Below are 56426 nucleotides of genomic sequence, written 5' to 3' on the forward strand. Positions count from 1 at the left end.
AAACATAATGGTGACTGACGCTCCGTCATCGCGGGCAAGCCCGGCTCCCACATTTTCAATCGGATTTATTCCGCCAGTAGAGCATCGACCTCGGCTGTGCCCGGAGACGTCGCCGGCCCCCAACGCGTTACCGCCAGCGCCGCCGCCGCGTTCGCACGACGTGCCGCTTGGGCCGGTGCCAGCCCTTGGGCCAACCCCGCAATAAACACCCCCGCATGGGCATCGCCCGCGCCGTTGCTGTCCACCGCCGTCACCTTGAAACCAGGCACGTGTTCAACCTCGCCGCCACGCCCGACCCAGCAGCCATTCGGCCCGTCGCGCACCACTCGCAAGGTCTCGGCAGGCAAGTGCCGATTCAGCGCGGGCAATGCGTTGGCAATGTCCGCCGCACCGGTGAACGCCAGCGCTTCGGGGCCATTGCTGGTCCAGATGTCGATGCGCGGCAGCAACGCCGCCATCAGCGCCGAGTCCGGCGCCTTCACCAGCGGCCCCGGGTCGAACACCACACGAATGTCCCGTGGCAGCGCCAACAGCCAGTCGAGCAGAGCCTGGGCCTTGCCTTCCAACAACAAGCTGTAGCCGCTGACGTACACGTAATCGTCGGCCTGCGGCACCCCATTCGCCAGATCCTCGGCGCTCAAGTCACCCTCGGCACCGATGTGGGAAATGAAGGTGCGCTCGGTGCTGGCTTCGGTCAGCGAAACGCACAGCCCGGTGTCCTTGTCCGTACTGGCCGCCTGGGCGATTTCCACGCCCTCGGCCAGCATCGCTGCGCGGGCCAGATCGCCGAAGCGACCATTGCCGTGGCGTCCGAGATAGACCACCGGCAGGCCGTTGCGGCGGGCGGCGGCCATCACATTGAAGCCCCCGCCGGCTTCGAAACTGGCGGATTTCGCCAGCACGTCGCCACCGGTCGCGGGCAAGGTATCAAGGGCCATGACCAGGTCGACGATGACCTGGCCGGTGTGCAGCAATCTAGACATTGGGACTCTCTACTAACGCCGGACGACGGTCAGCCGCGCCGCCCAATACCGCATAAATCCCGCCGGCCACCAGGAAGGTGACGATCCAGCCCAGGCCGTTGTGGCCCAGCCAGGAGTCGGACAATGGCCCGGCGAACCAGATGTTTTCAGCGGTGGTGCCGATGGTGGTGAAGCTGAAACCCAGCACGATGGCCACGGCCCAGGCGCCGAACGCACGCCACTCCACACCGCCGCGATACCAATAGGCGCTGCTCGGGCTGACGTCCAGCAGGTCCTTGGCGCTGTAGTAGTGACGGTGAATCAAGTCGACGACAAAGATCCCGACCCACGCAGTGATCGGCACCGCCAGCAACGAGATGAAGGTGATGAAGGGGCCGTAGAAACTGTCGGCGATCAGCATGAAGTAAATGGAACCGGCGAAAATCGCGACGATGTCGACAATCACCGCGTGCACACGCTTGACCTTCAAGCCCAGGGTCAGGGTGGTAAGGCCCGCCGAATACACCGAGAGGTTGTTGGACAGCAGCAACCCACCGAACGCGGTGATCAGGTACGGCACGGCCATCCAGGTGGGCAGCATGTCGCGGATCGCGATGATTGGGTCGGTGGCCGACGCCAGGTCATTGTTACCCACCGACAGCAGGCCGCCGAGGGTAATCAGCAACACCAGCGGAATGCCCGCGCCGAATGCGGCGGATGCCACCAGGCGCACGGCTTTCACGCTGCGGTGCTGGTAGCGCGACATGTCGGCGCCAGCGTTGGCCCACCCGATACCGGTGCCGGCGGCCATGGTGCCGATGCCGATGATCATCGCGCTCAAGGGTGCCGGAGTGGCGTTGAACACCGCGCTCCAGTCGATGGTGGCACAGAGGAAACCGCCCACCAGGATATTCAAGGCGCCGAACACGTAAGTGGCCCACTTCTGGATCACCAGCAGAGTGGCGTGGCCCAGGCCGGAAACGGACAAGGTCAGCAGCACGAAAATAGCGATGAAGGTCAGCGTCAGGATCGGGGCGCTTTTTGCCTCGACCGGGGAGTGAAACAGGATCGAACACAACGACAGCAGCACGAACGCTGCCGTGGTGGTGTTGACGGTTTCCCAGCCCAAACGCGACATCAGCGAGACCAGGGTGGGGCCGATATTGCCGCGCACGCCGAAGATGGCACGGGACAGCGTCAGGCTCGGCGCGCGGCCACGACGACCGGCGATGGAAATGATGCCCACCACCGCGAAGGAGCCGGCGGCACCGAGGATCGCGACGATGATCGCCTGCCAGATCGCCAGGCCGCGAAACGCCACCAGCGTCGCACCCAGGGGCAAGCCGAGGATGCTGATGTTGGCGGCGAACCACACCCAGAACAGTTGCAACGGATGACCGTTGCATTCCCCTTCAGGGACCGGTTCGATACCGCGTGTTTCCAATTGCCCGGCGCCTTGGCCGGAAGAAGAGGTGCTCATGAGTGGGTGCTCCTGGTGCCTGTATTGTTGTGGTTGTGGCAGAGTTCTATTGGGTCTTCCCGTCCCTGTGGGAGCTGGCTTGCCTGCGATGGCGGTGTGTCAGTCACCGATGCAATCACTCGAAGCTTGCTATCGCAGGCAAGCCAGCTCCCACAGTTCTGAGCTATGGCGGTCAACGCAATTCGAGCAACCCTTGGACCAACGGCTGCAAGTCCAGGCCATTGACCTGTTTCACCTGTTCGATCATCGCCTCGGGCCAGCACTGCATGCCGAGACATGCACCCAACATGGCGCCAAGAATCGCGGCGATGGTGTCGGTGTCGCCACCGAGACTGGCGGCCAGGCACAGGGCTTCGAACGCGCTCAGCGCGCCCACCGCCACTTGCTGGGCAAGGGCGAACGACACCACCACCGACTCCTGGGATGCGACGGAGGTGCCAATCAATTCGTAGAGCAGATCGGCGAACAGCGCCTTGTCGCCGCTGCCGACGCTCAAAGTCCGCGCCCAACTGATGCGGGTGGAAATGCGCCCACCGGCAATCCAGTGCCCCTGGTTTTCGGCCTGCTGGGCAACCTGGACACCGACGTTCAAGGCTTCGCCCAGGTCCACCCCGTTGATGCCGGCGGAGACCACTGCCGCCACTGCCGCAGCGCTGGAAATGCCCAGGGTTGTGTTGTGAGTGACCTGGCACGCCTGGATCACTGCCTGAATGAACGCTTTCGGGTCACTCACATCCGCCGCGATGCCCACCGGCGTGATGCGCATGGCGGCACCGTTGGTAGTGCCGTAGCGCCCGGACTCTTCCGGCGTGTGGCCGGCCAGGATCATGTCGATCGCGCGTTTGGTGGACGGACCCAGCAGGTCCTGGGAGCCCTTGGCGCGCATCACCGCTTCCCAGTCGATCAGGCGCTGGGCGAGTACCGTGGGCTCGATCAACCCCCGGCCTTCCACCAGCAGCTCACCCACCAGGATTGCCTGTTCGGTGTCATCGGTGATGGAACCGGCGGGCATGTTCGGTGCAATCGGCTGGTCGGCGCCGGCATCTTCCAGCGCAGTGATGACGCCGAACCGCGCCCTGACCTGCTCGCGGCTCAGGGATTGGGTAGGCATGCCCAGGGCATCGCCCAGTGCCAGGCCGTAGAAAGCGCCAAGCGCGCGAATGTCCGGGGTCATTTCGAAGCTCCAAATTGCAGGTGCAGGCGAAAGTGCAGCGGGTCGAGCAAACTTTCGACGTGTTCCATGAACCGTTCGCGACGGTCGTAGGTGGTGCGCGAGGCCTTGAGAAACACAGTGCCCGCCGGACGGCCGAGCAGTTCGGCATCTTCGTTGCTCAGGGGCTCGGCACCGATCCATTGGTCACCTTCGGCGCCGACGTAGCCGTAGGCCGCCAGAGTGATGGTCAGGGAGTTATCGATCAGGCCGACGCGCGGCAGGCTTTCCAGGCCACCAACGGCAGGCATCAGTGAGCGTTCGAGGGACACGGCGATCCCGTCGGGTGTGCGCCGCAGGCGGTCGAGGGCAATGAACTGGTCACTGCCGAAACGGCTGAGCAGATCCGCTCGGGTCACCGCTTCAAGACGCAGGATATCGGTGGTCACCCGCGCGCCGGTATCGGCCAGGGCCTGGGCCCAACCGCTGCGTTGGTCGAGCACCATGCCGTCGAACGTGACGATGGAGCCGACGCCGCTCTGGGTGGCGATGTAGTTGCGGCGCTTGAGCTCAGCCAGGGCTTCACGCAGGGTGCCGCGACTGACCGAGAACTCTTCGGCCAGTTGGTGCTCGCCCGGCAGCAGGAAACCGTCGGCCATCACCCCACCCTCGATACGGCGGATAAGCTCGTCGACGACGCGTTTTTTCTTATCAAATCGGACATGTCTAATCATGTACAAATTGATAACCGATAGCGCCCGTTTGCAGCAAGCGAATTATTTCAGGGAGATGAAAAAACCGGTCTCAGGGCTCCAGCCCAATGGGGAAAAACACCCCGCCGCTCCAGACGCCCAGCCAGTTCTGACCGTTGATCGGACGGCTTACCGCCAGTTCCACCAATTGGTAGAAAACGTTGCGATGTACCAGGGCTTCGAGGTTGGAGCGCACCCGCAGATAAGGGGAAGGCTCTTGGGTGACGGGGTCGATCACCACCCGCAGCGGGTGTTCGACGCCCGCTTCGATCGGTTCATCGACGTTGCTGGTAAAGCGCAGCACCTGCTGTTCGCCCTGCCCTTCGACCTCCAGCGTGATCGCGACGAAAGGCGCGTCATCGACGACGATGCCGACCTTTTCCACCGGCGTTATCAGGAAGTAATCGTCACCATCGCGGCGGATGATGTTGGAGAACAGCTTGACCATCGGCTTGCGCCCGATCGGCGTGCCCTGATAGAACCAGGTGCCGTCGCGGGCGATGCGCATGTCGATGTTGCCGCAGAAATCCGGGTTCCAAAGGTGTACCGGCGCCGGTCCCTTGCCCTTGGGCAACTGGGCCAACAAGTCATTGGCCTTGGCGGAATCGGTCATGGGGGTCTCCTGCGGCTTACTGATCACTCATGCCCAACAGGCCGCGGGCATACTGCGCCAGGGGGCGTGCAATCAGATCTTGTGGCTTGTTGTCGTGGAACGTCAGTAAACCGCCACGACTGCGAATTCGTGCAGTATCGATCAAATACTGGGTGCTGGTCTCGATCAACATGATCTGGATCACGCCGCTGTCCAGCCCCACGCGGTCCAGAGCCTCTTGATCAGCCCATTCATCGGCATTGCCGATACGGTCGTCAGCCGCCGCAAAACGGCAATACAACAGGTAGTGAGCACCCGCTGCGCGGGCTTCAGACATGGCCTGCTCAAGCCCTTCGGGCTGGCGGGCGCGACGCACCATGGGGAAATATTCGACGAAACCGTTGAATGCCTCTTCAGCCACCACATTGGGGCGCGGGTAAGCGCTGCCCGGCGGCACGAACGCGCCCTGGGCAATAAACACAAAGGAATCCGGCTGTATACGAACCGACGCGGTACGGCGTGTATCGCTGTGATCCAGCAACCCGGCGTCACTCATCTGATAGCGAGTGCCTTCGGCCATATCGCTGACGGTCATGCAACCACTCAGCGTCAATGACGCCAGCAACAAAACCAGACTACGCATCCCAATCCTCCAGAAGCCGGTGACGGAAAACCGGCGAATGGGCGTGAGATGCAGATTTTGCGCCACTTAGCAGCGACACCTGACAATGTGGGAGCTGGCTTGCCTGCGATTGCGGTGTATCAGTGCCGAATTTAGGGACTGACACACTGTCATCGCAGGCCTGCTCCCACAATAAAAGTGTGCGTTGACTTGAAGGGACGCTAACCGCCGATGATCTTCATGATCGTCGCACCGCCCGAGAATGCCACTTCCTGCTTGTCGCCCAGCGCTTTCATCAGCAAGCCCTGCAACGCGGGCAGCGCCTGGTGGCGAGGTTTGTCGAGCAGGTCGCCGACATAGTGGCGGTTGCTCGACGACAGGCAGCCGTGCAACCAGCCGGTGGACGACAGGCGCAGCCGCGAACAGGTACGGCAGAACGGCACGCTTTCGTTGGCGATCACGCCGAAATAACCTTTGCCGGGGATTTCATAACGAACCGCGGTCGCGTCGATCGGCGCGCTGGCTTGCAGGTATTCGTGTTGCTCGCCAATCAGGCTGAGCAGTTGCTGCAGGCTGACGAATTGCTGGAGAAACGCGTTGGAATCCTTGGCCAGGTGGCCCATGCGCATCAATTCGATGAAGCGCAACTCGTAGCCGCGCTCAAGGCAGTAGTCGAGCAACGGCATGACCTGATCCAGGTTCTGGCCGCGCAACGGCACCATATTGACCTTGATCTTGATGCCGGCGGCGCGCGCCTGGTCCATACCATCGAGGACAGTAGCCAGATCACCGCCACGGGCGATACCGCGGAAGGCATCGGCATCCAGGGTGTCGAGGGACACGTTGATACGCCGAATCCCTGCCGCCACCAGCAACGGCAGCTTGCGCGCCAGCAACTGGCCATTGGTGGTCAGACTGATATCACTGAGCCCCATCTGCCCCACGGCGCCCATAAAGGCTTCCAGCTTGGGACTGACCAGCGGCTCGCCACCGGTAATGCGCAGGCGATCAATGCCGGCGGCTTCAATCAAGTACTCCACGCCACGGGCCATGGTCTCGGCCGAGAGTTCGTCCTGGGCAGCCACCAGCCGCTTGCCATTGGGCACGCAGTAGGTACACGCATAATTGCAGGCTGAGGTCAGGCTGATCCGCAAATTGCGAAAACGCCTGCCTTGACGATCAACGATCATGGATCACTCCGGCAGAGGATAATTCGGGCGCACTAAAAGCTGACTCATAAATCAGCTTTTAGCAAGATCCTTGCCTGAGTATATTCCTGGGGCACTGCACCTGGCAGTAAATCATTAGGCCATCATCGTGGCTCAGGCCGCCGGTGTTCCAGCCGGTGGCAGCTCGGTGGTGTGCTTGCGCTTGTTGCCCATGCGCACGCCGATGTCCATCAGGAACTGGAAGAAGCCTTCCTGATCCTCCAGCACATTGCTCCAGAACGGCGAGTGATACAGCGCCACCGCACCATGGACCAGCGCCCAGGCGGCGCAATAGTGGAAATACGGTGGCACATCTTCCAGCTTGCCTTCGCTGATGCGGCCTTTGATCAGTAGGGTCAGGCGCTCGAAGTTCGAGGCACGGATCTTGTGCAGTTCCTCGACCATCTCCGGTACCTGATGGCCCTTGACCACCTTCTCTTCCAGGCGATCGAACAGGCGGTAGCGCTGCGGGTCGCGCATGCGAAACTCGAAGTAGGCCCGGGACAGAGCTTCCTTGTCCTTGTCCACATCAGCCGAATGCAGCAACTCGTTCAGGTCGCGCTCATAGTCGAGCATCAGCCGCAGGTAGATCTCGGCCTTGGACTTGAAGTGCTTGTAGATCGTGCCTTTGCCGATACCCACGGCATCCGCGATCATCTCGACGGTAACGCTGTCCTCACCCTGTTCGAGGAACAACTTGAGCGCGGTGTCGAGAATTTCCTGCTCACGGCGGCGAAACTCACGGACCTTACGGGGTTCTTTGTGCATGAGGAAGACGTCTGCAGAGGTGAATATGGGGAGGGTTGCGCAGGGCCACGGTTACGTGGCGATACGATTGACCCGGTGCGAGGGATTATCCCGACTGAACAGTCGTTGGGCAACGCCTATGTGAACAAGCTGCGCACTTTATTGCCCTCACACCAACGAATAAGCCTCTATCGGTCAGAAATAAAACGCGATATTGGGTCGTGCGCATGGGGCTAATGAGAACTCAAGCGAAGCGCGCGTATTCCAAATCTGTTTAAAAAACGACCAGTCGCGACTGGACTGAATCGGATACTGATCAATACTTCAACTGTCGGCGCGACATCTCCCCCAAGTGAAGCGTCGACCTGGGTACCGACGGACTGTGTGCCCTTGTTTTACTCCTAATGGTCTTAGCCCGGATTCACCCCCCAGAACCCGGGTTTTTTTTGCCTGCGATTTGGCAACGCTAGCCGCTTACATGGGCCAGGGGGAACAATCGTTTGAAGTTCTCGGTAGTCTGTTCGGCAAAGCGCTCATACGATTCACCGCGCAGCATCGCCAGATAATCCGCCACGTCGCGCACATACTCCGGCAGGTTCGGCTTGCCGCGATGGGGAATGGGCGCGAGGTACGGCGAATCGGTTTCCACCAGCAAACGGTCGGCCGGCACCTGGCGCGCCACATCACGCAGGGCGTCGGCATTGCGGAAAGTGACGATACCCGACAGCGAAATATAGAACCCCAGGTCCAGGGCCGCCTTGGCCATATCCCAGTCTTCGGTGAAGCAATGCAGCACGCCCGCCTGGGGCAACGCCGCTTCACGCAGCAGCGTCAGGGTATCGGCACGGGCGCCTCGGGTATGGACGATCACCGGCTTGCCGGTCTGCTGGGCGGCCTGCAGGTGCAGACGGAACGAGGCTTGCTGCAACTCGGCGGCTTCGGGCTCGTAATGGTAGTCCAGGCCGGTTTCGCCAATCGCCACCACGCGTGGGTGATTGAGCTCGCTCAACAACCAGTCGAGGGCCGGTGCCTCACCAGGCTTGAGGTCAAGCGGATGAATACCGACCGAGCAATCGACATCGGCATAACGTTCGGCAAGTGCCTTCACGTCGGCAGCGTTTTCGGCGCTCACGCCGATACACAGAAAGTGCCCGACCCCGCGCTGGCGGGCAGCCTCAAGGGCTGCGTCGAGAGAGCCGCCGTGCTGAGCGAGATCGAGGCGGTCGAGGTGGCAATGGGAATCTACGAGCATAAGAAGTTACAACTTGAGTCACGGAAAGTGCCTGGCCAACGATACACCCGTCAGCCACGGAAATTAACGACGGCCGAGCAAGCCCACCCACTGCACCAGCAGCGCTTCGAGCAACAGCACGCGATTGAGGTTGGCCTTGCCGAGGACCTTCTGACGCTGGGCGAGGATCCAGTCCTGAATGTTCAGCACCTTGTCCTGGGCACTTTTCTGCGCAAGGTATTGCACTACCTTGCGCATGTCCGGCAGCCCCAGGCCGCTTTCATCCTGGGTCAGCTGGTAGCGCAGGATCAGGCTCGACCAGTCGCAGAACCAATCGAACAGCAACAGAAGCGGCACGTCCTTCCAGGCACTCTCGGCCAATTGTGTGGCGGACTGCTCCTGCTTGAGCAGTTTTTTCACGCCCTCCACCACCAGCGCACGCTGCTCACGCACGCCCTGGGCATGCAGCTTGACCGCCGCCAGCGGCGAGCCGGCCGCCAGGGTCAGCAGCTCGATGCGCTCCTGCTCACTGCATTCCGGCAACGCCTGGCCCAGCCACTGCAAGCTCATGGCCTCGCTTGGAAGCGGGCATGCCTGCTGTACACAGCGGCTGCGGATGGTCGGCAGCAAGCGGCTGGACTGATGGCTGACCAGCAACAACACCGTATCGCCGGACGGCTCTTCCAGGCTCTTGAGCAAGGCGTTGGCGGCATTGATGTTCATCGCCTCAACCGGCTCGATCAGCACCACCTTGCGCCCGCCCATCTGCGCGGTCTGCACCACGAAACTGACCAGGTCACGCACCTGATCGACCTTGATCGCCTTGTCGGCTTCTTCGGGTTCCAGCAGGTAGTTGTCCGGATGACTGCCGGCCTTGAGCAGCAAACAGGACTTGCACTCGCCGCAGGCCTCCAGATTGACGGGATGCTGGCACAACAGGCTGGCCATCAAACGCTCGGCGAGGTCGCGCTTACCGATCCCGATGGGACCGTGCAACAAGTAGGCATGGGCATGCTGGGCACGCCCGGCCAGTTGTTGCCACAGGCTGTCTTGCCACGGATAGGCTTCAGCCACGGGCGCGCTCCAGCAGGTTTGGCAACAGGCTATCGATGGCTTGCTGCACCTGAGCCAGGGGTTGGGCAGCGTCCAGCAGGTAATAACGCGCAGGATCCGCCTTGGCACGCTCGAGGAATGCACGGCGCACGGCGTCGAAGAAGGCCTGCCCCTCCAGCTCGAAACGGTCCAGGCGACCGCGCGCACTCGCGCGGGCCATGCCCACTTCCACCGGCAAATCGAACACCAGCGTCAAGTCGGGCCGCAACTCGCCCTGAACGAACGTTTCCAGCGTGGCGATACGTGCCAGGGGCAAGCCTCGGCCACCGCCCTGATAGGCATAGGTAGAGTCGGTAAACCGGTCGCAGATCACCACGGCGCCACGGGCCAGAGCCGGGCGAATCACTTCGGCCAGGTGCTGCGCGCGGGCGGCAAAGACCAGCAGCAATTCGGTGTCCGGGTTCATCTGTTCTTCGCCCGGGGCCAGCAACAACTCGCGGATGCGCTCGGCCAGCGGCGTACCGCCGGGCTCACGGGTCAGCACCACTTCGATGCCTTCGGCGCGCAGGCGCTCGGCCAGGTAATCGCGGTTGGTGCTCTTGCCGGCGCCTTCGGGGCCTTCCAGGGTAATAAACAAGCCAGTCACAGGCAGTCCTTAGTCAGAGTCATTGCGGGCTTTGCGGCGCTGCGGTGGCCGGTGCAGGTTCGGCGGGCGCCTCAACGGGCGCCTCGACCGCTGGCGTCGGCTCATCTGTCGGCTTGGCCGCCGGTGCCGGGCTGGAACGATAATCCGCGCGACGCTTGAGCTGGAACTCGCGCACGGCGGCATTATGCGCATCCAGGTCATCAGAGAAAATATGGCTGCCGTCACCCCGGGCGACAAAAAACAGGCTGCTGCCCGGCACCGGGTTCAGTGCCGCATGAATCGCCTCGCGCCCCACCATGGCAATCGGCGTCGGCGGCAAGCCGGCAATCACATAGGTGTTATACGGGGTGGCTTCCTTGAGGTGCGCGCGGGTCAACTTGCCGTTGTAGCGCTCACCCAGGCCATAGATCACAGTGGGGTCGGTCTGCAACAACATGCCGAGCTTCATGCGCCGCACGAACACCCCGGCGATCTGCCCGCGTTCTTCGGGCACGCCGGTCTCCTTCTCCACCAGGGACGCCATGATCAGCGCCTGATAAGGGTCGGTGTACGGCGCATCGGCGGCGCGTTTGCTCCACTCCTGGGCGAGGACATCGTCGAGGCGGTTATAGGCTTTTTTCAGGAATTCGACGTCAGTCATGCCACGCACGAAGCGGTAGGTATCCGGGAAGAATCGCCCCTCGGGAAACACGCCAGGATGGCCGAGCTTGTCCATCACATCGCTGTCACTGAGGCCGGACAGGGTCTGTACGATTTTTTCATGCTTGGCCAGGGCCGAGCGCACCTGACGGAAGTTCCAGCCCTCCACCAGGGTCAGGCTGTATTGCACCACTTCGCCCCGCTGCCACAGGCCGATCAAGCCTTGCGCGGTAAGGCCCGGCGTCATGCGGTATTCGCCACTGTGCAGGGGCTGACCATCGAGGTTGAAACGCCAGTACAGACGCAGCCAGAACGCGTCGTCCAGCACGCCGTCAGCTTCCAGGCGATTGAACGTGCCCGTCGGCGTTGCCCCGGCCGGCACATCGAGCAATTGCTCCTGGGACAGATTCAAAGGCTGCTTGAGGGCAGAGTCGAGCTTCCAGGCGCCATAGCCCAGCAGCAAGCCTGCCGAGACCAGGCCGATCTGCAGCAGTACTACAAGTTTTCGTATCAACTCAAATATCCAATAGCGCGCGAACAATGCCTTGCAGTTTACGGGTGAGCGGGCCAACCGACCAGCTCATCGCAGCACACCCGCGCACCGGCCAAATGCCATAAACGCTGTTGCACACAAAGACTTCATCGGCCTGCTGCAACTGCTCGAGGCTGATGTCGGCCACGGCCACCGGGACGCCCAGCGCTTTCGCCTGGTCCAGGATCTCGGCACGCATAACACCCGCGACCCCGCAACGCGTCAGATCAGCGGTAAGTAACAAGCCGTTGCGCACTAGGAACAGATTGCTGAATACGCCTTCGATGACACGACCGGACAGATCCAGCATCAGACCTTCGGCATGCTCGGCGTCCTGCCATTCGGCGCGGGCAATCACTTGTTCCAGGCGGTTGAGGTGCTTGAGTCCAGCCAACAAGGGCTGCTCGGCCAAACGAGTGGCACAGGGAAACAGGCGGATGCCATCGGTTCCATGGGCCGGGGGATAGGTTGCAGGCGGACTGCCCTGCAAGATACGGCGCACGGGCGCGCCTGGATGGGTGCCATAACCGCGCAGGCTGTCGCCACGGGTGAGGATCAGCTTGAGTACGCCGTCGCCCAGGGCGGCGGCGTATGCCAGGACTTCACCGCGCAGCAGCTCTTGGTCCACCACCAGCGCCAGCCGCCTGCAACCCTCGTCGAGGCGTCGCAGGTGACGGTCGAGCAACACCGGTTGCCCGGTCTTGACGGCGATGGTTTCGAACAGCCCGTCGCCATACGCCAGGCCGCGATCTTTCAGGGACACTGCGTCCGCCGGATGACCGTCGACCCAGCTGTGCATCATTCGGCGAACCGGCGGAACACCAGCGAACCGTTGGTGCCACCAAACCCGAACGAGTTGGAGATCGCCACATCGATCGGCATCGGCTGCGCTTCGTGTGGCACGAAGTTCAGGTCGCAGCCTTCGTCCGGCTCATCGAGGTTGATGGTCGGCGGCGCGACCTGGTCCTTGATGGCCATGACGCTGAAGATCGCCTCGACTGCGCCCGCCGCACCCAACAGGTGGCCCGTCATGGACTTGGTGGAGCTGACCGCCAGCTTGTAGGCATGCTCACCGAACACCGACTTGATAGCCTCGGCTTCCGCCCGGTCGCCAGCCGGGGTCGAGGTACCGTGGGCGTTGATGTACTGCACCTGGTCCGTATTGACCTTGGCATCACGCAGGGCGTTGCTGATGCAACGCGCGGCGCCGGCACCGTCGGACGGAGGCGACGTCATGTGATAAGCGTCACCGCTCATGCCGAAACCGATCAGTTCGGCATAGATGGTGGCACCGCGCGCCTTGGCGTGCTCCAACTCTTCCAGCACCAGGGCGCCGGCACCGTCGGCCAGCACGAAGCCATCACGGCCCTTGTCCCATGGACGGCTTGCACGGGTCGGCTCGTCATTGCGGGTGGACAGCGCGCGCGAGGCACCAAAGCCGCCCATGCCCAGGCCACAGGCGGCCATTTCGGCGCCACCGGCGATCATCACGTCGGCTTCGTCGTAGGCAATGTTGCGTGCCGCCATACCGATGCAGTGCGTGCCGGTGGTGCAGGCGGTGGCGATGGCGTAGTTAGGCCCCTGGGCACCCAAGTGGATGGACAGGAAGCCGGAAATCATATTGATGATCGAGCCGGGCACGAAGAACGGCGAAATCTTGCGCGGGCCAGTCTCGTGCAGAATACGGCTGGTTTCTTCGATATTGGTCAGACCGCCAATACCCGAACCCATGGCCACACCCACGCGCTCACGGTTGGCGTCGGTGACTTCCAGGCCAGCATTGCGCACCGCCTGAAAACCGGCTGCCAGGCCGTATTGAATGAACAGGTCGAGCCTGCGCGACTCCTTGAGGTCGAGGTAATCCCCAACGTTGAAGCCCTTTACCGAGCCGCCAAAACGGGTGGAATAGGCAGAAAGGTCCGTGTGTTCGATCAGACCAATACCACTGCGGCCAGCCAGAATGCCCTGCCAACTGCTCGGCACATCCGTACCCAGTGGCGACAACATACCCATACCGGTGACTACGACGCGTCTACGCGACACAGCACTCTCCTTTTTCTATTGACGACTTTGCATCAGGCCTAAAGAAAAAACCGCACGCTGTAACAGCAGTGCGGTTTTTCCCTGACAGCGTGCAACGATTACAAACGATTAACCCTGGTGGGCGTTAACGTAATCGATAGCAGCTTGAACAGTAGTGATTTTTTCAGCTTCTTCGTCCGGGATTTCGGTCTCGAATTCCTCTTCCAGAGCCATCACCAGCTCAACGGTGTCAAGGGAGTCGGCACCCAGGTCTTCAACGAAGGAAGCGGTGTTGACCACTTCTTCTTCTTTAACGCCCAGTTGCTCGGCAACGATTTTCTTGACGCGCTCTTCGATGGTGCTCATACCTTGTTTTCACTCCTAATGGACAAATTCAGGCAGCTGGCCAGTGAGTAAGTGTATAGAAAGGCTTTTCAGCTTTTCAACTGAAAGCTTCACCCTGTACCCGCTCGGCCATCTGCCTATAAATTTAAGTTGCAGCTTTATAACGGATTTTAGACAGCTCGTATGACATTTTTTTGAAGCGATCCGTCACAATTTAACTCATGTACATCCCGCCGTTCACCGGGATTGTAGCCCCGGTCACGTAGGCCGCACCGTCGGATGCCAGGAAAGAAACCACATTCGCGATCTCTTGGGCCTGGCCCAGACGGCCCAGCGGAATCTGTGTCAGCAAGCTTTCACGCTGTGCTTCCGGCAGTTCGCGGGTCATATCGGTATCGATGAACCCTGGGGCCACCGAGTTGACCGTAATCGAACGCGAACCGACTTCACGTGCCAGTGCACGGCTGAAACCTTCCAGACCGGCCTTGGCGGAGGCGTAGTTTACTTGGCCTGCGTTGCCCATGGCACCCACTACGGAGCCAATATTGATAATTCGGCCCCAACGCGCCTTGGTCATGCCGCGCAAAACACCCTTGGACAGGCGAAACAGACTGTTCAAGTTGGTATCGACCACGTCGAACCACTCGTCGTCTTTCATACGCATCATCAGGTTGTCGCGGGTGATGCCGGCATTGTTCACCAGAATCGCCGGCGCACCGAACTGCGCGGTGATCTCGGCCAACACAGCGGCCACGGATTCATCGCTGGTCACGTTCAACTCAAGGCCGGTGCCTTGCACGCCGTTTTCCTTCAGGGTCGCGGCGATACGCTCGGCGCCCGAGGCGGAAGTGGCGGTGCCGATCACAACGGCGCCTTGACGGCCCAGTTCCAGGGCAATCGCCTGGCCAATGCCACGGCTCGCGCCGGTAACCAGTGCAACTTTACCTTGCAGACTCATGCAGGCTTCTCCTGAGTTCGGAATAAAGGGTCAGGCCTGCGCCGCACGAGCGGCGGCGAAGGCATCCGGGGTATTGAGGTTGGCGGTCGACACGCCTTCGGCACAGCGCTTGTTCAGGCCCGCCAGGACTTTGCCCGGACCGCACTCAACCAGCTGAGTGGCACCATTGGCGGCCAGGGTCTGAACCGACTCCACCCAACGTACCGGCTTGTAGAGCTGCTCCAGCAGGTCACGCTTGAGGGTGTCCAGGTCGGCAGCCACGGCGGCGCTGACGTTCTGCACCAGCGGGATCTGTGGTGCCTGCCAGTTGATAGCGGCGATAGATTCGGCGAAACGCTCGGCCGCCGGACGCATCAGCTCGCAGTGCGACGGCACGCTTACTGGCAGCGGCATGGCACGCTTGGCGCCACGGGCTTTGCAGCCTTCGATGGCACGCTCGACCGCCGCCTTGGCACCCGCGATCACCACTTGGCCAGGGGAATTGAAGTTGACCGCGCTGACCACTTCGCCCTGGGCCGCTTCGGCGCAGGCAGCGATCACATCGGCATCTTCCAGGCCGAGAATGGCGGCCATACCGCCTTGCCCGGCCGGAACAGCCTCTTGCATCAATTGACCACGACGCTCCACCAGCTTGACGGCTTCGCCAAGGGTCAGGCTGCCTGCAGCCACCAGCGCACTGTATTCACCCAGACTGTGACCGGCCACAAATGCCGGACGCGCCCCGCCTTCAGCCAGCCACAGACGCCAGAGCGCGATGGAGGCGGTCAGAATGGCCGGTTGGGTTTTATCGGTTTGATTGAGCAGTTCTTCCGGCCCCTGCTGGGTCAGCGCCCACAGGTCATAGCCCAAGGCATCGGAAGCTTCCTTGAAGGTGTCGAGTACCAGCGAATGTTGCGCGCCCAGCTCGGCCAGCATGCCGAGGGACTGCGAACCCTGCCCTGGAAAGACGAATGCGAGGGATGTAGACATGTAACAAGCCCCTAATGATCTGGTCATCGGATAAGGACGCTCCTACGTTGGGAGCGCACAAAACTGACAAGTTGGATGGTCAATTGAACTGGCCGGTCACATTTAAGCATTCCCGGGCCGATTCGCCTAAGGCAACAGGTCCTCGAGGCGTCCATGCAGGCGCTGCGGCAAGTTTTCCTGAATCTCGATCACGGCGCGCGCAATGGCGCTTTGAAAACCCTCGACACCCGCCGAGCCATGGCTTTTCACCACGATGCCCTGCAAGCCCAGAAAGCTCGCACCATTGTGCCGCGCAGGCGCCAGGTCTGCCTGCAAGCGTCGCATCAAGGGCAACGCCAGGGCACCCACGATGCGCGAAGCGAGACTCTGCTGGAACAACGCCCGGATACGCGACGCAATCATGGTCGCCAGGCCCTCACTGGACTTGAGCAGGATATTGCCGACAAACCCGTCGCACACCACCACATCCGCCTCGCCACGGTAAAGACCGTCACCCTCGACAAAACCGATGTAATTCAAGCCTCGCGCACCTTGCAACAAGCTGGCGGCAAGCTTGACCTGCTGATTACCCTTGATGTCTTCGGTACCGATATTCAGCAACGCAATACGCGGCCGGGCCACACCGAGCGCTTCAGCGGCCACGGAGCCCATCACTGCAAACTGCAACAGGTGCTCGGCACTGCAATCGACATTGGCGCCCAGGTCCAGCAATTGGCAATAACCCTTCTGCGTCGGGATCGCCGCCACCATCGCCGGCCGGTCGATGCCAGGCAAGGTCTTGAGTACATGCCGCGACAACGCCATCAACGCCCCCGTATTGCCTGCACTGACACAGGCCTGCACCTTGCCATCGCGCAACAACTCCAACGCCACACGCATTGAAGAGTCAGGCTTGCCACGCAGGGCAGCCGCCGGCTTTTCATCCATGCCGATGGTTTCGCTGGCCGGTGCAATCGTCAGGCGCGCGCGATCCACCGCCGGATGGCTGGCAATCAGTTCTTCAAGGAGGGAGGGTTGACCGACAAGGGTCAGGTGCAGCGAGGGTGTCGCAGACAGGCTGGCAATGCAGGCCTGAACAATGTTGCGGGGACCGAAGTCCCCGCCCATTGCGTCAATCGCGATGACGAGAGCAGACAAGTGATTACTCGTCAGCGCCCTTGTCGATCACTTTACGACCACGGTATACGCCTTCTGGCGATACGTGGTGACGCAGGTGAACTTCACCGGTGGTCTTTTCTACGGACAGGGTGCTTGCCTCGAGAGCGTCGTGCGAACGGCGCATGTCACGGGCGGAGCGGGATTTTTTGTTCTGCTGAACAGCCATAATTGATTAACTCCTAAACGTTTGGGTCACGCTTTAACTGCGCCAATACACTGAACGGGTTGGACCGCGTTACCTCGTCCTCGCTCGGTTCGGGCTCGTCATCGAGGCCCGCCGGCTGCTGGCATTCTTCCGGATGATGAGCAGGCACAATGGGCAAGGCGAGCAGAAGCTCCTCCTCGATCAGTGCATGCAGATCCAAAGGATCTTCGCCCAGTTCCAGCACGTCATAACCTTTCGGCAACGACTGGGTATTCGCACCCTCCTTCACCACGGCGTAACTGCACTCGCTGTGGATCGGCAGGGTGACCAGCTCAAGACAACGCTGGCAAACCATTTTGACTTCGGTGTCGATAAAGCTGTGGATTACCACAGATTTACGTTCATCTCGCTCAAAAACGAATTTGGCCTGCACCGTACCGACATCATCGGAAAGCGGGTCGCAGAGTCTCTCCAAATCGGCCAACGGCAACGCACCTTGAAGGGTGGTGCCACGATCTGCCAATTTGCGCGGGTCAACGTGAGGTGGAATCGGGTCATTCAACATAGGCGCAGCATTATAGGGATGCACCGGGCCATGTCAAAGGAAATTCAGCCCTGTGCGTCAGCCGGTCACGCGGCTAGAATCCCCGGCTGCCCAGAGGAGACGCCCATGTTGCCTTTATTACTCGCATCCAGCTCGGTTTATCGCCGGGAATTGCTGAGCCGACTGCACCTGCCATTCACCTGCAGCTCGCCGGACATCGACGAAAGCCATCGCGCGAATGAGTCAGCCGTGGAGCTGGTCATGCGCCTGGCCGAACAGAAAGCTCGCGCCCTCGCCGCCAGCCACCCCGGACACCTGATCATCGGCTCCGACCAAGTGGCCGCACTGGAAGGCCGCATCATCGGCAAACCCCACACCTTCGAGAACGCCCGCGCACAACTGCTGGCCGCCAGCGGCAAACGCGTCAGTTTCCTGACCGGCCTGGCACTGCTCAACACCGAGACCGGACACTGCCAGGTCGACTACGTACCGTTTACCGTGCAAATGCGCGAGCTGGACGCTGAACGGATCGAACGCTACCTGCGCGTCGAGCAACCGTATGATTGTGCCGGCAGCTTCAAGGCCGAAGGGCTGGGTGTGAGCCTGTTTCAGACTACCGAAGGGCCGGATGCGACCAGCCTGGTGGGCCTGCCGTTGATTCGATTGGTGGATATGCTGCTGGCCGAAGGTGTGCAAATCCCTTAAATGCCCCCATCAAATGTGGGAGCGGGCTTGCTCGCGAATACGGCAGGTCAGCCACAGATACACTGACTGAAACACCGCTTTCGCGAGCAAGCCCCAGGGCTTCAGCGCAGGGTTGGCCCCTGAAAGCCCATATAAAGTGCCAGCTTCTCCGCCACGCTGGCCCCCAGCTTCTTGGAGAAACGATCGAACGGCGACTCCTCGACGGTGAAATCCACCAACTCCTTCTCGCCGATCACATCCCGCGCCACCGAACTGGCACTGCCCAGACCGTCGATCAAGCCCAGCGGCAGCGCCTGCTCGCCCGACCAGACCAGCCCGGAAAACAGCTCGGGATGCTCTTTATCCTTCAACCGATCCCCACGCCCCTGCTTCACACTGGCAATGAACTGACGATGAGTGGTATCGAGCACACCCTGCCAGAACTGGGTTTCATCCGCCTTTTGTGGCTGGAAAGGATCCAGGAATGACTTGTGCTCGCCCGAGGTGTAGGTGCGGCGCTCCACACCCAGCTTCTCCATGGCGCCGACAAAACCGTAACCGGCTGCCGTCACCCCGATAGAGCCCACCAGGCTGGCCTTGTCGGCATAGATCTGATCAGCCGCACTGGCGATGTAATAGGCACCCGAAGCCCCCAGGTCGGAAATCACCGCGTACAACTTGATGTCCGGGTGCAAGCCACGCAAGCGGCGGATTTCGTCATACACATAACCCGATTGCACCGGGCTACCGCCCGGGCTGTTGATGCGCAGGATCACGGCCTTGACCTTCGAATCCTCGAACGCGGCGCGCAGGCTGCTGACGATATTGTCGGCACTGGCGGACTCCTTGTCGGCAATCACTCCGCGCACTTCGATCAGCGCCGTGTAGTGAGCGCCGCGGGTCGCACCCTTCTCCACATTCACCAGCGGACTGAACAACGCAAGCATGCCCAACAGGTACACGAAGGTCAGCAGCTTGAAGAAAATCCCCCAGCGCCGCGAACGACGATGCTCCTGGACATTGGCCAGCAGAGTCTTTTCCAGCAGTTTCCAGCTTTTATCGTCGGCGCCCTCGGGTTTTTCGGGCGCTTTCCATTCGTCACTCATGCGATCAACCCCAGCAAAGACTTATCGAGCCTGGCCAAGCCAGGCCTGCAATTCGGAAAAACGATCTATCGTCAGCCTGGGCTCATATTGCTGCAAGGCTTCGGCAGACTGTGCGCCATAGCTGACCGCCACGCTGTCCATGCCTGCATTGCGCGCCATCATCAGGTCGAAAGAGGCATCTCCCACCATCAAGGCCTGACGCGGCGACACCCCGCAGTGAGCCAGGATCTGCTCCAGCATCAACGGGTGGGGCTTGCTGGCGGTTTCGTCCGCCGCGCGGGTGATGTCGAAATAATCTTCCCAGCCATGGGCCTTGAGCACCCGATCCAGACCGCGACGGGCCTTGCCGGTGGCGACGGCCAAGTGATAACCCTGGTCACGGAACGCTGCCAGGGACTGCACCACACCCTCGAACAGCGGCGAGGGTGTGGCTTCAAGGGCAATATAGTGATCGGCGTAGTGCTCGCGGAATGCGATCAGCTCAGCGTCGCCAATGTCCGGATACAAGGTGCGGATCGCCTCGGGCAACCCTAGGCCGATGATGCCCTTGACCGCCAGATCACTGCGCAACTCGAAGCCCGAACGGGTCGACGCGACATGCATCGACTCAACGATCCGGCCAATGGAATTGGCCAGCGTCCCATCCCAGTCAAAGATCAGCAGTTTGTAATCAAGGTGCGACACTCAAACGCTCCACGGTCTTGGCCCACATCTCATCGACCGGCGCCTGCAGCTTCAGTTCACCGCCGTCAGGCAGCGGCACAGTCAGCATGTAGGCGTGCAGGAACAGGCGCTTGCCGCCCAGGTCGCGAATCTCCTTGGAGAAATCCTCGTCGCCATACTTGGTGTCACCAGCAATGCTGTGACCGGCGTGCAGGGTGTGCACGCGAATCTGGTGGGTACGCCCGGTGACGGGTTTGGCCTCGACCATGGTGGCAAAATCGCCGAAACGGCGCAGCACCTTGAACAGGGTCAGGGCCTCTTTGCCCTCTTCGTCCACTTCCACCATACGTTCGCCGGAGCGCAGGTTGCTCTTCTGCAACGGCGCGCGGACGCTCTTGACCGAACTGGCCCAATTGCCCCGCACCAACGCCATGTAGCGTTTGTCCACGCCATCGCCGCGCAAGGCGGTGTGAAGATGGCGCAACATGCTGCGCTTCTTGGCGATCATCAGCAGGCCGGACGTGTCGCGGTCCAGGCGATGGACCAGCTCCAGCTCCTTGGCCTCCGGGCGCAACTGACGAAAGGCTTCGATCACACCGAAATTCAGGCCACTGCCACCGTGAACCGCAATGCCACAGGGCTTGTTGATCACAATGAGCGCCTTGTCTTCGAAGACAATCGAGGCTTCCAGGCGCTGCAACAGCCCCTGGGCGAGCGGCACGGGCTCGTCGCGCTCAGGCACGCGAACCGGTGGAACACGGACGATATCGCCCGCCTGCAGCTTGTATTCGGGCTTGATCCGGCCCTTGTTCACACGCACTTCGCCTTTACGCAAAATGCGGTAAATCAAGGTCTTGGGCACGCCTTTGAGCCTGGCCAGGAGAAAATTGTCGATGCGTTGGCCGGCATATTCCGGCGAGACCTCAAGCAGCTGGACGCTGGGGGTCTGGGGGTCGGGAGTCGTCATGGCGGCGATGATAACAATTTTTTATGGAATTGAAGCACTTAATCATTGCTGCTATAGTCGCGAACGCCGCCAAAAGCGGCCTGGACAGAGGACATACGGCAAACCGCCGACCCTGACCATCGCAATTCATCAGGACGCGAGGCCGTCCTACGGGGCTTTCGCCGCCCTGGAAGGCCCGGGATTGTAACAAGCGCAGGTGACATGAGGCCTGAAGCGAGTGCAGAAAGCAGAGTGAATACTCGCGTTTTGCGCCGATATTTACGGCCAGTTCACAAAGTGCAGTCAGTCTTGGGCCAGACCATGGCGAATGCTTCGGAAACAACGCCTGTTAAGAGCTGAGTGAGAGCGCAATCGCCCACACCTAGTCTTGTTTAGCCATGAGCGTGGACTCCCCATTGGAGAACACGGTAAATGCCAACCCGCTGCGGATTCTGCGCGCGGCAGCACCCGAATTATCAGGGATACGTGTAGGGTGGAGATGCACAACCGTCGGACCGTGTAGCACTAGGCTTATATTTAGACGCTTCATCTCGTCCACAGTCGCCGGTTGATTCCTCCTCCTGACCTTAGCTTTTGTTGAAGTGGTGCCTTTGTCACCACCGCTAACAAGCAGGACGCGTCCGTCGCGATACCGGCCCAATTGACTGGTATTTGCTGGACACTGGAGTGGCCAACCACTCTTGACGCACCTGACACCGACCGTGAGAAGTCGTGTGTGCCGAACGCCGTTTCCGGCAGCCCGGAAACCGACGGTACAACATGAAAAGAATGCTGATTAACGCAACTCAACCCGAAGAGTTGCGTGTTGCACTGGTAGATGGCCAGCGCCTCTACGACCTGGACATTGAATCCGGTGCACGCGAGCAGAAGAAAGCCAACATTTATAAAGGCCGTATCACTCGCATCGAACCCAGCCTTGAGGCCGCCTTTGTCGATTTCGGCTCCGAGCGCCACGGCTTCCTGCCTCTCAAGGAAATCTCCCGCGAATACTTCAAGAAAGCCCCTGAAGGCCGCGTGAACATCAAGGACGTCCTGAGCGAAGGCCAGGAAGTCATCGTCCAGGTGGAAAAAGAAGAACGTGGCAACAAGGGCGCCGCCCTGACCACCTTCATCAGCCTGGCCGGCCGTTACCTCGTGCTGATGCCAAACAACCCGCGTGCCGGTGGCATCTCCCGCCGCATCGAAGGCGAAGAACGCAACGAACTGCGCGAAGCGCTGAACGGCCTGATCGCTCCCGCCGACATGGGCCTGATCGTTCGCACCGCCGGCCTGGGCCGCAGCAGCGAAGAAATGCAGTGGGACCTCGACTACCTGCTGCAACTGTGGACCGCTATCAAAGAAGCGTCCCTGGACCGCTCCGCGCCATTCCTGATCTACCAGGAAAGCAACGTCATCATCCGTGCCATCCGCGATTACCTGCGCCAGGACATCGGCGAAGTGCTGATCGACAGCGTTGAAGCCCAGGACGAAGCCCTGACCTTCATTCGCCAGGTGATGCCGCAGTACGCCAGCAAGATCAAGCTGTACGAAGACAGCGTGCCGCTGTTCAACCGCTTCCAGATCGAAAGCCAGATCGAGACCGCTTTCCAGCGCGTGGTCGAACTGCCTTCCGGCGGCTCCATCGTGATCGACCCGACCGAAGCCCTGGTGTCCATCGACATCAACTCGGCACGTGCGACCAAAGGCAGCGACATCGAAGAAACCGCCCTGCAGACCAACCTGGAAGCGGCTGAAGAAATCGCCCGCCAACTGCGTCTGCGTGATATCGGCGGCCTGATCGTGATCGACTTCATCGACATGACCCCTGCCAAGAACCAGCGCGCCGTGGAAGAGAAAGTCCGCGAATGCCTGGAAGCCGACCGTGCCCGCGTGCAGGTTGGCCGTATCTCGCGCTTCGGCCTGCTGGAAATGTCCCGTCAGCGCCTGCGCCCCTCCCTGGGCGAAAGCAGCGGCATCGTCTGCCCGCGCTGCAACGGCACCGGCATCATCCGTGACGTTGAATCGCTGTCCCTGGCGATCCTGCGCCTGATCGAAGAAGAAGCCCTGAAAGACCGCACCGCCGAAGTCCGCGCACAAGTGCCGATTCCGGTCGCCGCCTTCCTGCTCAACGAAAAACGCAACTCGATCACCAAGATCGAACTGCGCACCCGCGCCCGCATCGTCATCCTGCCGAACGATCACCTCGAAACGCCGCACTTCGAAGTGCAGCGCCTGCGTGACGACAGCCCGGAAGCCCACAACAACCAGTCCAGCTACGAAATCGCCGCTGCCGCTGCCGAAGTGGAAGAAGTCCAGCCAGCCGCCGCGACCCGCACCCTGGTTCGCCAGGAAGCAGCGGTCAAGACCGCGCCGGCCCGCGCCAACGCTCCAGTGCCAAGCGAAGCCGCCGCGCCGGTTGCCGCGCCCGCCGCACTGCCTGAGCCAAGCCTGTTCAAAGGCCTGGTGAAATCGCTGGTCAGCCTGTTCGCCACCAAGGAAGAGCCTGCCGCTCCGGTTGTGGTTGAAAAGCCCGCCGCCGAGCGCCCGGCGCGCAACGAAGAACGTCGCAACGGTCGCCAGCAGAGCCGTAACCGCAACGGTCGCCGTGACGAAGAACGCAAGCCGCGCGAAGAGCGTGCCCCACGTGAAGAACGCGCACCGCGTGAAGAACGTGCACCTCGCGAAGCCCGTGAAGAATCCCCAACCGTAGCCCGTGAAGAACGTGCACCGCGTGAAGAGCGCGCACCACGTACCCCACGTGCACCGCGTGAAGATCGCAAGCCGCGTGGCGAGCGTGAAGAGCGCGTGCGTGAACTGCGCGAGCCTCTGGATGCCGCTCCAGCCGTCGCCGGTGCTGCCGCTGCCACCACCGAAGAGCGTCCGGCTCGCCCGCCACGCGAAGAACGTGCCCCACGCCCACCGCGTGAAGAACGTCAACCACGTGCCGAACAAGCCGCTGCCGCCACTGAAGAGGAAGTACTGACTGGCGAAGAGCAATCGCAGGAAGACGGTCAGGAAGGCGCCGAAGGCGATCGTCCACGCCGCCGCTCCCGTGGCCAGCGTCGTCGCAGCAACCGTCGCGAGCGTCAACGCGATGCCGACGGCAACGTGATCGAGGGCTCCGAAGGGACCGCCGAGAGCGCGGAAGCCAACTCTGCCGCACCGACTGGCGATCAACTGGCCGCCGGCCTGGCCGTGACCGCCGCCGTTGCCAGCTCGACCATCAGTGCACCGGCTGAAGCCCAGGCCCATGAGCAAGCCGAGCGCGCGAACGCTGCCGTTGAGGAAACCGTTGCCGTGCAAGCACCGGTTGCCGAAACCCCAGCGGTTGAAGCATCGATTGTTGAAGCACCGACTGCCGAAGCGCCAATCGTGGAAGCACCGGTTGTTGAAACCGCGGTTGTTGAAGCACCTGTCGTAGAAGCAACTACCCCAATCGAAGCCCCTGTGGTTCCGGAAGTGGAAGTTGCGCAAGCGCCTGAAGCCCTGCCGGAAGTGGTCGCTGTTGAGCCCGCCCCGGTGGTTGAAGCTCAGCCAGTGGTTGAAGCCGTCGTTGAAGCACCGGCCGTCGAAGCGACTCCAGAAGTGCGTGAAGTTCGTGAAGAACAAACTGCCTTCCAATGGAACGCCGAGCCCGCCGCTCCAACTGAAGCGCCAGCGCCTGCCCCTGCGGTAGAAGAAGTGCCGACGCCGGTCGCAGAAGTCGTGGCTGCCGAGCCAGAGCCTGTGGTTGAGCCAGCACCGGTCGTTGAAGCAGCGCCAGTGGTGGAAGCCCCAGTCGTTGCGGAAGTCATCGCCCCGGTAGTGGAAGTCGCCCCGGCCAGCGCCCTGACCGAAAACGGCCGCGCCCCGAACGACCCACGTGAAGTGCGCCGTCGCCGCAAGGAAGCTGAAGCCGCTGCTGCTGCCGCACAGGAAGCAGAACAAGAGAGCAAACCGCTCGTCTGATTCCAGCAGCCAATAAAAAGCCCCGCCTGAGCGATCAGGCGGGGCTTTTTTATGCGCGCTCGGTTATGGGTAATGCAATGACGCGGGCACATCCACGTCCCACAACACGCCTGGATCCTCTACCTTCACCTCCCGCACCGTCGCCCGTGCGAACAATGGCCTCGCGCCGCGATCTCCGCTCAACGCCATCAGGCCAGGCCCCAATGCCCGGTCAAACGCCACAGGATGACCGTATTCGCCCTCGTGCACCGGTACGCTGATGCCTCCCGCCGGCAGCCCTTCGATCACCCGCTCCATGCTGGCGGTCTGAATGAACGGCATATCGCCCAACACCACCAGCCAACCCTCCGCCGCACCACTGGCGGCGACTGCCGCCGCGATGCTGTCGCCCATGCCCGCCGATCGCAGCAGCAGGACTTCGCAGCCATGCGCCCTGGCCAACCGAATCACGTCCGTACGGTCAGGGGCTGTCACCACCCAGCGCTTTTCCACGCTTCGCGGCAGATTCACCAGTACCTGTTCGATCACCGCTCGAATCACACCATCTCGGCCCACACATTCGGCCAATAACTTATCTCGCTCCGCCCCGGCTTCGGCGCGGAAGCGACTGCCCTGCCCCGCCGCGAGCACAATCGCCGTGACGGTCAATCAGCCACCACCGGTAACGGTTTCTTCTGCATGGGCGCCACACCATTCTTGATGGCCACGATTTCGGCCAACAACGACAACGCGATCTCGGATGGCGTATGACTGCCGATATGCAAACCGATGGGCCCGTGCAAGCGCGCGATCGCCTCCGCCGACAGCCCGAGGGCCGCGAGGTTTTCCCGGCGTTTCTGGCTATTGACCCGCGAGCCAAGGGCTCCGATGTAGAACGCCGTGGAGTTCAACGCCGTGAGCAACGCCATATCATCCAGGCGCGGGTCATGGGTGAGGCACACGATGGCAGTGCGCTCATCGGTCTGGATATTCAACACCGCCTCATCAGGCATGCCCGGTACAAAACGGCCATGCTGCGCTTCCCAGCCATAGACGAATTCGTCACGTGGGTCGCAGATCAACACTTCGAAGTCCAGCAGTCGCGCCATTTCCGCCACATAGCGCGACAATTGCCCGGCCCCAATCAACAACAGGCGCCAGCGCGGGCCATAGATTGCACGCAGGCGCTCGCCGTCAAAGGTCACGGCATCGGTCTTGCTCGCCGCACTCAGGGTCACTTCGCCGGTGGCGAGATTGAGCTCGCGGGCGACAATCTGATGATCCTCACACCGAGCCAGCAACGCTTCCACCCAGTCCCATTCGGCCACCCGTTCTTCGGTCAGGCGCAAAGTACCGCCGCAAGGCAGGCCAAAACGCGCCGCCTCATCGCGGGTCACACCGTAGGTCACCAGTTGCACCGGCGGTCCGTCTTCCGCCAGGCGACCATCCTGCAAACGGGCGATCAGGTCATCCTCGATGCAACCACCCGACACCGAACCGATCACCACGCCGTCGCCGCGCAAGGCCAGCATGGCTCCCGGTGGACGCGGCGCGCTGCCCCAGGTCTGGACCACGCTGTACAACACCACCCGCTGTCCGGCGCGGCGCCATTCCAGCACGCTGCGCAGGACATTCAGATCCACGCTGTCCATCAGGCCTTCGCCTCCTGCCAGCCCTGCAACTGATAACGCACCGGCAGGTTGCGGATACGCTGGCCGGTCGCGGCAAAGATCGCATTGCACAGGGCCGGCGCAATCGGTGGCACACCCGGCTCGCCGACGCCGCCCAACGGCACCTCGCCCTTGGGCGTGACCAGATGCACGGCGATCTCCTTCGGCGCCAGGGACATGCGCGCCACTTCGTACATGTGGAAGTTGTCCTGTTGAACCTTGCCGTCCTTGAAGCTGATTTCGCCCAGCACCGCATTGCCCAGGCCCATCACGCAGGCGCCTTCGAATTGCGAGCGGATGCGTTCCGGGTTGATCTGCGGGCCGCAATCCACGGCGATATCGGCCTTGTGCACGATCAAGGTACCGTCGCCTTTGACTTCCACCTCGATCACCGCCGCCACATAGGTCACGAAGCTGTAATGCACCGCCAGGCCCAGGCCACGCCCCTTGGGCAGCGTACGGCCCCAGCCGGCCGCCTTGGCTGCGGTTTCCAGCACATCGCGCATACGGGCGGTGTCGATGGGGTAGCGTTCCGGGGATTCACCGTAGTTCCACTCATCACTCAAGGTCTTGGGATCGATCTGACGGTCCGGCCCGAGCAATTTGATCTGGTACTTCAATGGGTCTTCGCCAGCCTTGTGCGCCAACTCGTCGACAAAGCTCTGGATCGCAAAGCCGTGGGGGATGTTCGACACCGAACGGTACCAACCTACCCGGGTGTGCGCCGCCGCTTCGGGGTTTTCCAGGCGCACATTGGGAATCGCGTAGGCCATGTTGGTAAAGCCCATGCCCAGCTCGAACGCAGCCTCATGGTTCATGCCCGGGGCAAACAGCGCAGTGATGCTCGGGGCCACCGTGCGATGCAGCCACGCCGATGGCAGGCCATCCTTGTTCAGCCCGGCCTTGAGGTACTCGGCGGACACGGTATGGAAGTAGGAATTATGGATATCGTCCTCGCGGGTCCACTGCACCCGCACGGCCTTGCCGGGAAACTCCTTGGCCAGCACGGCGGCTTCGATGATGAAGTCCGGCTTGGATTTGCGCCCGAAACCACCGCCCAGCAGTGTCACATTGAAGGTGACGTTATCGAATGGCAGCCCCAGGCGCTCAGCGATCCGCTCGCGGGTCACTTGCGGTGCCTGGCTCGGACCCCAGGCCTGGCATTCACCCTTGTCGAAGCGGGCAATGGCAACCATCGGCTCCATCGGCGACTGCGACAGATGCGGCAGATAGTAGGCGGCTTCCAGGGTGCTGTCGGCGTCGCCCATGGCCTGATCGAGGGTGCCGGTGTTGCGCACCACCTTGCCCGGTTTCAGCGCGGCGGCCTCCAGCTCCTTGCGGTAGTCGATGGAGTTGTAGCCGGCATTGACGCCGTCATCCCACACGATGCTCAACGCTTCGCGCCCCTTGATGGCCGCCCAGGTGTTGCTGGCAACCACGGCCACACCGCCCAGGGGCTGGAACTCGGAGGGCAAGGGGCGGCTTTCGATCTCCAGCACCTTGATCACCCCCGGTACTTTCAACGCCGCAGCCGCATCGAAGGATTTGACCTTGCCGCCATAGACCTTGGGCCGCGCGATGGTCGCGTAGAGCATGCCATCGAAATGCACATCGGCACCGTACACCGCACGACCGTTGACGATATCCGCACCGTCGATGGCCTTGACGCCTTCCTTGCCGATGTAGCGGAATTCCGACGGTTGCTTGAGACGCAGACCGTCCCGCGCCGGCACTGCCAGAGCCCCGGCGGCAGTGGCCAGGGCGCCGTAACCCAGTTCCCGCCCACTCGGCTGGTGAACCACCTTGTGCAATTACGCGCGGCATTCACCGACCGGGACCTTCCACTGATCGGCGGCGGCCTGCTCCAGCATCGCTCGCATGCTAGCGCCGCAGCGGCGCATGGGTTCATACCAGTGACGCATGCTGCGTGAGCCGTCGGTGTCCTGGTTGCCGTAGCGCACCTCGTCGCCCGGCGCTTGCTGGACCTTTACATGGGCCCAGTCCGCGTCCAGCTCGTCGGCCACCACCAGGCTCAGGCTGGTACGTACGCCCTGGCCCATCTCCGACCGGTTGCACACCACCGTCACAGTGCCATCGGTGGCGATGCTGACGTAGACCTTGGGGTCGTCGATCAGGCCATTGGGCATGGCATCGCCGCCGTATTTTTTGACCTCATCCGCCGCGAAGGCATCGGGCAAGCCCCAACTGGCGGCAATCACCAGCGCGCCAGTGGCGCCGACGCCCTTGAGAAAACCGCGGCGACTGAGGTTATTGAGGACGAAATCCGCAGGAAGCTGGCTCATGCCTTGGCCTCCTGCAAGTGGGTGGAGGCCTGGCGGATCGCGGTCTTGATGCGGTTGTAGGTGCCGCAACGGCAGATGTTGCCGACCATCGCCTCTTCGATTTGCTCATCACTGGGGTTGGGGTTGGTCTTGAGCAACGCGGTGGCCGACATGATCTGCCCACCCTGACAGTAACCACACTGGGCCACGGCGGTGTCCAGCCAGGCTTGCTGCACGACCTTGCCGATGGGATCGGTGTGCAGGTTGTCGATGGTGCTGATGGCCTGGCCCTTGACCGAGCCGATCGGGGTAATGCAACTGCGCGCCGGCGAGCCGTCGATATGGATGGTGCAAGCGCCGCACAGGCCCATGCCGCAACCGAATTTGGTGCCGTTGTAACCCGCCACATCACGAATCGCCCATAACAGCGGCATATCTTCCGTGACGTCCAAGGGATGGTCTTGACCGTTGAGTTTCAGGGTAATCATGGACACGCCCGCCTATTCACTGCGTTTTAGGGGCGAGCCATCTGCCGCATGGGTGATGCCGGTTCGGTGCGCACAGATGGGCTCAGGCTAAGGAGGCTCTCTTGTGAAGACAGGTCTTCACCGGGCCTTTGATGGAGCATCTACTTAATGTAAACCAAAAAGCCCGGATGTGGCCGCGCATAAATGCAAACGCCCCGAACCAGTCGGGGCGTTTGGGGGGGCTGCGGCGTGGGCTCACGCCATCAGCGGCTTACTTGACGACAGGTGCAGGACCTTCGGCCACGCCCAGGTCATCCAGTTCGCGGGTTTCCGAGATACCGGTACCGCCGGATGCCAGTTCGCTTTGCAGCTTGTCGGTATCCAGTTCCTTGACCCACTTGGCCACAACGATGGTGGCAACAGCGTTACCAACAAGGTTGGTCAGCGCGCGGGCTTCGGACATGAAGCGGTCGATACCCAGGATCAGCGCCAGGCCGGCAACCGGCAGGTGACCCACGGCCGACAGGGTGGCCGCCAGTACGATGAAGCCCGAACCGGTCACGCCAGCAGCGCCTTTGGAGGACAGCAGCAGCACCAGCAGCAGGGTGATCTGGTGAGTGATGTCCATGTGGGTGTCAGTCGCCTGGGCGATGAACACGGCAGCCATGGTCAGGTAGATCGAAGTACCGTCGAGGTTGAAGGAGTAGCCGGTCGGGATCACCAGACCTACTACGGATTTCTTCGCGCCCAGGCGTTCCATCTTGATCAGCATGCGTGGCAGTGCGGATTCGGAGGAGGAAGTACCCAGAACGATCAGCAGTTCTTCACGGATGTAGCGAACCAGCTTCAACACGCTGAAACCGTGTGCGCGGCAGATGGCGCCCAGCACCACCAGCACGAACAGGACGCAGGTGATGTAGAAGCAGATCATCAGTTGACCCAGTTGCACCAGGGAACCCACACCGTAGGCACCGATGGTGAACGCCATGGCGCCCAGGGCACCGATTGGCGCGAGCTTCATGATCATGTTGATGATGTTGAACATCACGTGGGCGAAACGATCGATGAAGTCCAGTACCGGCTTGCCGTAGGCACCCAGGCGGTGCAGGGCGAAACCGAAGATCACCGAGAACATCAGCACTTGCAGGATGTCGCCGTTGGCGAACGCGCCGACGATGGTGTTGGGAATCACGTTGAGGATGAAGCCCACAACGCTCTGGTCCGCACCCTGGGTCACGTAGGTGGCGATTTTCGAAGCGTCGAGCTTGGTCACGTCGACGTGCATGCCGGCGCCCGGCTCGATCACGTTGACCACGACCAGGCCTACCAGCAGGGCGATGGTGGAAACGATTTCGAAGTACAACAGCGCGTAACCGCCGGTCTTGCCGACCGATTTCATGCTCTGCATGCCAGCGATGCCGCTGACAACGGTGCAGAAGATGATCGGTGCGATGACCATTTTGATCAGTTTGATGAACCCGTCACCCAGTGGCTTGAGGGCCACACCGGTCTGTGGGTAGAAGTGACCGAGCAAAATACCGATAACGATTGCAACGATCACCTGGAAATACAGGGATTTGTACAGTGGCTGACGAGTCGTCATTGCAAAGTTCCTCAATCGTCCCGTGTGGCAAATATCCGCCATTGCCCACGACACTTGAATTGCGAACCCTCCTGCACTGGAGGGATTTGTTGTTTGCGAAGTCTGCAGGAACAGGCTTGCGCTGTGATCTTTATCGCAAACGCCGTGCCACTTTTGCGAAAATCCCTGAAGGCCTTTAGACATCAGGGCTCCGGGTTTTTCGGTGATCTTCGACACACGAAAGCCGGTGGCGGTTTTCCGCCCACTCGCCGTATATCGTCCTACAATTTGGCGGATATCCGCCTTGTTGCCACTGCGGGTGATGGCTACCCTTCGTCATTCCATGGACGAGGCCCCTTCATGCGCGAACGTACCATCGCCAGTCACTATGCCCGCGCCGCCCTGGGTGGTGCACGCCGGGCCGGCTACGACTACTCGGGCCTGTTGCAACAGGTGGGCATCAGCCCGGAACTGTTGACCGAACCCCGCGCCCGCATGGCGCCGGAGCAATTTACCCAGCTGCTGCAAAGGCTCTGGCTGGCGCTAGATGACGAGTACCTGGGGTTTGCCGACGGCCCGAGCAAGCGCGGCACATTTGCCATGATGTGTCACGCGTTGATCCACTGCCGCACCCTGGAGAAGGCCCTGGAACGCGGCTTATTGTTTTATAGCCTATTCCCGCAAGGACCGCGCTGGCAGCTGACACGCGAAGGTGAAATGGCCCGCTTGAGCCTGGACGACACTCAGCTCTGGGACCCAGACCACTTCCTCAGCGAATGCCTGCTGGTAATCTGGCATCGTCTGGGCAGCTGGCTGATCGGCCAGCGCATCCGGCTGACCGAAGCCACCTTCAGCTACCCGAAGCCGGCCCACGCCGCTGAATATGATCTGCTCTTCCCCTGTCCCCAGGTATTCGGTGCACCGAACAGCAGCCTGGTATTTCACGCCCGCTACCTGAGCCTGCCGTTGTTGCAGGATGAACGTACCCTCAAGCTTTTTCTCCAACGCTCGCCTGCCGACCTGTTGTCGCGGCCGGACGAAGGCGACAGCTTGACCAGCCAACTGCGCCGCCTGCTCAGCCGAGACCGCACGCCCTGGCCTGACCTGGACGCCGTCGCCCAGCACCTGCATGTCAGCCCGCAAACCCTGCGTCGGCATCTGCGCGAGGAAGGCACCAGCTTTCAGGCCCTCAAGGATGAGCTGCGGCGAGATATCGCCATTTACCATCTGGGACGGGCGGACCTGTCTCTGCAGGCAATTGCCGAGCAGTTGGGGTTCTCCGAACCGTCGGCGTTTCATCGGGCGTTCAAGAAGTGGACCGGGCTGACGCCGGGGGCGTATCGCGCGCAGGAGAATTAGGGGGCTGCCTGTACCGGCCTCTTCGCAGGCAAGCCAGCTCCCACAGCGGATGGAGTTCACAATTCAGGACATGTGAGAACACGATCAATTGTGGGAGCTGGCTTGCCTGCGATGAAGCCAGAACAGTCAATAAAGATCAGACCGCCGGAAAATGAATCCTGAACGCCGCCCCGCCCAGCACTGAATCGCCAAGGGTCAATCGCGCGCCATAGCTCTGGATGATGTCCTTGACCACCGCCAGACCGATGCCCTGCCCCGGGTGCTGGCGGTCCAGGCGTTCACCCCGTTGCAGGATGCGTGCGCGTTGATCCGGCGGCACGCCCGGGCCGTCGTCTTCGATGCACAGCTCGGCGCCGTCCAGGTCTTGCGTCAGGCTGATGCGCACCTGGCTCAGGCACAGGCGGTAGGCGTTTTCCAGCAGGTTGCCGAGCAGCTCCAGCAACGCGCCTTTCTCGATCGGTACGTCGCATTCTTCCGGCAACTCAAAGGACACCGTGACGCGTTTGTCGCGGTAGACCTTGTCCAGTGTGTCACACAGACTTTGCAGCACCGGCTCCAGGCGCACCTGATGGCGTACCAGGCCGCTTTTGCGCAGGCTGGCGCGCTGCAACTGGTAGCTGATCTGCTGGCTCATGCGCTCGATCTGCGATTGCAGCACCCAGGCCTGGTCGCGATCTTCGGGGCGCTGGGCCATGTCCTCGCTCACCCCTTGCAATACGGCGAGCGGGGTTTTCAGGCTGTGGGCCAGGTCGTCGAGGGAATCGCGATACCGCGCGCGCTGTTCACGCTCGCTGTACAGCAAACGGTTGAGGGAGCCAGTGAGGCGCAACAGTTCACGCGGGTGCTCTTCGGTCAGGCTCTCGCGGGTCCCGCCTTCGATCTGGTCGAGTTCCTGGCTCAGCCGGCGCAGGGCTTGCAAGCCCCAGGTCAGGCCCAGCCAGAGCAAGGTCAGCAGCACCAGCAACGCCGCGCCGAAGCCCAGATAGAGGTTTTCACGCAGGCCTTCGAGGGTCAGCTGGTATTCGCGCACCGGTTGCAGCGCGACGATGCTGAACGCCGCGCTTTTGCCGCCCAGCAGCTTGACCTCGACGTCGTAGACGAAGAACTCCTGGCCATTGGCTTCGCGAATTCGCGCAAACTCGTTGCCGCGCCCGTCATAGCGCGGCTTGTAGTTGATGTTTTCTTCCTGGGTCGCCCGCGAGCGCCACACCAGATGGCCTTCACGGTCGTAGATATAGCCGAGCAAACGACTATCGGTGAGATTGAAGCGCTCGTCCGGCAACTGCGCCGGCATCAGCAAACGGTTGTTCTCGACCCGTGCGGCGGAGATCAGGGTGGTGACGTCCGACGCCAGGCGCTGCTCGATGGAGTCCTGCAACGCCAGGCTGAATGCGCCTTGCATGGCGGGCAACAAACCGAGCATGAACAGCACGGCCAGGGTGGCGGCCGCCAGCATCAAGCGCACGCGAAGCGAGCGAATCAACGGCAGCGCTCATTGAACAGGTAGCCCAGGCCACGCACGGTGTCGATCGGCTTGAACCCGGCCGGGCCTTCCAGCTTGCGGCGCAGGCGACCGACCAACACTTCGATGACGTTTGGATCTCGCTCGTCGTCATCGGGGTAGAGTTGTTCCATCAGACGATCCTTGGCGACCACCTGCTGATGGTGACGCATCAGGTATTCGAGGATCCGGTATTCGTAGGCGGTCAACGCCAAAGGCTGTTCGTCGAGGGACGCCTGTTTGCGGTTGAGGTCCAGCAGCAAGGGACCAGCCACGATGGTTGACTGGGTAAAGCCACTGGAGCGGCGCAGCAAGGCATTCATGCGCGCTTCGAGCTCTTCGAACTGGAACGGCTTGACCACGTAGTCGTCAGCGCCGGCAGCCAGGCCTTCGACCTTGTCCTGCCAGTTGCCGCGAGCGGTGAGGATCAGGATTGGGAAGGTCTTGGCCTGGGTGCGCAACTGGCGAATCAGGTCCAGGCCGCCCATGCCGGGCAGGCCCAGGTCGATGATCGCCAGGTCATGGTTGAATTGCCCGGTCTGGTACAAGGCTTCCTCGGCATTGCCTACGGCCTCGACCACGTGCCCGCTGTCGGTCAGGCGGGTCAACAGGTGATGACGCAGCAGCGCCTCATCTTCCACCACCAGCAATTTCATAAGGCTCTCCAAGGCGATTCAACTGTCCGACAGAGGGATATCATAGCGGCCCTGCAGGTATTGCGGGCGCAGTTTAATGCCATTGTACTGGGCCGTCAGGTGTTCATAGCCGGTGCGATAGCCCGGTTGCGGAACGCTGTAGCCCAGGGATTGGCCCCAGGGCGTGGGCTGGCTGCCCGCATCCTCGAAGCTGACACGCTGGATCAGCGTGCTGGATTTCCTGGTCTTTTCAGCGCCGAAACCGGCGAAAGCACCATCGCTGGCCTGTACCCCGGCGGTGGCACTGAGCATGGTCAACGCCAACATCAGCTTCTTGATCGCAGTCATGGCAATACCTCTGTGCGTTAGGCTGTTGTGTACGAACCCAGACTACGCAACGCCCCCTGAACTCCCCCTGAACAGGCTCTGAACCACGCCTGAACCACTGTGGGCTATCCACCCGCGAGCCAACTCGGCAAAATACCGCGCATGATGCCCCTACCCGCTTGCTGTACCCCATTCGACGCCCGCTGGCCGCTGCCTGAACCACTGCCCGGCACGGTATTTCTGCGTACCCGTTTCGACCCGGCCCTGTTGACCGACGGGGATTTCCAATACTGCGCGGTGCCGCCACCGGCGAGCATCCAGCGCTCGGTCGCCAAGCGCCAGGCAGAATTTCTGGCCGGCCGGCTCTGCGCCCGCGCTGCCTTGCAGCAGCTTGACCACCTCGATTACATCCCGGCCATCGGTGAAGATCGCGCGCCGGTATGGCCCGCCCAGGTCAGCGGCTCCATCACCCACAGCGCCGGGCATGCCGCCGCAATTGTCGGGCACAAGGCGCAGTGGCGCGGATTGGGCATGGACCTGGAAAACCTGCTGGACCTGGACCGCGCGGAACGCCTGGCCGGGGAAATCCTGACCGCCGCTGAGCTGCTGCGCATGGCCAACCTGCCCCGTGAGCAGATCGCGCAGGTGGTGACGCTGACGTTTTCGGTCAAGGAGAGCCTGTTCAAGGCGCTGTACCCGATTGTGCAGAAACGCTTTTACTTTGAGCATGCCGAGGTAGTGGAGTGGTCTGACGATGGGCGCGTGCGACTGCGGTTGCTGACGGACCTGTCGGCCGAGTGGTGTTATGGCAAAGAGTTGAATGGGCAGTTTGCGGTGGATGAGGGGCAGTTGTTGAGCCTGGTCGCCATCAGAGCTTGATAGATCGCTATCGCAGGCAAGCCAGCTCCCACATTCAGCCGAGTTCCAACTTCGGAATGCAGCCAAAATGTGGGAGCTGGCTTGCCTGCGATGGCGACCTCAAGCTTTTTCCTGATCTCTAGGCCAACTCAAACTGAAACACGCCCCGCCCAGGTTGTTGCTCTTGCCGATCAACGCCCGCCCGCCATGCCAATAAATGATCCGTCGCACAATCGACAAGCCCAGGCCATGCCCCCCTGAAGCGCGGGTGCGGCTGTCGTCCAGGCGCAGGAACGGCGTGAAGATGCGCTCCCAGGCGCTTTGCGGTACGCCCGGGCCATCGTCTTCCACGTCGATACGACAGCGCACCTGCCCCACTTGATAGCTGATCAGCACCTGGCTTTGAGCATGACGCATGGCATTGCTCACCAGGTTCTGCAGGGCGCGGTGCAGGTAACGCGGTTCGGCGTCGACCCAGGCATCGTCCCAGTGACTGGAAGACAGGCAAATTCCCCGGCTGACCGTAACCTGGGGACGCAGTGGCGATAATTCGCCGATCACCTGATCGAGCAAGGCGCTGAGATCGACGCGTTGAAAACTCAGCTCCGGCGAGCCCTGCTCCAACCGTGCGTACGTGAGCATTTCATCCACCAGTCCATCCAGGTCCTGGATATCGCTGTCCATGCCCTCCAGGTACTTGCGTCGGGCTTCGGAGGTGGTCGCATCGCCGAGCATTTCCAGGCCGAACCGCAGGCGCGCCACCGGAGTGCGCAACTCGTGGGACACCGCGCGCACCAGCTCGCGCTGGATCGCCAGCAGTTGCTGAAGGTGCTCGGCCATGCCATTGAAGGCGGCGGCCAGGCGGCCCACCGAATCCGCCCCCCGGGCCGGCACGCGCACTTCCAGATTGCCTTTGGCAATTCGCGTGGCGGCGGCCTCCAGCCCCCGCAGGCGTCGTTCGAGCTGACGCACCAGCCAGTAAACGATCAGACCGATCAGGGTCAGGCCGATCAAGGCGATCAGCACCAACCACTGCACCGGGTAAGGGTTCATCTGATACAGCGGGCCGAGTTCCAGCACCCAGGGCGTGCCCACCATGCCGGCAAACACCCGGATCGAATCACCGCCCTTGCCCAGGGCCATCACCGTATCGCCCTCCGAGACGCGCCGGCGCTGGTCGTCATCCATATCGGCCTGGTCGAGGGCCATCAGGTGCATGTCAAAACCGAACCCCTTGGCCTCCTTGATATCGGCCAGACGCTGCGGTTGTTCGGCCACCGGGTAGCGCACCAGTTCGTCGGCCAACAGGTAGATCGTCGCCCGGGCCAGTTGCTCGCTGATCTGCTGCACTTCGCCGCTCAAGACCAGCGGGTCCTGTTCGCTGACCAGGCGCAATACCCGGGCGGCATGCGGTCCCGTCTGCTCGACCAATACCTGACCGCGTTGCAAGCGGTTGCGCTGGCCGAGGTCCAGCTGGGCGTCGGCCAAGGGGCGCAACTCCAACGGAATCCCGAGCAAACGCTCCCACACGGCCAGGGCGCGCTGGCGCTCGATGGGGCTCATGGGTTGCAGGTTATCGCCCATCAAGGCGAAGGTGCCGTGGGCCAGACGTTCGCGGTACTGACCACTGCGCACCTCGTTGAGCAAGTGCAACGCCAGCACGCCGAGCAGCGCCACCAGGATCAGCGCCGCGCACATGCCGCCGTAGATGCGCAGGAAGATCGAGTTCACAGCAGCATGTCGGCAGCGGCTTCGGGGACGAACAGGTAGCCCTTGCTGCGGACGGTCTTGATCAGGCGCGGATGGATCGGGTCGTCGCCGATTTTGGGGCGAATGCGCGAGATGCGCACATCGATGGAGCGGTCCTGGCCGTCATAGCCGATGCCACGCAAAGCGATGAAGATTTCTTCGCGGGACAGAATGCGCCCGGCATTGGCCACCAGCAGCCACAGCAGGTCGAATTCGGCGCTGGTCAGCTCGATCCCCGCTTCATGCAGCCAGGCTTCGCGCAGGGCGTTGTCCACCACCAGCGGGCCGAATTGCAGACGGCGCTGGTTTTCAACCGTGGCCGGCTCCGCGGGCTCACTGCGCCGCAGCAGGGCCTGGATGCGCGCCAGCAACAGGCGCGGGCGCACCGGCTTGCACACGTAGTCGTCGGCCCCCATGTCCAGGCCAAGCACCTGGTCCATGTCGTCGGTGCGCGCGGTGAGCATCAGGATCACCCCATCGTAGCGTTCACGCACCTTGCTACAGATGCTCAGGCCATCTTCGCCCGGCAGCATCAGGTCGAGGATCACCAGGTCGGGCTGCTCGCCGATAATCCGTTCGACAGCCCGTGCACCATCACCTTCCACCGACACCCGCAGGCCATTGCTCTCCAGGTAGTCGCGGGTCAATTCGGCGAGGCGCTCGTCATCCTCGACTATCAATACCTGCCAGGCTTCTTGCTCCACGGGTGACCTCTATGTCTGTAACAAACGATGGGCATCATCCAGGTAAATCAGTCGCCCGATGCGACCGATTGTAGCCATGGCCCAACCCTCAAACACAAGCCGGGAAATCCGTTCGGTGATCGCATTTTTTTGTGATAGGGTTCGCGCCCTTCGAAAATGGGCGGACTGTTTTACGCCTGAAACATTTAATGACAAACGGCGCAATCCAGCAGCAATGCGGCCTACACGGCCATTCGACCTTTCTTACACATTTTACTCACAGCGTTATCCACAGGTTACTGCGTTGCTAACCCCTCAAAAACGCATTATCTTGTACCTCGGCCCTGAGGAAGACCCTAGATGTAGGGTTTTTGACCAAAGCGCCCAACCACACAAGTGGCTCGAAACTCAAGCGTTTTATTGCTAGCGCAGCATGGAACCAACCGATTTTCAGTAGACCAAACCGCTCACGCGGATGGCAGCTGTTTCCCATCCCCGATATGGAAAACGGTACGGGTGTTGCAGGAAGAGCCTGGCACTCGCAATCAAATATAGAACGTGGAGACAACCCCCCATGCAAACCGACACAACTCGCGAGAACCCGCAAGGCTCCGTGCCGCAGGCTGCCGATTCGAACGTGGATCTGTCCGCCACCGCACCGGGCCAATTGCGTGTGATCAAGCGTAACGGCACTGTCGTTCCTTACACCGATGACAAAATCACCGTCGCCATCACCAAAGCGTTTCTTGCAGTTGAAGGCGGCACCGCAGCCGCCTCGTCGCGTATCCATGACACCGTTGCCCGCCTGACCGAACAAGTCACCGCGACCTTCAAGCGCCGCATGCCGTCGGGCGGCACCATCCACATCGAAGAAATCCAGGACCAGGTCGAACTGGCCCTGATGCGTGCCGGCGAGCAGAAAGTGGCCCGCGACTACGTGATCTACCGTGACTCGCGCGCCAAGGAACGTGCCGTACGCGCGCCGGCCGAAACCGCGGTACAGGCTCACCCATCGATCCGCATCACCCTGGCCGACGGTTCGTTTGCTCCACTGGACCTGGGCCGCCTGAACACCATCGTGACCGAGGCCTGCGAAGGCCTGGAAGAAGTCGACGGTGACCTGATCCAGCGCGAAACCCTGAAGAACCTGTACGACGGCGTGGCCCTGACCGACGTCAACACCGCCCTGGTGATGACCGCCCGTACCCTGGTTGAACGCGAGCCGAACTACTCCTTCGTGACTGCGCGCCTGCTGATGGACACCCTGCGCGCCGAAGGCCTGGGCTTCCTGAACGTCGCCGACAGCGCCACCCACCACGAGATGGCCGACCTGTACGCCAAGGCCCTGCCGGCCTACATCGCCAAGGGTATCGAGTTCGAATTGCTGAACCCGGTGCTGGCCAGCTTCGACCTGGAAAAACTCGGCAAGGCGATCAACCACGAGCGCGACCAGCAGTTCACTTACCTGGGCCTGCAAACCCTGTACGACCGTTACTTCATCCACAAGGACGGTATCCGCTTCGAACTGCCGCAAGTGTTCTTCATGCGCGTAGCCATGGGCCTGGCCATCGAAGAGAAGCAGAAAGAAGACCGCGCCATCGAGTTCTACAACCTGCTGTCGTCCTTCGACTACATGGCGTCGACCCCGACGCTGTTCAACGCCGGTACCCTGCGTCCACAGTTGTCGAGCTGCTACCTGACCACCGTGCCGGATGACCTGTCGGGCATCTACCACGCGATCCACGACAACGCCATGCTGTCCAAATTCGCCGGCGGCCTGGGCAACGACTGGACGCCAGTGCGCGCACTGGGCTCTTACATCAAGGGCACCAACGGCAAGTCCCAGGGCGTTGTGCCGTTCCTGAAAGTCGTCAACGACACCGCTGTAGCGGTGAACCAGGGTGGCAAGCGCAAAGGCGCCGTGTGTGCCTACCTGGAAACCTGGCACATGGACATCGAAGAGTTCATCGAGCTGCGCAAGAACACCGGTGATGACCGCCGTCGTACCCACGACATGAATACCGCCAACTGGATCCCTGACCTGTTCATGAAGCGCGTCTTCGATGACGGCAAGTGGACCCTGTTCTCGCCGTCCGAAGTACCGGACCTGCACGACCTGACCGGCAAGGCCTTCGAAGAGCGCTACGAGTACTACGAAGCCCTCACCGAGTACCCGGGCAAGGTCAAGCTGTTCAAGACCATCCAGGCCAAAGACCTGTGGCGCAAAATGCTGTCCATGCTGTTTGAAACCGGCCACCCATGGCTGACCTTCAAAGACCCGTGCAACCTGCGCAGCCCGCAACAGCACGTGGGCGTGGTCCACAGCTCGAACCTGTGCACCGAGATCACCTTGAACACCAACAAGGACGAGATCGCCGTTTGCAACCTGGGCTCGATCAACCTGCCGAACCACATCGTCGACGGCAAGCTGGACACCGCCAAGCTGCAACGCACTGTGAACACCGCCGTACGCATGCTCGACAACGTGATCGACATCAACTACTACTCGGTGCCGCAAGCGCAGAACTCCAACTTCAAGCACCGTCCAGTGGGCCTGGGCATCATGGGCTTCCAGGACGCGCTGTACCTGCAGCACATTCCTTACGGCTCGGACGCTGCGGTCGACTTCGCCGACAAGTCCATGGAAGCGGTGAGCTACTACGCGATCCAGGCGTCCTGCGACCTGGCCGACGAGCGTGGCTCCTATGACACGTTCCAGGGTTCGCTGTGGTCCAAGGGCGTGCTGCCGCTGGATTCGCAACAGATCCTGATCGAAGCACGTGGCCAGAAGTACATCGATGTGAACCTGGAAGAAACCCTGGACTGGGCGCCGGTACGTGCCCGCGTGCAGAAAGGTATTCGTAACTCCAACATCATGGCCATCGCCCCGACCGCAACCATCGCCAACATCACCGGCGTGTCGCAGTCGATCGAACCGACCTACCAGAACCTGTATGTGAAATCGAACCTGTCGGGCGAATTCACCGTGATCAACCCGTACCTGGTCCGCGACCTGAAAGCCCGCGGCCTGTGGGATTCGGTCATGATCAATGACCTGAAGTACTACGACGGTTCCGTGCAGCAGATCGAGCGCATCCCGCAAGAACTCAAAGAGCTCTACGCGACGGCTTTCGAAGTGGACACCAAGTGGATCGTTGACGCCGCCAGCCGTCGTCAGAAGTGGATCGACCAGGCTCAGTCCCTGAACCTGTACATCGCCGGCGCTTCGGGCAAGAAGCTGGACGTGACCTATCGCATGGCTTGGTACCGTGGCCTGAAAACCACTTACTACCTCCGTGCCCTGGCCGCGACCAGCACCGAGAAATCGACCATCAACACCGGCAAGCTGAACGCGGTGTCCAGTGGCGGCAACCACGGTGATGATTCGGTGCTCGCCGCACCGGCCGGCCCGGCGCCAGTGCCAAAAGCCTGCGCGATCGACGAGCCGGATTGCGAAGCTTGCCAATAAGCTGAGCCAGTAGGCGTGTAACAGCGCTTACCCCGAAACCCCCGCCAAGCCCTCACGCTTGCCGGGGGTTTTCTTTTGCCCGTGCATGCAGGTGCTTGGATAGGGGACTGCTTCGCAGCCCAGTGCAGGGCAAGCCTGCTCACTACAAAAAACCCCAAGCCATCCGGGTAACACGGGTGACGCAAGCTCTTGTGGTGAGCAGGCTTGTCCTGCGCCGGGTGGCGAAGCCGCCCCGACAAGAACGCTGCGGTGTATCAGAAAAACCGGGCTGCCTGGATAGGGGACTGCTTTGCAGCCCAGCGCAGGGCAAGCCTGCTCACCACAACAAAAAAGCCCCTCGATTGAGGGGCTTCTTGTAGAGCGCTATCGCATCAGGTCATCTGGATGATGGTCTGCATGATGGTGCTCTGGGTGGAGATGGTCTTGGCGTTCGCCTGGTAGTTGCTCTGGGCCTTGATCAGGTCCACCAGCTCGTTGGTCAGGTTGACGTTGGAGTTTTCCAGGGAGTTGGCCACGATCGACCCCAGGGTACCGGCTTGCGGGGTGTCATAACCCGGCTGGCCCGAAGCGAAGGTCTCTCTCCAGGTGGTGCCGCCGGATGGCTGCAGGCCTTGTTCGTTGTTGAAGCTGGCCAGGGAGATCTGACCGATGGCCTTGCTCTGCTGGTTGCTGAAGGTGGCGAACAGTACGCCGCTGCCGTCGATTTTCAGACCGGTGATCTGGCCGGTGGCATAGCCGTCGGTGACCGGTGGGTTGCGGTAGCTGGCCGAGTTGTACTGGGTAATGTTGGACATGTTGACAGCAATGCCACCCGGGTTCGCGGCGGCGCCGTTGGCCTTCCACACACCATCCTTCACGGTCCCCGGCGTCCAGTTGGTGATGGTCAGGGTGGTGTTGGAGACGGTGCTCGGGGGGGTCACGATCCCGGTGAGTTTGCCGGCGGTGTCGAACGACAGGGTCGACGCAACCGGTGCCACGGCGCCAGTCCCGCTGATTGGAGTGCCGTCAGGGTTGCGGCCGTCGATCAGGGTGTAGGATTTCCACTGGTTGGAATCCGTCTTCACCATGTACTGCACCATGGTGTGCGAGTTGCCCTGGGTGTCGTACAAGGTGGTGCTGTACTGGGTGGTGAAGGTGCTGGTGTCGCTCGGGTTGAACGGCTTGGCCACCTGATCGATCACCGGCTCCGAGGAATTCAGGTTGCTGGTGGAGTCCACTTTGCTGGACGCCTTCGGTGGCAGGTTCGACAGGTTCAGTTGCAGGTCGACCAGGCCGCCCTTGATGATCTTGCCATCCGCATCCGCCGCGTAACCTTGCAGGCGCGAGGTACCGGTGTTGTTGGTGATGAAGCCGTCCTTGTCGGCACGGAACGCACCGCTGCGGGTGTACTCCAGCGAGCCGTCGCTGCCCTTCTGCACGAAGAAGCCACCGCCCTGGATCGCCATGTCCAGAATGCCGCCGCTGTTATTCACGTCACCCTGGGTGAACTGCTGCGACACTGCCGCCAGGTTCACACCGTTGCCGATGCTGTTCTGGCCGGTGCCCAGCTTGGACGCCGCATAAATGTCGGCGAACTCCGCACGGGACGACTTGAAACCCGTTGTCGCAACGTTGGCAATGTTGTTGCCGGTCACGTCCAGTTGTTTGTTGGCCGCATAGAGGCCGCTAAGACCGATGTTAAAAGACATGTTTCTCTCCTTCTGCCGTGTTTAGCCGGCTCTATGTACCGATAGTCTGAATTTGCGACAGCTTGACGCTGCCCATGCCGCCCGCAAGGTTGAGCAGCATGTCGCCTCCGGTCTTGCCCAACGTCACGCTGGTGACCGTGGCCGGCAACGAAGTCGCCAGGGCAACGGAGTCACCCTTGTCGTTCTTGGTGGTGGCATTGAAGGTGTAGGTGCCCGCCGGGGCGACCTCGCCTTTGTCGTTCTTGCCGTCCCAGATGAAACTCTGGTTACCGGCACTCTGGGCGCCCATTTCGAGGGTGCGCACCACGTTGCCGTCTTTGTCGGTGATCTTCACGGTGACGTTGCCTGTCGACGAGGTCACGTTCACCGAGCCGGTCATGCTCTTGCTTGTATCGACCATGGCTTTGTCGGTCTGGATGACGATCGAACGCCCCACCAGCGACGAAGCCTGCAGCGCCTGCGACGAGCTGAAGTTGCTGGAGATCGCATTCACCGAGTCATTCAGGGTGTTGATGCCTTCCAGGCTGCTGAACTGCGCCAGCTGGGCCACGAACGCGCCGTTGTCCTGGGGCGACAGCGGGTTCTGGTTTTTCAGCTGGGTTACCAGCAGTCTCAGGAACGCATCCTTGCCCAGCGCCTGGTTGCCCGTCGCCTGCTTGGAGGCATCGCCAAGGCTGTTATTGGTCGACGAATCCTTGACCTTGGAGTTGAAAAGGTCCTGAACCGCCGTATTGGTCGAATTGGTATCAACAATGGCCATTATTTGGCGCCCCTTATCACTGACCCAGGGTCAGGACCTTCTGCATCATGGTTTTGGCGGTGTTCATCATTTCCGCGTTGGTCTGGAAGGAACGGCTGGCGGAAATCATGTCAGCCATTTCCTCGACCACGTTGACGTTGGGGTAGTACACATAGCCCTTTTCGTTCGCGGCGGGGTGATTGGGTTCGTAGCGCGCTTCGAGATTGCTGTCGTCCTCAACCACACCGAGTACCTGTACGCCCTGGCCTGCGGCGTCCTGGCTCTGGAACAGCGAATCGCTGCCGCCGTTCTGGCCGGCCTGGAACATGGTGGCGAACACCGGATGGCGGGCGCGGTAGGTCTGGTCAATGCTCGAAGACACGGTCTCGGCGTTGGCGATGTTACTGGCGACGGTGTTCAGGCGCGTGGTCTGCGCGCTCATGCCACTACCGGCAATATTGAAAACACTGGACAGGGACATGGCTTACTCTCCACGCAGGGCTGACATCAGCCCTTTGAATTTGCTGTTGAGCAGGGTGAAGCTGGCCTGGAAGTTCACCGAGTTCTCGGCGTAGGCCGATTGCTCCAGTTGCGCATCGACGGTGTTCTGGTCGATCGATGGCTGCATCGGCGTGCGATACAACAGCGACTCGTCGCCATTGCCCAGGCCCTGCGCTTCGATGTGACGGGTATTGGTCACGTTCAAGGCGAAGGTGCCGTTCTTGGTCTTGTCCTGCTGTGCAGCGAGCACGGCAGAGAAATCCAGGTCCCGAGCCTTGTAGTTCGGGGTGTCGGCGTTGGCAATGTTGTTGGCCAGGACTTCGGCACGCTGGGCGCGAAAGCCCAGGGCTTGTTCGTGGATACCGAGCGCTTTATCGAAGCTGATGCTCATGGCGGAAACCTTCAAGGGCTGACCTGCTTTTCGTTAGCAGGGTTATAGCAAGGTGTATGCCAATCTTTAGATAACCCGTATTTCCGGGCCTTGTGGGAAGTATTGCCGGGCGGCAATGCCAGAAAAGCGGCAAGCGGTTTCCGCGCGGTGCCAGTAAAGCGGCAACGGGGTTTGCCGCTTTCGGAAGGGTTGCCGCCTAACAAATGTGGGAGCTGGCTTGCCTGCGATGCAGGCACCCCGGTTTTCAGTCAGACCGCGGTGATGCTATCGCAGGCAAGCCAGCTCCCACACAAGCCTGACTCCCAATGGTTCGAGCGAACAGACCTTACTTGGCCTGGTAGATGATCCCCGGACTGCATTGCACCATCTGGTAATGATCCGGCAAGCCGTTCAACGCCTCGGAAGCCCCGAGGAACAGGTAGCCACCGCGCTTGAGGGTGCCATGGATGCGCAGCAGGATGTCTTTCTTCACTTCGGCCGAAAAGTAGATCAGCACGTTGCGGCAGAACACCATGTCGAACTTGCCGAGGCTGGCGTAGCTATCCAGCAGATTGAACGAGCGGAATTCCACACGGTTCTTGATCGGCGCCTTGACCGCCCAGCGCCCGGCCCCCTTCGGGTCGAAGTAGCGCTGCAAGCGTTCCTGGGACAACCCGCGGCCCAGGGCCAGGCTGTCATATTCGCCGGTTTTGCAGTTGGTGAGCATGGTGCCGGACAGGTCAGTGGCAACGATTTGCGCACCGGCCTTCAATTGGCCCATGTTGGTCCGCTCGAACTCATCGATGGACATCGAAATCGAGTACGGCTCCTGCCCCGAAGAGCAGGCCGCCGACCAGATGCGCAGGCGCTGACCAGGACTGGCCTTGATGGCCTCGGGCAGCACCTTGCTCTTGAGCACTTCAAAAGGGTAGGTATCGCGAAACCACAGGGTTTCGTTGGTGGTCATGGCATCGACCACCATTTCCTTGAGCCCGCTGCGCGGCTGCCCCTGGATCCGCTGGACCAACTCACCCAGGGACTTGATGCCCTGCTGCTCCATCAGCTTGTTGAGACGGCTGGATACCAGGTATTGCTTGTTTTCACCAAGCAATATGCCACAGGCTTTTTCCAGGAAGACCCGGAACTGTTCGAAATCCAAATTACCCGTAGACAATGATACCGCCTCTAAAAATCATGTGACCGCCAGGGGAAGCTCCCCTAGCCGTGATCTGCTGCCTTGATCCGGTCGACTACCCGGGATGCGAGGTCGTCGGGACGGAACTTGGCCAAAAAGTCATCGGCACCGACCTTCTTGACCATCGCCTGGTTGAAGACGCCCGACAACGAAGTATGCAGGATGATATGCAATTTTTGCATGCGCGGATCATTGCGTATCTCGGCCGTCAGGGTGTAGCCGTCCATTTCCGGCATCTCGATGTCGGAAATCATCATCAGGAATTCTTCTTCCGGCTTTTTCCCCTCATCCACCAACTTGCGCAGGTAATCCAGGGCCTGGCGACCGTCATTGAGGGCCACCACTTCGACGCCGACCGTTTGCAGGCAACGGGTCACCTGCTTGCGCGCCACCGATGAGTCGTCCACGGTCAACACCCGCAGGGAAATGGCTTTGTGCGCGGTTTCGGCATCCACCACGCCCACGGAAATCGATTCCGACGTGGGCGCCACTTCGGCGAGGATTTTCTCCACGTCGATGATTTCCACCAACTGGTTGTCGACCCGCGTCACCGCCGTGAGGTAGTGGTCGCGACCAGTGCCCTTGGGTGGTGGATGGATCTCTTCCCAGTTCATGTTGACGATGCGTTCCACCGACCCCACCAGAAACCCCTGGGTCTTGGTGTTGTACTCGGTAATGATGACAAACGGGCTCTCGCGGTCTTGCAGACCGGAGGAGCCGGTAGCCATGGCCAGGTCAAGAATCGGGATGGTCGCGCCACGTATATTGGCCACACCGCACACCACCGGACTGGATTTGGGCAAGATCGTCAGCTTGGGACATTGCAGCACTTCCCGCACTTTGAACACGTTGATGCCATAAAGCTGCTTGCCATCGAGGCGAAACAACAGCAACTCCAGGCGATTCTGCCCCACCAGCTGTGTGCGCTGGTTTACTGAATCCATTACACCTGCCATGCCTTCACTCCTACGCTGAAACCTTGGGCCATACCGACAGGGCAGCGTGCCCCCCATACTAAACGGCACGAGCTTTGCTATTTGTTGGTCATGGATATCAAAACGACAGTTTCCCGACGCCTTCGCCTTCCACGGATCCGCAGATCACTCTGCGTCTCTGCGGCGCTGCTCGCCCTGGGGACCAGCCTCACGGCCCGCGCAGACAACGTCACCTTGCCTGATCTGCTTATCGGCGTCACGCAGGGCTTTCTTGAATTCACTGTAGAAGATTATCTGGCCACCACCCAGACACCCGGGCGTTATGAAATCCAGGTCAACCAGTTGGACCCGCGCCTGCGCATGCCGATGTGCGACAAGGAATTGACAGCCACCCTGGAAAGCCCGGCCCAACCCATCGGACGCGTGACGGTCAGGGTGCGTTGCGACGGCGCTTCGCCGTGGACGGTATTCGTGCCGGCTCAGGTCAAACTGTTCCGCGATGTCGTCGTGGTAACCCGGCCACTGAAACGCACCGGCATCATCGGCTTCGAGGATGTGGCCTTGCGCGAGCGCGACATCGGCCTGATCAACCAGGGCTACCTGACATCACTGGACCAGGCCGTCGGCCAAAAGCTCACTCGGCCGATGGTCACCGACCAGGTCGTGACGCTGGTGCATCTGGAACAGGCCGAAGTGATCCGCAAGGGCGACCAGGTGGTGATTTCCGCCAGCAGCGGTGCGCTCAACGTGAAGATGCCCGGTGAAGCCCTGTCCAACGGCGGGATGGGTGAACAGATCCGCATCAAGAACCTGAACTCCAACCGCGTGATCAAGGCGCGAGTGATGGCCCCTGGCCAAGTGGAGGTGGCACTATAGATCACTGGTGTCGGACGCCAGCTTTTCCTACACTGTGCCAGGGATGTCGGCCTGTGCAGGTTTATTGTCATTCGTGCCTAAAGTTTGTCCGGGTATGGCCGAAAACATGGCAAGCGTCCAAATACCCAGAGGTTTTTTTATCATGGTCATCGATTTCAGTCGTTTGAATAACACCCCGGCATTGCCCGGCAATACGCGCACCAACGGTGCCAAGGACAGCGTAGATGCCAAGGCCCCGGTCCTGCCCGCCAAGGCGGAACAGGCCAGCGCCAGCCAAAGCGGGGAATCCGTACACTTGAGCAACGAGGCTCAGCAGTTGCAGAAGGTCACTGACTCGCTGCGCGACCAGCCAGTTGTCAATAAAGCCCGCGTGGCCGAATTGAAACAGGCAATCGCCGATGGCAGCTATCAAGTCGACAGCAACCGTGTAGCCAGCAAGCTGCTTAATTTCGAAGCCGAGCGCTAGGCACTGGCCTGCGCCGGGATTTTGGACGCTTAAAACCCAAGGCCTGCCATGCACCACGACGAAAACCTGCTTCAACTGATCATTGATGATCTGGCGCCGACGCAACAGTTGCTCGAGCTGCTCAAGGAAGAATCCGTGGCCCTGTTCGGCCGGGACATGCAGTTGCTGGAAGAAATTCTGGCGCGCAAGCAATCGCTGATTATCCTGCTGGAACAGCACGGTAAAAAACGCAGCGAAATCCTTATCAGCCTTGGCCTGCCCGCTGACCATGAAGGTCTCGCGCAATTGGCCAGTCATTCCTCGGTCGGCGATCAGTTGCTGTCCCAGAGCAAGGCACTCAACGCGTTGCTCGGCCAGTGCCAGGAAACCAACCTGCTCAACGGTCAGTCGATCCAGCTCCAGCAAGCCACGACCGCCAACCAATTGCGTATACTCCACGGCGGAGAGCCACCGGCGCTATACAACGCCCAGGGTTCCACCTCACGCCTGGTCAAGCCAAGCACCCGCAGCCAAGCGTGACGCCCGTTTGCAGCGCGACCTATCCAAGGCGCGCCACATACTGGCAAAATGATGGCCCTTGCGTGTAGTCGTATTTTGTCTGGAGATGGAAGAACCGTGTTCAACGCCCTTAATGCGGAAGATGCTCCGCAGCCACCCAAGGTCCTCACCACGCCTCTGGAAATCGCCGGCACCTTGCGGATGCTGCAAGAAAGTCATGATCCGCTGATCATCACCTTCCACGAACGCAGCCAGCGCTTCCAGAGCTACCTGGTGGATGTTGACCGGGACAGCAAGACGCTGGCCCTGGACGAAATGATCCCCCGCGATGGTGAACGCTACCTCGAGAACGGCGAACCCTTTCGCATCGAAGGTTTCCATGAGGGTGTACGCGTCGCCTGGGAAAGCAACGGCAGCCTGAGCATCAGCGAAAAGGATGGCCACCGCATCTACACCGGCAGCATGCCCGACGAAGTGGTCTACCATCAGCGCCGCAATGCCTTCCGCGCCGCCCTGAAGCTGGCCCAACTGGTGAACATCGAACTGGGCGGCGAAAAACTCAAGGCACCGATCAACGGCAAGCTGCTGGATATCTCCGCTACCGGCTGCAAATTGCGCTTTGAAGGCGATATCTCCGAGCGCCTGCAACTGGGCCAGGTCTATGACCGCTTTATCGCCGCCCTGCCCTTTGGCAGCATGACCACTTCGGTGGAGCTGCGTTACCTGCACTTCGAAGAGAAGATCAACACCACCTTTGCCGGTGTGCGCTTTCACAACATGAGCGGTCTGGTACAGCGCCAGGTCGAACGTTTTGTGTATCAGTTGCAACGTGAAGCACGGCGCTTCGACAAGGACGACGATTTCTAAACGCTGGAAATACCGACTCCAAAAAAAACGGGCAGATCCTGATGGGATCTGCCCGTTTTTGCATTCAGGGGCGCGCCCTGCTCAGGTCATGGGGATGGTCATCCGGGTCCGGATGCTGGGGCGGCGTGTCCGCTACCGGCTCTTGCACCTCAGGCTCCGGTTCGGTTTCCGGCACAGGGTCCGCAACAGTGGTCTGCATCTGTTCTTGCACCACGGCTTCATCCACCCGCGGATCGAGGCACGCCACCAGCGGCGAACTGGACATGCTGTCAGGCATCGCCACGTGGTGCAGCGGCGCATCATCGACCTGATGCAGGTTGGTGACCGCCTTCGGTCGGATACGCCACACCAGAATCAAGGCGCACAAGCTGAAAAATGCGTACAGCATGTGGCTGCCGAAGAGCTTCATCGCCACACCCGCCAACAGCGGCCCCACGCTGGCGCCCACACCGTAGGTCACCAGCAGCATGGCCGTCAGCGACACTCGGCGGTCGCCTTCCACATGGTCGTTGGAAAACGCCACGGCCAGTGGATAGAGACAGAACTGCACCAGCGAACACACGAAGCCCGCCACGAACAGCACCTCCAGCGGCACCTTGTTCAGCACCGCCAACGGCAGCGCCGCCACCGCCAGGCAGAGCGCGAAGCTGCGAATCAGCAAGGCCCGGTCATAGCGGTCCGACAGCCACCCCAACGGCCATTGCACCAACAGCCCGGCAAAAATACAGCATCCCATGAACAGACCGACCTGTTCCGTTGACAGGCCCTGCTGGGCGGCATAGAGCGGCGCCAGACCGTAAAACGAACCCACGATCACCCCGGCCCCCAACACCGTGCTCAGCGACTGCGGCACCCGCTTGATAAAGAAGCGCGGCTCCATCGGCGCCGGATGCAACGGCGCCGGGTGAATGCGTCGGGTCATGGCTACCGGTACCAGGCACAAGGCAAAACACACGGCTACCAGCATCAGCAATTCGAGCCCCAACTGGGGGTGCATCACCAGGATCAGCTGACCCAGCACCAGCCCCAGGTAGGACGCGATCATGTAACCGCTGAACACCACGCCACGCTGCTTGGCATCCGCCTGCTCATTGAGCCAGCTTTCAATGACCATGTACTGGCACATCATCCCCAGACCAACAATCGTCCGCAGCACAATCCAGGCGGGCAGCCAGTTGATCAGTCCATGCCCAAGCACCGCGGCACCGACAATCCCTGCACAGGTGGCATAGGCACGGATATGCCCGACCCGGGCAATCAAGCGGTGCCCGATCTTGCCGCCCAGCACCAGGCCGAAATAGTTGGCCGCCATCAGCGCACCCACCCACAAGCTGTCGACGTGATCGGCCGCCAGTCGCAAGGCCAGGTAGGTACTGAGCAGGCCGGAGCCGATCAGCATCATCAAGGAGGCGAAATAAAGGGCTCGAAAAGATTTCCAGATCTGGCGCATCGGCGTTCCGAGCGGCTCCTTGCAGTGAGGGTCAGGGCTATCGGCATGATAGTCCGGGGTGGCCGGATCCGGACAGGCGGCAGGCGCTGTTTCCGGAGATTATTTTGCGTAAAACGATTGGCTACCGCTCAGACGTCGCCGAACGGCACGCGAGGTACATCGCGGCGATAAATACGCGCGACTTCTTCTGTGAACCTCGATAAGCGGCAAGGTTCGACCCACGCCGGAAAAGACCTGCCAGACACAAAAAAGCCCCGCCAGAATATTCTGCGCGGGGCTTTGAAGATGGTGTCCCAGGGCCGGTTCGAACGGCCAACCTTCCCCTTAGGAGGGGGATGCTCTATCCAATTGAGCTACTGGGACAAATGACAGCCATCGGGCCAGAGGGCGCGGCGACGGACGGCGTGCATGTTAACGGCCAGGGTGGGTTTTGTCATGTCGTCCGTAGGCTTTTTGAATGTAGGCCGATCCTTGTCCAGGTCCCCCCCGTTTTACCCAGCAATTCCGGGCGCTTGGTGCGATCGTGCAAAATGCACTCCCGCAAAATCAAGGTATTGCAAATTGCAACCCACCTTGTCTCAAAAATAGACTTAACTCGTTGATTTTATTTGTATAAAGTCTTGGCACGGCATCTGCAATATTTCTCCTGCAACCTCAATCCGGCAACGCCGCCTGCGGAGAATTCGATCATGAACAGCGCCCTCCTGTTAGCCCTCAATACCGTGGCCCTGGCTGCGCTGGTCATGTTCCATTTCCAGTCGGCGAACAGCGATGACACGGCGCGGATCAGCCAACCCGTTCCTCATCACCTTCAGCAACGCCCGCAACTGGCAGTGATGAACACCAACGCGCAATCGCCGATTCGCCAGACCCAAGGCACACAGTCAGCACCCGCCACTGAACACTGGGTTTTCTGAGGAAGCTTTCATGAGCAAACCTGCCTGGCTGTTTCTTTGCCTGACCCTGAGCACCGCCCTCTTTGGCCTGTCAGCCAGTCCCGAGGACGTGCAGACCACGGCATTCATCGCAAGCGGTGTATGCGCCAGCCTGCTGTTGATCGCCCTTGTGATGGGCCGACGAATCAAATTCGACCCGATTTTGCGCTGAACCTTTGCCTCCCGCCGACGCCTATACCTTATGTCGCCTCAACCTCGTAAATCGGCAAATTGCCACTAGTCTTAAAAATAAGGGCAAAAGGCCACTTTGCTATAGGATGTGCGCCCTTGACCCTGTTGCGGCTGGGCTTGCGTGAAGATCGACTGACGGCAGTCCTGATGAAAAAGATTTCCAACCAGTCCGCAAAAATGTAAATGAGTGCTGGCATAAAGCCTTTAGGCAGTTCAATATTTGTCACAGATTTGACGCCAAGGAACTGGCAAATCTGAGGCATGATGCGGCCTCTTTGCAATTCAGGTTGAACATTTGGCTGCAAGCCTTGTCCTAACACACATCTTGCGGCCAATTCCAAAAACCGCTCCCCTGAACTAACCGGTTAAATATATGCGCCCATTGAAACAGGCAATTTATTCCAGCCGTACGGCTGACAAGTTCGTCGTACGTCTGCCAGACGGAATGCGGGAACGCATTGCCGAGGTGGCTCGCAATCATCACCGCAGCATGAACTCCGAAATCATCGCGCGCCTGGAGCAGAGCCTTATTCAGGAAGGTGCGTTGGGCGACGAGTTGAGCATGCGCCTGGACAGCCCCGAGCTGTCGCTGCACGAACGCGAACTGCTGCAGCGTTTTCGTCAGCTCTCCCACCGCCAGCAAAATGCTCTCGTCTCGCTTATTGCGCACGACGTTGAAGCGGCCGCAGAAGCCAATTGATCTGCAACTGAAAGCCGAAGCCAGCCTTGTGCTGGCTTTTTTTTGCCTGGAATTTGCGTAGACATTGGCGTGCTGGCGCCCCGTGCGACCTGGCCTTTCACGAGATGATGCGATCGCTCGCAAGCCAGCTCCTGCAAAGGAGCCGGCATGCCGGGAAGATCAAAGCAGGAAAATGGTTGCCAAGCCCAGGAAGATAAAGAAGCCACCGCTGTCGGTCATCGCCGTGATCATCACGCTGGCCCCCATTGCAGGGTCGCGTCCAAGGCGGGCCAGGGTCATGGGGATCAATACCCCCATCAAAGCCGCCAACAACAGATTGAGGGTCATGGCCGCGGTCATCACCACCCCCAGGGACCAACTGCCATACAGCATGTAGGCCACCGCACCAATCACCCCGCCCCACACCACGCCATTGATCAGCGCCACCGCCAATTCCTTGCGCATCAGCCGTGAGGTGTTGCCGGTGTTCACCTGGTCCAGCGCCATGGCACGCACAATCATGGTGATGGTCTGGTTGCCCGAATTACCACCGATACCCGCCACGATCGGCATCAGCGCAGCCAGGGCCACCAGTTTCTCGATCGAACCTTCGAACAGCCCGATCACCCGAGAGGCGATAAACGCCGTGATCAGGTTGATCGCCAACCAAGCCCAGCGGTTGCGCAGGGAGCGCCAGACCGAAGCAAAGATATCTTCCTCCTCACGCAGACCGGCCATGTTGAGGACTTCGGTTTCACTCTCTTCACGAATCAAGTCGACCATTTCATCGATGGTCAGACGGCCGATCAGCTTGCCGTTCTTGTCGACGACCGGAGCCGAGATCAAGTCGTAACGCTCGAACGCCTGCGCGGCGTCATAAGCGTCTTCGTCCGGGTGGAAACTCACCGGATCGCTGGCCATAACATCAGCCACTTGCTTCTCAGGGTCGTTGACCAGCAGGCGCTTGATCGGCAGCACCCCCTTGAGAATGCCTTCGTAATCGACCACGAACAGTTTATCGGTATGCCCCGGCAGCTCCTTGAGTCGACGCAGGTAACGCAGCACCACTTCCAGACTGACGTCTTCGCGGATGGTGACCATTTCGAAGTCCATCAGGGCGCCAACCTGATCCTCGTCATAGGACAGCGCGGAGCGGACTCGCTCACGCTGCTGACCATCAAGGGCTTCCATCAGCTCATGCACGACATCACGAGGCAGCTCAGGGGCCAGGTCGGCCAGTTCGTCAGCATCCATCTCCTTGGCGGCCGCAAGGAGCTCGTGATCGTCCATGTCGGCGATGAGGGTTTCACGCACCGAGTCGGATACTTCAAGAAGGATGTCGCCGTCGCGATCTGCCTTGACCAACTGCCAGAGGGTCAGTCGATCATCCAGCGGCAAGGCTTCAAGGATATAGGCGACGTCTGCAGAGTGCAGGTCATCGAGCTTGCGTTGCAGCTCGACCAGGTTTTGCCGATGAACCAGGTTTTCGACGCGATCCTGATTAGGACCTTCCTGGCGGTGCGTGAGGTCTTCGACCACGCGCTGGCGCTGCAGCAGCTCGATGACTTGAGCAAGGCGATCCTGCAGGCTTTCTTGTGTTTTCTTTACTTCTACTTCGGTCATAGGCGAACTCCACTCCCAGCAGCGGGGCACGCCGGAAGGATCAATCAGTCAATTCATGATTGGTGAAACGGGGTACTGAGTAACTACTGGGTAAGTCCATGGAGGTATTCCACAAGCCCCGGCGGGGCTGACGGGCGCAATGATACACCGCCCAACCGCTTTAAATGTTAAAAAACTGGAAAGAACAAGCGCTTGCGAGCCAAAGCTAAGTATTGGCCACACCTATGAAACTGCGACGACACAGCCATAGATGAAAACACATGGGGAGGGAGAAAAAGATGAAACCCGGGACGAATCCTACACAAACTCCAGACGGCAAAAAGCCCGCACTTGGCGGGCTTTTTGTTTGTATGGTGCACTCGACAGGATTCGAACCTGTGACCGCTCGGTTCGTAGCCGAGTACTCTATCCAGCTGAGCTACGAGTGCATTTGTTGCCGCGCATTATAGGCCGTTCAATCTCTATGTAAAGCGATTTTTTCTAGTAATTTCAACAACTTACCGAAAAATCCAGATTGCAACGTACTAAGCAAATAATGGCGGAGAACGGGGGATTCGAACCCCCGACACCCTTGTGAGGTGTACTCCCTTAGCAGGGGAGCGCCTTCGGCCACTCGGCCAGCTCTCCGCAACACGGGGCGTATATTAACCACGTTCATCCCCGTTTGCAAACATAAAAAACGATAAAAATTAAAGGCTTGGTACCCTACCCCTCAATCATCCTTCTCTTCATCGTTTTCGTCGGTCAGCTGCCGACGTTGCTGTTGCTCTTTCTCTTTCTTCTCATGGCTGATCCGCTGGTAGATCTCCTCGCGATGGACCGATACTTCTTTCGGAGCGTTAACTCCGATACGCACTTGATTGCCTTTGACGCCGAGCACGGTCACGGTGATTTCGCCATCACCGATAATCAGGCTTTCTGCGCAACGACGAGTCAGAATCAGCATACCTTTCTCCTCACGCATTTCAGTTCAGGAACAACAGTCTGCAAAAAAAAGGCCTTGGACCTACAACCCGGAAGCCGTAGCCCTACCGCCTAAGTATTGTCGAGCCCACGCAAAAGAACATGCGCCCCACAAAAAAATGAAAGGCGCGGAAATCCGCGCCTTTCCGGCCTTGCGTTACTCGCCCTGTCGGGCCGGAGCGTCCAGCTCAAAAGCGGTATGCAGCGCGCGTACAGCCAGTTCCAGGTATTTCTCTTCGATCACAACCGACACCTTGATTTCCGACGTGGAGATCATCTGGATGTTGATGCTTTCCTTCGCCAGCGCTTCGAACATGCGGCTGGCCACGCCGGCGTGGGAGCGCATGCCCACGCCCACGATCGACACCTTGGCAATCTTGGTATCGCCGACCACTTCACGGGCGCCGATTTCCTTCGCGGTGTTCTGCAGGATCCGCTCCGCCGCATCGTACTCGTTGCGGTGCACGGTGAAGGTGAAATCGGTGGTGTTATCGTGCGAAACGTTCTGCACGATCATGTCCACTTCGATGTTCGCGCCGCTGATGGGGCCCAGGATCTTGAACGCCACGCCCGGGGTGTCCGGCACGCCACGGATGGTCAGCTTGGCTTCATCACGGTTGAAAGCGATACCGGAAATGATCGGCTGTTCCATGGATTCCTCTTCATCAATAGTAATGAGGGTGCCCGGACCCTCTTTGAAGCTGTGCAATACGCGCAGCGGAACGTTGTACTTGCCGGCGAATTCCACCGCACGGATTTGCAACACCTTGGAACCGAGGCTGGCCA

The 56426-nt window shown here is 60.7% G+C and carries 55 protein-coding genes, 3 tRNA genes and 1 pseudogene (1 of these 59 running past the window's edge); 12 read left to right on the forward strand and 47 right to left on the reverse strand.

The features are described 5' to 3' along the window. Nucleotides 1–65: 65 nt before the first annotated feature. From ACW9IB_RS12870 to ACW9IB_RS12965, 20 genes are all read right to left on the reverse strand, one after another. Complete coding sequence (locus ACW9IB_RS12870) at nucleotides 66–983, reverse strand: PfkB family carbohydrate kinase (protein ID WP_457365203.1); 918 nt, start codon at nucleotides 981–983, stop codon at nucleotides 66–68. Then, nucleotides 976–2442: a purine-cytosine permease family protein gene (locus ACW9IB_RS12875; protein WP_457413928.1), complete on the reverse strand. Its 1467-nt coding sequence runs from the start codon at nucleotides 2440–2442 to the stop codon at nucleotides 976–978. Before ACW9IB_RS12875 ends, ACW9IB_RS12870 begins: the two co-directional genes overlap by 8 nt. Nucleotides 2443–2614: 172 nt before the next feature. After that, nucleotides 2615–3616, reverse strand: coding sequence for an ADP-ribosylglycohydrolase family protein (locus tag ACW9IB_RS12880; protein ID WP_457413929.1), 1002 nt, complete (start codon nucleotides 3614–3616; stop codon nucleotides 2615–2617). Then, the gene (locus tag ACW9IB_RS12885; protein ID WP_457365200.1) at nucleotides 3613–4326 is read right to left on the reverse strand and encodes a GntR family transcriptional regulator; all 714 of its coding nucleotides are present in this window, start codon (nucleotides 4324–4326) and stop codon (nucleotides 3613–3615) included. The genes ACW9IB_RS12880 and ACW9IB_RS12885 overlap by 4 nt, the downstream gene beginning before the upstream one ends. A gap of 70 nt (nucleotides 4327–4396) precedes the next feature. Then, entirely contained in the window at nucleotides 4397–4957 is a 561-nt protein-coding gene (locus ACW9IB_RS12890; protein WP_457413930.1) for a DUF1285 domain-containing protein, read from the reverse strand. A gap of 16 nt (nucleotides 4958–4973) precedes the next feature. Next, entirely contained in the window at nucleotides 4974–5579 is a 606-nt protein-coding gene (locus ACW9IB_RS12895; RefSeq protein WP_457365198.1) for a DUF4823 domain-containing protein, read from the reverse strand. A gap of 200 nt (nucleotides 5580–5779) precedes the next feature. Next, nucleotides 5780–6748: a GTP 3',8-cyclase MoaA gene (locus ACW9IB_RS12900; protein ID WP_457413932.1), complete on the reverse strand. Its 969-nt coding sequence runs from the start codon at nucleotides 6746–6748 to the stop codon at nucleotides 5780–5782. A gap of 132 nt (nucleotides 6749–6880) precedes the next feature. Further along, entirely contained in the window at nucleotides 6881–7534 is a 654-nt protein-coding gene (locus ACW9IB_RS12905) for a TetR/AcrR family transcriptional regulator (RefSeq protein ID WP_457365196.1), read from the reverse strand. Between the two features lie 445 nt (nucleotides 7535–7979). Then, the gene (locus tag ACW9IB_RS12910) at nucleotides 7980–8765 is read right to left on the reverse strand and encodes a TatD family hydrolase (protein ID WP_457413933.1); all 786 of its coding nucleotides are present in this window, start codon (nucleotides 8763–8765) and stop codon (nucleotides 7980–7982) included. A gap of 63 nt (nucleotides 8766–8828) precedes the next feature. Then, the gene (locus tag ACW9IB_RS12915) at nucleotides 8829–9818 is read right to left on the reverse strand and encodes a DNA polymerase III subunit delta' (RefSeq protein ID WP_457413934.1); all 990 of its coding nucleotides are present in this window, start codon (nucleotides 9816–9818) and stop codon (nucleotides 8829–8831) included. Beyond that, complete coding sequence (tmk, locus tag ACW9IB_RS12920; protein ID WP_457413935.1) at nucleotides 9811–10443, reverse strand: dTMP kinase; 633 nt, start codon at nucleotides 10441–10443, stop codon at nucleotides 9811–9813. Before tmk ends, ACW9IB_RS12915 begins: the two co-directional genes overlap by 8 nt. 19 nt (nucleotides 10444–10462) lie before the next feature. Next, complete coding sequence (mltG, locus tag ACW9IB_RS12925) at nucleotides 10463–11596, reverse strand: endolytic transglycosylase MltG (protein ID WP_457413936.1); 1134 nt, start codon at nucleotides 11594–11596, stop codon at nucleotides 10463–10465. A gap of 1 nt (nucleotide 11597) precedes the next feature. Then, complete coding sequence (gene pabC, locus ACW9IB_RS12930; RefSeq protein WP_457413969.1) at nucleotides 11598–12413, reverse strand: aminodeoxychorismate lyase; 816 nt, start codon at nucleotides 12411–12413, stop codon at nucleotides 11598–11600. Continuing rightward, complete coding sequence (gene fabF / locus ACW9IB_RS12935; RefSeq protein WP_457413937.1) at nucleotides 12413–13657, reverse strand: beta-ketoacyl-ACP synthase II; 1245 nt, start codon at nucleotides 13655–13657, stop codon at nucleotides 12413–12415. Before fabF ends, pabC begins: the two co-directional genes overlap by 1 nt. Before the next feature lie 108 nt (nucleotides 13658–13765). Next, entirely contained in the window at nucleotides 13766–14002 is a 237-nt protein-coding gene (gene acpP, locus ACW9IB_RS12940; RefSeq protein ID WP_457365190.1) for an acyl carrier protein, read from the reverse strand. 193 nt (nucleotides 14003–14195) lie between these two features. Next, the gene (fabG, locus tag ACW9IB_RS12945) at nucleotides 14196–14939 is read right to left on the reverse strand and encodes a 3-oxoacyl-ACP reductase FabG (RefSeq protein WP_457365189.1); all 744 of its coding nucleotides are present in this window, start codon (nucleotides 14937–14939) and stop codon (nucleotides 14196–14198) included. Nucleotides 14940–14969: 30 nt separating this feature from the next. Beyond that, the gene (gene fabD, locus ACW9IB_RS12950; RefSeq protein ID WP_457365188.1) at nucleotides 14970–15908 is read right to left on the reverse strand and encodes an ACP S-malonyltransferase; all 939 of its coding nucleotides are present in this window, start codon (nucleotides 15906–15908) and stop codon (nucleotides 14970–14972) included. A 126-nt stretch (nucleotides 15909–16034) separates the two neighbouring features. Continuing rightward, nucleotides 16035–17045 carry a phosphate acyltransferase PlsX gene (gene plsX, locus ACW9IB_RS12955; protein WP_457365187.1) on the reverse strand — a complete coding sequence of 337 codons (1011 nt, stop codon included), beginning with the start codon at nucleotides 17043–17045 and terminating at the stop codon, nucleotides 16035–16037. A gap of 4 nt (nucleotides 17046–17049) precedes the next feature. Next, entirely contained in the window at nucleotides 17050–17232 is a 183-nt protein-coding gene (gene rpmF, locus ACW9IB_RS12960; RefSeq protein ID WP_003179396.1) for a 50S ribosomal protein L32, read from the reverse strand. A gap of 13 nt (nucleotides 17233–17245) precedes the next feature. Further along, a complete protein-coding gene (locus ACW9IB_RS12965) occupies nucleotides 17246–17776 on the reverse strand; it encodes a YceD family protein (RefSeq protein WP_457365186.1) in 531 nt (176 codons plus the stop codon). A gap of 105 nt (nucleotides 17777–17881) precedes the next feature. On the opposite strand from ACW9IB_RS12965, the gene ACW9IB_RS12970 reads away from it, so the two are divergent. Next, on the forward strand, nucleotides 17882–18460 hold the full coding sequence (locus tag ACW9IB_RS12970; RefSeq protein ID WP_457413939.1) for a Maf family protein: 579 nt from the start codon (nucleotides 17882–17884) through the stop codon (nucleotides 18458–18460). A gap of 101 nt (nucleotides 18461–18561) precedes the next feature. Here the strand turns inward: ACW9IB_RS12970 and ACW9IB_RS12975 are convergent, their stop codons facing one another. Genes ACW9IB_RS12975 through rluC form a run of 3 tightly spaced genes read right to left on the reverse strand, consistent with a single transcriptional unit; the run spans nucleotide 18562 to nucleotide 21175 of the window. Next, nucleotides 18562–19545 carry a S49 family peptidase gene (locus ACW9IB_RS12975; protein WP_457365184.1) on the reverse strand — a complete coding sequence of 328 codons (984 nt, stop codon included), beginning with the start codon at nucleotides 19543–19545 and terminating at the stop codon, nucleotides 18562–18564. Nucleotides 19546–19566: 21 nt separating this feature from the next. Next, nucleotides 19567–20229, reverse strand: coding sequence for an HAD-IA family hydrolase (locus tag ACW9IB_RS12980; RefSeq protein WP_457413941.1), 663 nt, complete (start codon nucleotides 20227–20229; stop codon nucleotides 19567–19569). After that, nucleotides 20216–21175: a 23S rRNA pseudouridine(955/2504/2580) synthase RluC gene (gene rluC, locus ACW9IB_RS12985; protein ID WP_457365182.1), complete on the reverse strand. Its 960-nt coding sequence runs from the start codon at nucleotides 21173–21175 to the stop codon at nucleotides 20216–20218. The genes ACW9IB_RS12980 and rluC overlap by 14 nt, the downstream gene beginning before the upstream one ends. Nucleotides 21176–21934: 759 nt before the next feature. On the opposite strand from rluC, the gene rne reads away from it, so the two are divergent. Further along, on the forward strand, nucleotides 21935–25102 hold the full coding sequence (gene rne, locus ACW9IB_RS12990) for a ribonuclease E (RefSeq protein ID WP_457413942.1): 3168 nt from the start codon (nucleotides 21935–21937) through the stop codon (nucleotides 25100–25102). 63 nt (nucleotides 25103–25165) lie between these two features. Here rne and ACW9IB_RS12995 read toward each other — a convergent pair whose 3' ends face one another. The 5 genes and pseudogenes from ACW9IB_RS12995 to ACW9IB_RS13015 all read right to left on the reverse strand — a co-directional run bounded on the left by ACW9IB_RS12995 (nucleotide 25166) and on the right by ACW9IB_RS13015 (nucleotide 31103). After that, a complete protein-coding gene (locus ACW9IB_RS12995) occupies nucleotides 25166–25750 on the reverse strand; it encodes a nucleotidyltransferase family protein (protein ID WP_457413944.1) in 585 nt (194 codons plus the stop codon). Further along, the gene (locus tag ACW9IB_RS13000) at nucleotides 25747–26733 is read right to left on the reverse strand and encodes an XdhC family protein (protein ID WP_457413945.1); all 987 of its coding nucleotides are present in this window, start codon (nucleotides 26731–26733) and stop codon (nucleotides 25747–25749) included. The genes ACW9IB_RS12995 and ACW9IB_RS13000 overlap by 4 nt, the downstream gene beginning before the upstream one ends. Continuing rightward, nucleotides 26733–29054, reverse strand: a pseudogene (locus tag ACW9IB_RS13005) (molybdopterin cofactor-binding domain-containing protein). The gene ACW9IB_RS13000 and the pseudogene ACW9IB_RS13005 overlap by 1 nt, the downstream one beginning before the upstream one ends. Next, complete coding sequence (locus ACW9IB_RS13010) at nucleotides 29051–29521, reverse strand: (2Fe-2S)-binding protein (protein ID WP_457365177.1); 471 nt, start codon at nucleotides 29519–29521, stop codon at nucleotides 29051–29053. The pseudogene ACW9IB_RS13005 and the gene ACW9IB_RS13010 overlap by 4 nt, the downstream one beginning before the upstream one ends. Before the next feature lie 250 nt (nucleotides 29522–29771). Continuing rightward, entirely contained in the window at nucleotides 29772–31103 is a 1332-nt protein-coding gene (locus ACW9IB_RS13015; RefSeq protein ID WP_457365176.1) for a dicarboxylate/amino acid:cation symporter, read from the reverse strand. 339 nt (nucleotides 31104–31442) lie between these two features. On the opposite strand from ACW9IB_RS13015, the gene ACW9IB_RS13020 reads away from it, so the two are divergent. Next, nucleotides 31443–32441: an AraC family transcriptional regulator gene (locus ACW9IB_RS13020; RefSeq protein WP_457413946.1), complete on the forward strand. Its 999-nt coding sequence runs from the start codon at nucleotides 31443–31445 to the stop codon at nucleotides 32439–32441. 136 nt (nucleotides 32442–32577) lie between these two features. Here the strand turns inward: ACW9IB_RS13020 and ACW9IB_RS13025 are convergent, their stop codons facing one another. The 3 genes from ACW9IB_RS13025 to ACW9IB_RS13035 are packed head-to-tail and all read right to left on the reverse strand — an operon-like array spanning nucleotide 32578 to nucleotide 34925. Next, nucleotides 32578–33924 carry an ATP-binding protein gene (locus tag ACW9IB_RS13025; RefSeq protein WP_457413948.1) on the reverse strand — a complete coding sequence of 449 codons (1347 nt, stop codon included), beginning with the start codon at nucleotides 33922–33924 and terminating at the stop codon, nucleotides 32578–32580. Continuing rightward, a complete protein-coding gene (locus ACW9IB_RS13030; protein ID WP_457365173.1) occupies nucleotides 33921–34598 on the reverse strand; it encodes a response regulator in 678 nt (225 codons plus the stop codon). The genes ACW9IB_RS13025 and ACW9IB_RS13030 overlap by 4 nt, the downstream gene beginning before the upstream one ends. A gap of 18 nt (nucleotides 34599–34616) precedes the next feature. Beyond that, the gene (locus tag ACW9IB_RS13035) at nucleotides 34617–34925 is read right to left on the reverse strand and encodes a hypothetical protein (protein WP_457413949.1); all 309 of its coding nucleotides are present in this window, start codon (nucleotides 34923–34925) and stop codon (nucleotides 34617–34619) included. A 141-nt stretch (nucleotides 34926–35066) separates the two neighbouring features. Here ACW9IB_RS13035 and ACW9IB_RS13040 point away from each other — a divergent pair, with 141 nt between their 5' ends. Then, on the forward strand, nucleotides 35067–35783 hold the full coding sequence (locus ACW9IB_RS13040; protein WP_457413950.1) for a 4'-phosphopantetheinyl transferase family protein: 717 nt from the start codon (nucleotides 35067–35069) through the stop codon (nucleotides 35781–35783). Nucleotides 35784–35882: 99 nt separating this feature from the next. Here the strand turns inward: ACW9IB_RS13040 and ACW9IB_RS13045 are convergent, their stop codons facing one another. Both ACW9IB_RS13045 and ACW9IB_RS13050 read right to left on the reverse strand, forming a co-directional pair. Next, nucleotides 35883–37493, reverse strand: a complete 1611-nt coding sequence (locus tag ACW9IB_RS13045) for an ATP-binding protein (protein WP_457365170.1) — start codon at nucleotides 37491–37493, stop codon at nucleotides 35883–35885. Beyond that, the gene (locus tag ACW9IB_RS13050; protein ID WP_457413951.1) at nucleotides 37490–38215 is read right to left on the reverse strand and encodes a response regulator; all 726 of its coding nucleotides are present in this window, start codon (nucleotides 38213–38215) and stop codon (nucleotides 37490–37492) included. Before ACW9IB_RS13050 ends, ACW9IB_RS13045 begins: the two co-directional genes overlap by 4 nt. A 553-nt stretch (nucleotides 38216–38768) precedes the next feature. On the opposite strand from ACW9IB_RS13050, the gene ACW9IB_RS13055 reads away from it, so the two are divergent. Further along, nucleotides 38769–41663 (forward strand): ribonucleoside-diphosphate reductase subunit alpha, encoded by a 2895-nt coding sequence (locus ACW9IB_RS13055; RefSeq protein WP_457365168.1) that lies wholly within the window; start codon nucleotides 38769–38771, stop codon nucleotides 41661–41663. A 371-nt stretch (nucleotides 41664–42034) separates the two neighbouring features. On the opposite strand, the gene flgE is transcribed toward ACW9IB_RS13055, so the two are convergent. The 6 genes from flgE to ACW9IB_RS13085 all read right to left on the reverse strand — a co-directional run bounded on the left by flgE (nucleotide 42035) and on the right by ACW9IB_RS13085 (nucleotide 47112). Further along, complete coding sequence (flgE, locus tag ACW9IB_RS13060) at nucleotides 42035–43351, reverse strand: flagellar hook protein FlgE (RefSeq protein ID WP_457365167.1); 1317 nt, start codon at nucleotides 43349–43351, stop codon at nucleotides 42035–42037. A gap of 31 nt (nucleotides 43352–43382) precedes the next feature. Beyond that, on the reverse strand, nucleotides 43383–44111 hold the full coding sequence (gene flgD / locus ACW9IB_RS13065) for a flagellar hook assembly protein FlgD (RefSeq protein ID WP_457365166.1): 729 nt from the start codon (nucleotides 44109–44111) through the stop codon (nucleotides 43383–43385). A 16-nt stretch (nucleotides 44112–44127) separates the two neighbouring features. Then, nucleotides 44128–44571, reverse strand: a complete 444-nt coding sequence (flgC, locus tag ACW9IB_RS13070) for a flagellar basal body rod protein FlgC (protein ID WP_457365165.1) — start codon at nucleotides 44569–44571, stop codon at nucleotides 44128–44130. Between the two features lie 3 nt (nucleotides 44572–44574). After that, a complete protein-coding gene (gene flgB / locus ACW9IB_RS13075) occupies nucleotides 44575–44982 on the reverse strand; it encodes a flagellar basal body rod protein FlgB (protein ID WP_178925516.1) in 408 nt (135 codons plus the stop codon). A gap of 325 nt (nucleotides 44983–45307) precedes the next feature. After that, complete coding sequence (gene cheR, locus ACW9IB_RS13080) at nucleotides 45308–46135, reverse strand: protein-glutamate O-methyltransferase CheR (protein WP_025854126.1); 828 nt, start codon at nucleotides 46133–46135, stop codon at nucleotides 45308–45310. Between the two features lie 44 nt (nucleotides 46136–46179). Then, nucleotides 46180–47112: a chemotaxis protein CheV gene (locus ACW9IB_RS13085; RefSeq protein ID WP_457365164.1), complete on the reverse strand. Its 933-nt coding sequence runs from the start codon at nucleotides 47110–47112 to the stop codon at nucleotides 46180–46182. A gap of 90 nt (nucleotides 47113–47202) precedes the next feature. On the opposite strand from ACW9IB_RS13085, the gene flgA reads away from it, so the two are divergent. The 4 genes from flgA to ACW9IB_RS13105 all read left to right on the forward strand — a co-directional run bounded on the left by flgA (nucleotide 47203) and on the right by ACW9IB_RS13105 (nucleotide 49798). Further along, nucleotides 47203–47967: a flagellar basal body P-ring formation chaperone FlgA gene (gene flgA / locus ACW9IB_RS13090; RefSeq protein ID WP_457365163.1), complete on the forward strand. Its 765-nt coding sequence runs from the start codon at nucleotides 47203–47205 to the stop codon at nucleotides 47965–47967. A gap of 142 nt (nucleotides 47968–48109) precedes the next feature. After that, complete coding sequence (gene flgM / locus ACW9IB_RS13095; RefSeq protein ID WP_457413952.1) at nucleotides 48110–48433, forward strand: flagellar biosynthesis anti-sigma factor FlgM; 324 nt, start codon at nucleotides 48110–48112, stop codon at nucleotides 48431–48433. A gap of 48 nt (nucleotides 48434–48481) precedes the next feature. Further along, nucleotides 48482–48952, forward strand: coding sequence for a flagella synthesis protein FlgN (locus ACW9IB_RS13100; protein ID WP_457365161.1), 471 nt, complete (start codon nucleotides 48482–48484; stop codon nucleotides 48950–48952). A 96-nt stretch (nucleotides 48953–49048) separates the two neighbouring features. After that, nucleotides 49049–49798 (forward strand): flagellar brake protein, encoded by a 750-nt coding sequence (locus ACW9IB_RS13105; RefSeq protein ID WP_457365160.1) that lies wholly within the window; start codon nucleotides 49049–49051, stop codon nucleotides 49796–49798. Nucleotides 49799–49862: 64 nt separating this feature from the next. Here the strand turns inward: ACW9IB_RS13105 and ACW9IB_RS13110 are convergent, their stop codons facing one another. Both ACW9IB_RS13110 and ACW9IB_RS13115 read right to left on the reverse strand, forming a co-directional pair. After that, nucleotides 49863–51248, reverse strand: a complete 1386-nt coding sequence (locus ACW9IB_RS13110) for an MFS transporter (RefSeq protein ID WP_457365159.1) — start codon at nucleotides 51246–51248, stop codon at nucleotides 49863–49865. A 286-nt stretch (nucleotides 51249–51534) separates the two neighbouring features. Further along, nucleotides 51535–51611: transfer RNA gene (locus ACW9IB_RS13115), tRNA-Arg, on the reverse strand. Between the two features lie 326 nt (nucleotides 51612–51937). On the opposite strand from ACW9IB_RS13115, the gene ACW9IB_RS13120 reads away from it, so the two are divergent. Together ACW9IB_RS13120 and ACW9IB_RS13125 are read left to right on the forward strand one after the other, a co-directional pair. Continuing rightward, nucleotides 51938–52165, forward strand: coding sequence for a hypothetical protein (locus tag ACW9IB_RS13120; RefSeq protein WP_457413953.1), 228 nt, complete (start codon nucleotides 51938–51940; stop codon nucleotides 52163–52165). Between the two features lie 10 nt (nucleotides 52166–52175). Further along, a complete protein-coding gene (locus ACW9IB_RS13125; protein WP_457413954.1) occupies nucleotides 52176–52355 on the forward strand; it encodes a PA3371 family protein in 180 nt (59 codons plus the stop codon). 28 nt (nucleotides 52356–52383) lie between these two features. On the opposite strand, the gene ACW9IB_RS13130 is transcribed toward ACW9IB_RS13125, so the two are convergent. After that, on the reverse strand, nucleotides 52384–52716 hold the full coding sequence (locus ACW9IB_RS13130; RefSeq protein ID WP_457413956.1) for a hypothetical protein: 333 nt from the start codon (nucleotides 52714–52716) through the stop codon (nucleotides 52384–52386). 32 nt (nucleotides 52717–52748) lie between these two features. Here ACW9IB_RS13130 and ACW9IB_RS13135 point away from each other — a divergent pair, with 32 nt between their 5' ends. Further along, nucleotides 52749–53075 (forward strand): Arc family DNA-binding protein, encoded by a 327-nt coding sequence (locus ACW9IB_RS13135; protein ID WP_003175643.1) that lies wholly within the window; start codon nucleotides 52749–52751, stop codon nucleotides 53073–53075. A gap of 159 nt (nucleotides 53076–53234) precedes the next feature. Here the strand turns inward: ACW9IB_RS13135 and mgtE are convergent, their stop codons facing one another. The 5 genes from mgtE to ACW9IB_RS13160 form a co-directional block, all read right to left on the reverse strand. Then, complete coding sequence (mgtE, locus tag ACW9IB_RS13140; RefSeq protein WP_457365134.1) at nucleotides 53235–54677, reverse strand: magnesium transporter; 1443 nt, start codon at nucleotides 54675–54677, stop codon at nucleotides 53235–53237. 351 nt (nucleotides 54678–55028) lie between these two features. Next, nucleotides 55029–55105 (reverse strand) — tRNA-Arg (locus ACW9IB_RS13145). Between the two features lie 108 nt (nucleotides 55106–55213). Beyond that, a tRNA-Ser gene (locus ACW9IB_RS13150) sits at nucleotides 55214–55304 on the reverse strand. Nucleotides 55305–55389: 85 nt separating this feature from the next. Further along, a complete protein-coding gene (csrA, locus tag ACW9IB_RS13155; RefSeq protein ID WP_457365133.1) occupies nucleotides 55390–55623 on the reverse strand; it encodes a carbon storage regulator CsrA in 234 nt (77 codons plus the stop codon). A gap of 174 nt (nucleotides 55624–55797) precedes the next feature. Continuing rightward, nucleotides 55798–56426, reverse strand: the 3' portion of a protein-coding gene (locus tag ACW9IB_RS13160; protein WP_010208327.1) for an aspartate kinase. Its footprint extends 613 nt past the window's final position; only the last 629 of its 1242 coding nucleotides appear in the window; its start codon lies beyond the right edge, outside the window — the gene reads right to left on this strand; it ends in the stop codon at nucleotides 55798–55800.

The sequence above is a fragment of the Pseudomonas sp. SDO524_S393 genome, assembly GCF_054071875.1.

Excerpts from the sequence above, each read along its gene's own strand:
- ACW9IB_RS12870 (WP_457365203.1), bottom strand. The coding sequence starts at position 983 with ATGTCTAGATTGCTGCACACCGGCCAGGTCATCGTCGACCTGGTCATG.
- ACW9IB_RS12875 (WP_457413928.1), bottom strand. The coding sequence starts at position 2,442 with ATGAGCACCTCTTCTTCCGGCCAAGGCGCCGGGCAATTGGAAACACGC.
- ACW9IB_RS12880 (WP_457413929.1), bottom strand. The coding sequence starts at position 3,616 with ATGACCCCGGACATTCGCGCGCTTGGCGCTTTCTACGGCCTGGCACTG.
- ACW9IB_RS12885 (WP_457365200.1), bottom strand. The coding sequence starts at position 4,326 with ATGATTAGACATGTCCGATTTGATAAGAAAAAACGCGTCGTCGACGAG.
- ACW9IB_RS12890 (WP_457413930.1), bottom strand. The coding sequence starts at position 4,957 with ATGACCGATTCCGCCAAGGCCAATGACTTGTTGGCCCAGTTGCCCAAG.
- ACW9IB_RS12895 (WP_457365198.1), bottom strand. The coding sequence starts at position 5,579 with ATGCGTAGTCTGGTTTTGTTGCTGGCGTCATTGACGCTGAGTGGTTGC.
- ACW9IB_RS12900 (WP_457413932.1), bottom strand. The coding sequence starts at position 6,748 with ATGATCGTTGATCGTCAAGGCAGGCGTTTTCGCAATTTGCGGATCAGC.
- ACW9IB_RS12905 (WP_457365196.1), bottom strand. The coding sequence starts at position 7,534 with ATGCACAAAGAACCCCGTAAGGTCCGTGAGTTTCGCCGCCGTGAGCAG.
- ACW9IB_RS12910 (WP_457413933.1), bottom strand. The coding sequence starts at position 8,765 with ATGCTCGTAGATTCCCATTGCCACCTCGACCGCCTCGATCTCGCTCAG.
- pabC (WP_457413969.1), bottom strand. The coding sequence starts at position 12,413 with ATGCACAGCTGGGTCGACGGTCATCCGGCGGACGCAGTGTCCCTGAAA.
- acpP (WP_457365190.1), bottom strand. The coding sequence starts at position 14,002 with ATGAGCACCATCGAAGAGCGCGTCAAGAAAATCGTTGCCGAGCAACTG.
- fabG (WP_457365189.1), bottom strand. The coding sequence starts at position 14,939 with ATGAGTCTGCAAGGTAAAGTTGCACTGGTTACCGGCGCGAGCCGTGGC.
- fabD (WP_457365188.1), bottom strand. The coding sequence starts at position 15,908 with ATGTCTACATCCCTCGCATTCGTCTTTCCAGGGCAGGGTTCGCAGTCC.
- rpmF (WP_003179396.1), bottom strand. The coding sequence starts at position 17,232 with ATGGCTGTTCAGCAGAACAAAAAATCCCGCTCCGCCCGTGACATGCGC.
- ACW9IB_RS12965 (WP_457365186.1), bottom strand. The coding sequence starts at position 17,776 with ATGTTGAATGACCCGATTCCACCTCACGTTGACCCGCGCAAATTGGCA.
- ACW9IB_RS12970 (WP_457413939.1), top strand. The coding sequence starts at position 17,882 with ATGTTGCCTTTATTACTCGCATCCAGCTCGGTTTATCGCCGGGAATTG.
- ACW9IB_RS12975 (WP_457365184.1), bottom strand. The coding sequence starts at position 19,545 with ATGAGTGACGAATGGAAAGCGCCCGAAAAACCCGAGGGCGCCGACGAT.
- rluC (WP_457365182.1), bottom strand. The coding sequence starts at position 21,175 with ATGACGACTCCCGACCCCCAGACCCCCAGCGTCCAGCTGCTTGAGGTC.
- rne (WP_457413942.1), top strand. The coding sequence starts at position 21,935 with ATGAAAAGAATGCTGATTAACGCAACTCAACCCGAAGAGTTGCGTGTT.
- ACW9IB_RS13000 (WP_457413945.1), bottom strand. The coding sequence starts at position 26,733 with ATGGACAGCGTGGATCTGAATGTCCTGCGCAGCGTGCTGGAATGGCGC.
- ACW9IB_RS13010 (WP_457365177.1), bottom strand. The coding sequence starts at position 29,521 with ATGATTACCCTGAAACTCAACGGTCAAGACCATCCCTTGGACGTCACG.
- ACW9IB_RS13015 (WP_457365176.1), bottom strand. The coding sequence starts at position 31,103 with ATGACGACTCGTCAGCCACTGTACAAATCCCTGTATTTCCAGGTGATC.
- ACW9IB_RS13020 (WP_457413946.1), top strand. The coding sequence starts at position 31,443 with ATGCGCGAACGTACCATCGCCAGTCACTATGCCCGCGCCGCCCTGGGT.
- ACW9IB_RS13030 (WP_457365173.1), bottom strand. The coding sequence starts at position 34,598 with ATGAAATTGCTGGTGGTGGAAGATGAGGCGCTGCTGCGTCATCACCTG.
- ACW9IB_RS13035 (WP_457413949.1), bottom strand. The coding sequence starts at position 34,925 with ATGACTGCGATCAAGAAGCTGATGTTGGCGTTGACCATGCTCAGTGCC.
- ACW9IB_RS13040 (WP_457413950.1), top strand. The coding sequence starts at position 35,067 with ATGATGCCCCTACCCGCTTGCTGTACCCCATTCGACGCCCGCTGGCCG.
- ACW9IB_RS13055 (WP_457365168.1), top strand. The coding sequence starts at position 38,769 with ATGCAAACCGACACAACTCGCGAGAACCCGCAAGGCTCCGTGCCGCAG.
- flgE (WP_457365167.1), bottom strand. The coding sequence starts at position 43,351 with ATGTCTTTTAACATCGGTCTTAGCGGCCTCTATGCGGCCAACAAACAA.
- flgD (WP_457365166.1), bottom strand. The coding sequence starts at position 44,111 with ATGGCCATTGTTGATACCAATTCGACCAATACGGCGGTTCAGGACCTT.
- flgC (WP_457365165.1), bottom strand. The coding sequence starts at position 44,571 with ATGTCCCTGTCCAGTGTTTTCAATATTGCCGGTAGTGGCATGAGCGCG.
- flgB (WP_178925516.1), bottom strand. The coding sequence starts at position 44,982 with ATGAGCATCAGCTTCGATAAAGCGCTCGGTATCCACGAACAAGCCCTG.
- ACW9IB_RS13085 (WP_457365164.1), bottom strand. The coding sequence starts at position 47,112 with ATGGCAGGTGTAATGGATTCAGTAAACCAGCGCACACAGCTGGTGGGG.
- flgA (WP_457365163.1), top strand. The coding sequence starts at position 47,203 with ATGGATATCAAAACGACAGTTTCCCGACGCCTTCGCCTTCCACGGATC.
- flgM (WP_457413952.1), top strand. The coding sequence starts at position 48,110 with ATGGTCATCGATTTCAGTCGTTTGAATAACACCCCGGCATTGCCCGGC.
- ACW9IB_RS13100 (WP_457365161.1), top strand. The coding sequence starts at position 48,482 with ATGCACCACGACGAAAACCTGCTTCAACTGATCATTGATGATCTGGCG.
- ACW9IB_RS13110 (WP_457365159.1), bottom strand. The coding sequence starts at position 51,248 with ATGCGCCAGATCTGGAAATCTTTTCGAGCCCTTTATTTCGCCTCCTTG.
- ACW9IB_RS13120 (WP_457413953.1), top strand. The coding sequence starts at position 51,938 with ATGAACAGCGCCCTCCTGTTAGCCCTCAATACCGTGGCCCTGGCTGCG.
- ACW9IB_RS13125 (WP_457413954.1), top strand. The coding sequence starts at position 52,176 with ATGAGCAAACCTGCCTGGCTGTTTCTTTGCCTGACCCTGAGCACCGCC.
- ACW9IB_RS13135 (WP_003175643.1), top strand. The coding sequence starts at position 52,749 with ATGCGCCCATTGAAACAGGCAATTTATTCCAGCCGTACGGCTGACAAG.
- mgtE (WP_457365134.1), bottom strand. The coding sequence starts at position 54,677 with ATGACCGAAGTAGAAGTAAAGAAAACACAAGAAAGCCTGCAGGATCGC.
- csrA (WP_457365133.1), bottom strand. The coding sequence starts at position 55,623 with ATGCTGATTCTGACTCGTCGTTGCGCAGAAAGCCTGATTATCGGTGAT.